The organism is Pseudomonas sp. NA-150 (genome assembly GCF_044336365.1).
Lineage (GTDB): Bacteria > Pseudomonadota > Gammaproteobacteria > Pseudomonadales > Pseudomonadaceae > Aquipseudomonas.
Genome location: NZ_CP172305.1, coordinates 2,211,772 through 2,268,487, shown reverse-complemented (window position 1 = coordinate 2,268,487; position 56,716 = coordinate 2,211,772). Strand labels below are relative to the sequence as shown.

Below are 56,716 nucleotides of genomic sequence, written 5' to 3'. Positions count from 1 at the left end.
CGCGCCAACGCTGGTTTGTCCTCGGCGAACATCCGGTTGATCTCATCCATGCGCTGGTACGGCGTGCTGATGGATTTGCCTTCACCGAGCAAGGTCTGCGCAACGTTTTCCAGGCTGAATGAGGGAAAACTCCAGGTCGCCGAACGCAGCGCTTCGATACCGTCGATGATCAGTCGTCCGGCCGCCGAGGCGAAGTAATGATTGCGACTGCCGTGTTTGCGCCAGCCCATGACATCGCCGCCACGGCCCAGGCGCAACGGCACGTTCAGCCGTTGCGAGTGTTCGTGCAACACCCGCAAATCGAACTGCACCAGGTTCCAGCCGATGATCACGTCGGGATCGTGCTCAGCCAGCCAATCGTTGAGCCTTTCCAGCAATAGCTCGCGGGTGTCGCAGTATTCGAGTTTGAAATCGACGGCATCGTCCTTGTTCGCCGGACCGAGCATGTACACCTGACGCTCGCCGCAGCCTTCGAGGGCAATGGAATACAACTCGCCCTGCATCGTGGTTTCGATGTCCAGCGACACCAGCCGCAACTGTGGCCGATAGTCCGGCGCGGGTTTCATCTGGGTCTCGAGCAATACGCCGCTCGCATCCAGGGCGCCACTAAACGACACCGGTGCAGTAATGAAGCGCTCCATCATAAAGCGCTCCGGCGGCCGGATATCCGCCTCGAACACCTCGACGCCGGCCTTCTTCAGCAGTTTCTCGATGTTCATCAACTGCCGATGCTGCTGGCAATACAACCCCAGCACCGGGCGGTAGTGAAAATCCACCAGCTCCAACGGCCGCAGCTCCACATCACGTTCACTGCGCAACCACGCCTCGGCACTCGCCCGCTGCTCGGCAGGAATAAACGCCACCGACGGCTGATGCGGCAGCCGCACCCGACGCGGCCCGTCATCAGTGGCCAGCCAGAACTCCACCTCCGTACCCGCTGCGGTGTCACGCCAATGCCGGGTCAGGACATAACCCTGCTGTAACTCCACCGCTGCAACCTCGAAATTGAATCAGGGTGCGATTCTACTTGGCATTGGGGGCGTGTGTGCGGTTGACGGCCTGTTAAACCCCAAACCATGGCCATTATTTTTCTATTGGATATAGCGTATGACCCCATGATCCCGACTCAACGATTACCCCGTACTTGATAAAGAGCTCTTGCAACGACTCGTCTATCGTTTCGACAGGCAATACTTACAAGGGCCGGTGACGTGGGGTCAGGATGGACTCGACTAACAAGTCACCCAGCTCTACCGGAAGATGCAGCTGGACCCAAGCGCCATTCTGAACGGGCAGGTAAATTTCTTGTCCCCCACCCGACCAGACCTGCAGCCTATAACGGGCTTCAATAGCCAGCAACTACCACTTCCATGGTGTTTCCGTAAATACCGCAGTGGGTGGCAAAACCGCCTTCAGCGTAGCTAGGTACTCATCAAACAACTCTTTCGACAAGTGAACATCAAAACCTACGTCCAAACGCGTCTGATGAGTAATTATCATCTGCCTTTTCCTATCAACGGTAACGAAATTGCATAAATGCCAATAAGGGTATGATTCAAACTTTTTTTCATTTTTCCAGCCAAGAAAAAACTTTGCGCCACCTATTGCGATTCCGACAGGACCAGCAAGCCCCCAAGTGAATGCAGGGTCCACGGCAATCAAGCAGACAACGACAAACAGTGAGATGCCAGACAGCCACTTGAAGAAAGCGCCCATATTCTCTGGGTAGTCAGGCCAGGACTCAACCTCACCACCTTGCTCGGTAATTCGATAGTTATAGACCGTTTTTTGTCGTGCACCTCTTAACCACAAAAAAAGCCAGAGACACAATCCAAAAATGCCTAAATATTCTAGAGGGAAGTCATTTTCTCCATGCTCACCAAAATAACCGTAAAGAGTAAATCCCAACGGCCACATAGCTCCAACGGCCATCATTATGTCAATTGCAAGCATTGGATGAGGATGAGCTTTGATGGTCCAGCACATCAATGTCTCCCCCTTCAATACAGGTCTTACATGCTCTTGATCGTCATTATTACTAACCTCATTGCCTAAGAACTTAGTCATGGCACGCCCTTTTAATTCGGCACAAGAATAGCGATTGATTTTTCTCGACCGCCCAAAGTTTCTATTTGCAGGGAACCAGGATCAAGGCTTGTAAGACGAGTACCTTTGCCGTCAGATACTCCCTCTTTGTCTAACTCAAGCTGAAAACGATAACCTCGGTCGCCTTCGCTTGAAGCCAGAATTTCGGGTGAGTACCAGACTTGCATCTCTATACATTGAGCAACCTCGGCCAGTGGCCCCCATGTCTGCCAAACCACGTCTTCCCCTTCAGGCGGCATGTCGTAACGTCCTTCACCCGGGCCGTCAGTATTTATTTCGTCTGGCGCTTGACCCAATAACCTTGATTCGACGATTACCCCGTGCTTGATAAATGGCTCTTGCAACTACTCGTCTATCGTTTCAACAGGCAATACATATAAGGGCCGATGACTGGCGGTCAGGTTGGCCTCGACTGATAAGCCACGCAGGATGCCGCGGCACTCAGGCGCCGCTCTGAGTGGGAAGGGGATTTATTTTTTCTTTTCCCGCCCATAGCTTGCAATTTCGACTCGACTTCAATATCAATTAACTAGCCACTCCACGGGGCCTCAGTGAACACAGCGGTCGGCGGTAAAACTACCTTTAACGTATCTACGAATTCATCAAATAAGTCTTTGGATAAATGAATTTGGAAACCCACCGTTAAATTAGTTCGATGCGCAACTAGCATTTTTCTTTTCCTGTCTACCGTTACGAAGTTGTACTCGTTCCAAGGAGAGGAAACTCTATGGTGCTTTTCATTTTCCCATCCCAAGAAAAATTTCGCACCACCTACTGCAATCCCAACAGGACCAGCAAGCCCCCAAATGAATACAGGGTCTACGGCAATCAAGCAAACAATGATAATCAGTGAGGTGACGGACAACCATTTGAAAAAATTTCCCATGTTTTCGGGATAGTCCTCCCAGTATTCAACCTCGCCGCCTTGATCGGTGATTCGGTAATTATAGACAGTTTTTTGCCTTACGCCTCTTAGCCATAAAAATAGCCAAAAGCAAAGTCCAAAAATGCCCGAATATAAAATAGCATCATCATTGCTGCCGGGGTGCTTCAACAAATATATATAAATAATAAAGCTTGCCGGGATTAAGGCTATGCTCCCCATGATGGTATCGATTAAAAACATGGGGGAAGAATGAGCCTTAATGGTCCAGCTCATCAATGTTTCCCCCTCCAATACGGGTCTTCCATGCTCCTGACAGTTAATGACTTTAGTTTCATTTTCTGATAATTCAGCCATGGCGCCCCCCTTAATTCGGCACAAGAATAGCGATTGATTTTTCTCGACCACCCAAAGTTTCTATTTGTAAAGTGCCTGGATCAAGGCTCGTGAGACGCGTGCTTTTCTCATCAGATACTCCCTCTTTGTCTAATTCAAGCTGAAAACGATAGCCCCGGTCGCCTTCACTGGAGGCCAGAATTTCGGGCGAGTACCACACTTGCATTTCAATAAATTGTGCGGCCTCAGTCAGCGGTACCCATGTCTGCCAAACTACGCCTTCACCCTCCGGGGGCATTTCGTAGCGGCCCTCATTCGGACCGTTAGTTTCTATATGATCCGGGGTATGACCCAATAACCCCGATTCGACGATTACCCCGTGCTTGATAAACGGCTCTTGCAACGACTCGTCGATCGTTTCGACAGGCAGTACATATAACGGCCGATGACTGGCTGTCAGGTTGGTTCCGACTAATGAGCCGCGCAGTTCTACCGGAAGATACAGCTGGACCCAGGCGCCATTCTGAACGGGGAATTTTTGGTACCCATTGGGGTGAACGTAGATAAGCTTTGTTCCATATGTTGGCTTGATGTAGAGCATCGGACTGAGCTGTATTTCAAGAAAGGCACGCTTTTCCTCCATGTGTCCAGACACATCATCAGGCAGACGCTCTGCGGGGTAGGGAGTGTCAGATTTTTTGTGTTCGGGCTGGTTGTGGCCTGCCGTCAGGCAGGCCTTTGTTTTACCAGCTCGGCCTGGTAAATCGATCTCCATAGAGAATCGCAAATTGATTCATCGCCACCTTCCAATCATGCGCTGCGTTACCCCAGTTAGCGGTGATGTTGCGTAATCCCAGCCATATCAGCTTCGTCGCTGCATCGTCAGTGGGGAAGTGCCCTCGGGTCTTGATGATCTTTCGTAGCTGAGCGTTGATGCTTTCGATGGCGTTGGTTGTGTAGACCACCTTTCGGATGCCTGCCGGGAAGACAAAAAACGGGATGACTCGATCCCAGGCTCTACGCCAAGCAGCAACTACAGTCGGATACTGCTTGCCCCAAGGCCCCGCCTCAAAGGCGTTCAGTTCCTGCTCAGCGATATCGGCGTTAATGGCTTGATAAATCGGCTTGAGCGCCTTGGCCAGTGCTCGACGTTTATCCCAAGCCGCATAGTCCAGGCTGTTGCGGATCAGATGCACGATGCAGGTTTGCAGTGTGGTAGCAGGAAACACCGCCCCTAGGGCCTCTGGTATCCCTTTAAGGCCGTCTGTGACGGCGATCAGCACATCTTCAACACCACGAGTCTTCAGGTCGTTGAACACCTTCATCCAGAACTTGGCACCCTCGGTGCTTTCGATCCAGATGCCCAAAATATCTCGTGTGCCATCGGGTAACACGCCCAGTGCCAAGTACACCGCCTTGTTACGCACCAAGCCTTCGTCGCGAATTTTGACCCGCAGCGCATCAAAAAAGATGACTGGGTACATAGGCTCTAAAGGGCGTTGCTGCCAAGCGCCAACCTCTTCCAGCACAGCATCGGTCACTGAACTGATGAAGTCATGCGACACATCGGTTCCATACTGCTCGGACAGGAAAGCGCGTATCTCACGCACCGTCATCCCTCGGGCGTACATGGCAATGATCTTGTCATCAAAGCCTGTAAATCGGCGCTCATGCTTGGGAATGAGGATCGGCGCGAAGCTGCCATCGCGGTCTCTGGGGATATCCAGGCGAAGTGGCCCGTCATCGGTCAGTACCGTTTTACCGCTTTTACCATTGCGCTGGTTGGTTGAATCCTCAGGGCGCTCCGCGCCCTGAGGATAGCCAAGGTGGTGACCCAGTTCGGCGCCTAGCGCACGCTCGATCAGCGCCTTTTTGAACGCCATAGAGGCGTCCTGAATGGCTGCGGCGCTCATCGGGCCTTGGACGAACTGATCAATCAGCTCTTTGGGTATCGAGGGCAATTCCCTCGGTGTTGCACTGGCGGACTTCTTTTTGGTCGGCATAAATGCACCTCTGGTGACATGTTATGCCCGAACACAAAATTTCTGACAGTCTCGCGGGGTAACGCGACCATGTGCCTTTACGCAACCATTGGCCAATTGCGTCCCGCTTCAAGTAATTAAGGGCATAGGAGGCGAACAGGTACATCAAGCCTGCTCCTAGGGCCCCGGCAGCTACCCAAGATCCCATTGCAAACGCCACTACTTTAGAAGCACCTAACGACGCCACACCACCTGCGACCAGTTGGACGACTCCTATCGCTATAAACCCAGCGATCGCTCCAAGCTGGATATTATAAAAAACTTTATCCAGAGATGATTCTGTACGCTCCATTTCATCTAGTACCTCCCAATACTCCGCCGTCGTAGCGATCAGCGTAAATGCCCCCAACGCTATCATTCGGGCACTAAACACCTTTAGATGCTTCCCCCAAGACTTGGTGTGATCATCGGCGTTATTCCAATACGCCGCTGATTTTTGGGTTATCCCCACTTTCTCTCCATCAAGAATAGTCGAAAGCCCCTTGATCGCCTCCCACTTCGTCCCCACCACTAACGCCATCAACGCACTGCCGGTGTACGCCATCCCCGAGTTGATTTTCACCCAGTCCTTACTATCCAGACTCCCATCCCGAGACAAATCTCGATAAACCAATGCGGTGTTAATCAAGTTGGCCAACACCACGCCATAGGTAATCGCACCGGCGACCAACCCGTGCTTGGCACTCCATGCTTCCATTAGCTCTGGCCATTTTAGTTGGGCCAGACCTTTAGTCACTGATCTCGCGATAGCCTCCTGAATAGTCCTGACGTGTTGGGACTTCTGGTAATCAAGCAACAGCGGCATGCGCAGCAAGTGCTGTTTTATTGCCTCGTTCACGTTCGCGGCGATGCGGCCCAGTTCCTTGGCGCCGTAGGCCTTGCGCCTAAAAAACCATGCGTTCATCGCGCGCTGATAATTGTTCTTCAACGCTTGCAGGTCGGCCTTCCACTGGTGGTGGTGTTTCTTGAAGTCCGGGTCCAGCTGTAAGCGCTCGGGATGACCCATCAGAAAGTGTCCGACGAGCATGTTTCGCAGCAAGGCGCCAAGGTTTCGGCTGTTGCTGTAGGCCAGACGGCTGTCCACCGCCAGCAGGGCCAACAGGGTCTTTTCCACGGCCTGTTTGCCGGCTCCGGTGGCCATCTCGCCCAGCGCTTTAAAGGTCAGCCGTGCCGTTTCGCTCAGGGCCAACATCCAGGGTTTGTTGGCCATGTCCTCATGACTGAGAAAGCCGTTCAGTTCCGCCAGGCGACCGAGCAACGAGGTGATGTCGTTGTGGTCATTGGCCAGTTGGTTGGCCTCTTTATCCAGGGCATCTTTGATCGGTGCCGAAAACCCGAAACGCGCCAGGCCGAACAGGGTAGTGGCTTTCTGGTCTTGCTCCGCCAGCCATTTCGAGGCGGCAGTGTCTTGGGCCATGGCTTCCATCAGGTCCGCAATGATGGTTTGCAGGTAGAGCAGTGTGTTGGGGTTGGTGGTGTCGATGAACAGCTTCAGCGGCTCGGTGCCGATGCGTACGGCCCAGGTTTGCAAGTCGGATTGGGTGTCGTGTACTTGCTGGCGCAGGAGAACGCTTTTTTCCTGATGGTCCTCGACAAAACTGCGGGCGGCGCTTAGATCAACCTCCCGTCGCCACTTGCTGCGCTTTTCCCAGCTTTCGCGCAAGGCGGCGGAGGGCTCGCTACCGTATCGGGCTTTTATTTGTTGAGCCAGGCCTTTGGACGGCAGGTCGTGCAGGCCTTGCATGATGCCGATCTCGGCCTGTCCTGCGGTCTCCTCAACGTTGATTTGCTCGAAATAGGCTTCGATGTCGGTGAGATATTCACGCGCTTTGCGATCATCGCTACGGACAGATGCAGGCAGCAACTCGGGATCGCCGCCCACTCCGCACAGCTGCTCGACGACACCGGCCATGCTCAGCTTGTGTTCATGTGCCTCTTGCCACTCCTGAAACGCAGCCTGGTCGGCAATCAGTTGCATGCCGAGGTCTTCCATCACCGCCAGCGAGTCGTCGAGAGCGACCATCACCGAACTGAATTTATCCTCGACGCTGCCGGTCCAGATCACGTGGGCGGCCAAGGGCACCACATGCTGTGAGGGCCCGATTTCGGAGACCGAGGGGTACGCGGAGTCAGCGAAACGGCCGTCGTGATTGATCGGCCAGACGTCGACGTCGGCGACGATGTGTTTATCCAGGTCCATCAATTGCAGGGCGTGCGGCACGTCCATGGTGCGGCAGTATTCTTTGAGGTTCAGCGGCTGCATCCACTGGGCACGGCTGTCGCTGTGGGAACGCAGGTGCTCACAGACGCGCCACGTCCATTGCTGCGGCGAAAAGGCAATGTGCAGCTGGTTATTGCGCGGGTACAGCAGGTAGTTGCGGATTTCACCGCCCTCAGTGCTGCGTAGATCTTGACCAATGTCGGCGTCGCTCCAGACGATGCGCGTCAGGTTGGCGTTCAGCGCCGAGTAGCTGTATTCATGCAGGGTTTTGGCGGTCTCGTCGAAGACGTAGACATAGCCGCCGCGCAGTTGGCGCAAGGTGTAGGTGCGGGTTTTCAGCTTGGGCAATCGGGCCCACTGGCCTTCGGCGCACAAGGGTCTGAGCTGGGTCGGATCGACGTCATAGCGCGAGCGGTCCAGCGCGTAGCGCATAGGTACGATAGCGACCTCAGGGTCCTTGAACGGGCAGGTGGTCATGCCGGTCAGCGGTGTATCGCTGAAACGGTCGTTGCGACGCTGTTGCAGGTTGCCGTTTTTGTCAGCCATGGGCGGTGTCCTTGTGCGAATGGCGGAAGTGGTCGAAGGCTTTCATGCGCGGTTCAGAGGTAAGGCGGGAGTTTTCGACATCGACGGCAAGCACGCGGAAGCCGAAATTTTCCAGGGGTTTGATGCTGAGGGTGAAAGTGGGAGCCGGAATTATCGATGCGTAGGACATAGCCGAATCGTCGCGCTGGAAACGAAAACGAAGCCTAATGGGTGAATCCTTGGGAGGTCTGTCGGAAATCAGGAAAGCTTTTGTAGGACTCTTCTCGGCCTTTTGTGGGTATGTGCTTGCAGACAAATCATCTAGCCGCTCGGGAGTGTCAGATTTTTTGTGTTCGGGCTGGTTGTGGCCTGCCGTCAGGCAGGCCTTTGTTTTACCAGCTCGGCCTGGTAAATCGATCTCCATAGAGAATCGCAAATTGATTCATCGCCACCTTCCAATCATGCGCTGGCGTTACCCCAGTTAGCGGTGATGTTGCGTAATCCCAGCCATATCAGCTTCGTCGCTGCATCGTCAGTGGGGAAGTGCCCTCGGGTCTTGATGATCTTTCGTAGCTGAGCGTTGATGCTTTCGATGGCGTTGGTTGTGTAGACCACCTTTCGGATGCCTGCCGGGAAGACAAAAAACGGGATGACTCGATCCCAGGCTCTACGCCAAGCAGCAACTACAGTCGGATACTGCTTGCCCCAAGGCCCCGCCTCAAAGGCGTTCAGTTCCTGCTCAGCGATATCGGCGTTAATGGCTTGATAAATCGGCTTGAGCGCCTTGGCCAGTGCTCGACGTTTATCCCAAGCCGCATAGTCCAGGCTGTTGCGGATCAGATGCACGATGCAGGTTTGCAGTGTGGTAGCAGGAAACACCGCCCCTAGGGCCTCTGGTATCCCTTTAAGGCCGTCTGTGACGGCGATCAGCACATCTTCAACACCACGAGTCTTCAGGTCGTTGAACACCTTCATCCAGAACTTGGCACCCTCGGTGCTTTCGATCCAGATGCCCAAAATATCTCGTGTGCCATCGGGTAACACGCCCAGTGCCAAGTACACCGCCTTGTTACGCACCAAGCCTTCGTCGCGAATTTTGACCCGCAGCGCATCAAAAAAGATGACTGGGTACATAGGCTCTAAAGGGCGTTGCTGCCAAGCGCCAACCTCTTCCAGCACAGCATCGGTCACTGAACTGATGAAGTCATGCGACACATCGGTTCCATACTGCTCGGACAGGAAAGCGCGTATCTCACGCACCGTCATCCCTCGGGCGTACATGGCAATGATCTTGTCATCAAAGCCTGTAAATCGGCGCTCATGCTTGGGAATGAGGATCGGCGCGAAGCTGCCATCGCGGTCTCTGGGGATATCCAGGCGAAGTGGCCCGTCATCGGTCAGTACCGTTTTACCGCTTTTACCATTGCGCTGGTTGGTTGAATCCTCAGGGCGCTCCGCGCCCTGAGGATAGCCAAGGTGGTGACCCAGTTCGGCGCCTAGCGCACGCTCGATCAGCGCCTTTTTGAACGCCATAGAGGCGTCCTGAATGGCTGCGGCGCTCATCGGGCCTTGGACGAACTGATCAATCAGCTCTTTGGGTATCGAGGGCAATTCCCTCGGTGTTGCACTGGCGGACTTCTTTTTGGTCGGCATAAATGCACCTCTGGTGACATGTTATGCCCGAACACAAAATTTCTGACAGTCTCAGCCGCTCGCCCCAACACGTTGGCTCCTACAGACAGAGGCGCCTGCGGAGACTCACCCCGAGCCATCCGCAACATCTAGTCGCCTACACAGCCACGGTCTAACTCATTAAATGCTGGGGTATGCCGCCGACCTCTTGCTTGAGCAGGCTCAATTCACTGCTCAACCTAAAATACCGACCACCCAATCCGCTGACTCAACAACTCCAGCGCCGCCATGCCCACCAGCGAATTCCCCGCTGCGTTCAATTCCGGCGACCAGACGCACACACTGAAGCGCCCTGGCACTACCGCGACTATGCCGCCGCCGACGCCGCTTTTGCCTGGCAGGCCGACGCGGTAGGCGAAGTTGCCGGCTTCGTCGTAGAGGCCGCTGGTGGCCATGATCGAGTTGACTTGTTGTGTCTGCCGCGAGGTGAGGATGCGTTCGCCGCTGTGTTTGCAAAAACCGTCGTTGGCCAGGAAGCAGAAGGCGCGGGCCAGGTCCACGCAGTTCATGCGGATGGCGCAATGGCTGAAGTAGCTGCGCAGCACCGCCTCGACATCGTTATGGAAGTTGCCGAAGGATTGCATCAGGTAGGCCATTGCCGCATTGCGCGCACGATGCTGGTATTCGGACTCGGCGACGCGGCCATCGACCAGCACGCCCGAATTGCCGGACAAGCGCCGCACGAAATCCCGCATCGACAAGGCCGGCGCGGCGAAGCGTGACTGGTTGATGTCGCAGATCACCAACGCACCGGCGTTGATGAACGGATTGCGCGGGCGGCCGCGTTCGAACTCAAGCTGCACCAGCGAATTGAACGGCTGCCCGGATGGCTCATGGCCCAGGCGCTGCCAGATCTCTTCGCCGGAATGCTGGATCGCCTGCACCAGGCTGAAGACCTTGGAAATGCTCTGCACGGAAAAGGGTGTTTGCGCATCGCCGGCGCAAAACATCTCGCCGTCGTTGCCATACACGGCAATGCCCAACTGTTGCGCCGGCACGTCGGCCAGTGCCGGAATGTAATTGGCGACCTTGCCCTGTCCGATCAGAGGGCGCACTTCTTCGAGGATCTCGTTCAACAACGCTTGCATGCTCACGCCCGTGTCTACTCTCCGGCAGGCTCCAGAGATACGTTTTCTAGACGCTGGATACAAGCGTCAGAGCACAGATTTGCAGGCGCTGCCGAAGGCTGCGATAACGACAGAACACTTAACGCGTTTAAATGCCCTTCGCAGCCTTCGGCAGCGCCTACAGAGACCCTATCTGAAACCACTCGTCAGCGCGGGCCAGAAATCAGCAAAAAAAATGACGTTGTACGACATCATGGAAATTGGACGATTCAACGATCCTCTCTCAACCCCGGTTTCTTATCCTGTCGTCAGCATTGATATAACTATATGTTTATAAAGTATTTGTTTTAGTTAAGAGCTGGATGTACGAGTTATAAGGTCAAAACATCAGAAAAATTGCGTGTGCATAACCCCTCTCCAGCTCCGAAAAAAGTCACTTGCAAAGCGATAGAGGTACGATAACTTACCTCTATCAAGGCAGCGCCATGCAGCTGCCCTGAATGCTGATTCCAATAAAAATAATGAGGGCCTTCTGATGTCGAACTCCGACGTTGCTCAAGCCATACCGGTCGCCGTGTCCGGCCGACTCCCCACTCGACGCCGCTACTTCATGCTGTTTTTGTTGTTGCTGGCGACCATCATCAATTACGTCGACCGGGTGAACATCTCCATTGCCGCGCCCTTCATGGCCAAGGACCTGGGTCTCGACAAACTGCAAATGGGCTTGATCTTCTCGGCCTTCGCCTGGACCTATTCGTTCGCGTTGGTCCCGGCGGGCTTCATTTCCGATCGATTTGGCTCTCGCCTGACCTACGGACTGTCACTGATCACCTGGTCCGCGGCCACCGTGGCCCAAGGCGCAGTGGGTGGCTTCGCTTCGCTGTTCGGCTTGCGGCTGGCGGTCGGGGGGCTGGAAGCACCGGCCTTCCCCGCCAACACCCGCGCCGTGGCGATCTGGTTCCCGTCACGGGAACGCGGACTGGCCAGCAGTATTTTCGTCAGCGGCCAGTACCTGGGCACGGCGCTGTTTACCGGCGGTTTGCTGTGGCTGGCGACCACCTTCAGTTGGCGCTATGTGTTCATCGTTACCGGCGTGATCGGTGTGCTGTTTGGCATCGCCTGGCTTTACTTGTATCGCGACCCGCTGAGTTGCAAGAAAGTCAGCAAAGAAGAACTGAGCTACATCGAGGAAGGCGGCGGTCTGGTCAAAAGCAGTAAAGACCGCAATAAATTCAACTGGCGCCAAGTAGCCGAGTTGTTCCAATACCGCCAGGTCTGGGCGATTTGCCTGGGCAAGTTCGCCAGTACCTCGGCGTTGTATTTTTTCCTCACCTGGTTCCCGACTTACCTGATCGAAGAACGCCATTTGACCATGGTCAAAGTGGGGATCTTTGCCGTCTTGCCGTTCATTGGTGCGACCGTGGGGATTTTGCTGGCGGGCATTGTTTCGGACACCCTGATTCGCCGTGGTTATTCGATGTCGTTTGCTCGCAAGTTGCCGCTGGTAGTCGGTTCGATGTTGGGCATGTCGATTGTGCTGATCAACTTCACCAACTCCGATGAGTTGTGCATCGCCATTCTGACCTGCGCCTTCTTTGCCCAGGGCATCGCCTCGGCATCATGGGCTGCGGTGGCGGAAATCGCGCCGAAAGAACTGATCGGCTTGACCGGCGGGATCACCAGCCTGGCCGCCAACATCGGCGGGATTGTGACCCCGATCGTGATCGGCGCCATCCTGACGGCGACCAACTCGTTCTCGCTGGTGTTCTATTTTATCGGTGGCCTCGCGTTGATCGGCACCTTGTCTTATTCGCTGTTACTGGGTCGTTTGTACCGTATCCAGTTGAAAACGGCGGCGTGACAATTCAGGGCCTTTTGTCCAAAAAGGTCGTGGTTTAGTCCACATGACATCAACCGGTTGTTCCTACACTGGCTGTGCGGCAAACACTTGAATAACGGACTGAACGCTATGAATAACTACGTTTTTCCACCGTTGCCACAACCGCGTTTGCCGGTTCAGGACAGCACCGAATACTTCCCGGTTGCCCGAGTGTTTTGCATGGGGCGTAACTATTGGTGGCCAGAAGCGCTGGTGGACGGAAAAGCACCGGAGCGTGAGGCACCGTTTTTCTTCATGAAGCCGGCCCATGCCATTGCTCCCGCCCATGGACACCTGCCGTTTCCGTCGCTGACCGCTGAGTTCTGCCCTGAAATCGAACTGGTGATCGCCATCGGCAAAGACGGCAGCGATATCGCCGAAGGCGAGGCCCTGAATCACGTTTGGGGATACGCCGCCGGTCTGGACATGACCCGCCGCGACATTCAGATGGCAGCGAAAGCGCAGGGCCGGCCGTGGGAAAGTTCCAAAGCTTTCGAGCACTCCGCCCCCGCCACTGCGATTGTTCCGGTGAGCAAGATCGGCCATCCGACCTCCGGCGCGCTGTGGTTGCAGGTCAACGGCGTCGATCGCCAGCGCTCGAACCTCGCCAACCAGATCTGGTCGGTGGCGGAAGTCGTCAGCCGCATTTCGCAGTCCATCGGGCTCAAGGCCGGCGACCTGATTTTCACTGGCACACCCGCAGGCGTGGAGTCGATCCAGGCCGGCGACGTGGTGACCGCCGGCATCGAAGGGATCGGCCAACTGTCGGTCACGGTCGCGACTCACCAACACGCCTTTTCTTAAAGAACACCTGCCCTGGAAGGACACAAAAATGACGAACAGTTCCCCTTTGAAAGTTGCACTGGTTACCGGTGCTGGCAGCGGTATTGGCCGCGCCGTGGCCCAGGTCATGATGGAAGATGGCTACAGCGTGGTGCTTGCCGGCCGTCGCCCGGAACCCCTGAATGAACTGGTGGAGATTGCCACCGCGGCTGGCCAGAACGCGCTTGCCGTGCCCACCGACGTGCGCGATCCGGCGAGTGTCGATGCGCTGTTCGCCACCATCGAAGAAGTCTACGGTCGCCTCGATGTCGCGTTCAACAACGCCGGGATCAACGCCCCGGCCATTCCCATCGACGAACTGCCGGTCGAGCAGTGGTTGAACCTGATCAACACCAACGTCACCGGGGTCTATCTGTGTGCCCGGGGTGCCTTTGGCCTGATGCGAAAACAAAGCCCGCAAGGCGGCCGCATCATCAACAACGGTTCGATCTCGGCACACACCCCTCGCCCGTTCACCGCGCCCTACACCGCGAGCAAACACGCGGTACTGGGCCTGACCAAAAGCCTGGCGCTGGACGGTCGCGAATACAACATCGCCTGCAGCCAGATCGACATCGGCAACGCCCTCACCGAGCTGTCGGTACGCATGACCAAAGGTGTGCGCCAGGCCAATGGGCAGATCGCCGTGGAACCGATGGTCGATGTCAAACACGTCGCTGACGCGGTGCGCTACATCGCCGGTCTGCCGCTGTCCGCCAACGTGCTGAACATGACCGTGATGGCGACCAACATGCCCTTCGTCGGTCGCGGCTGATCAAACCTGTTGAGGTGATTGATGAAACCCGAAGTCCTGCAATTGAGTCCGGTGCTGATCCCGTCGATCAACGCCCGCTTGAATGAGCTGTACACCCTTCGCCCGTATTATCAGCAGAGCGACAAAGCGGCGTACCTGAAGGAACACGGTCACAACATTCGTGGGGTGATCTCCGGCGGCCATACCGGGATCAGCAAGGCGATCATTATGCAGTTGCCGAAACTGGAAGTGGTGGCGGTGAACGGCGTTGGCACTGACGCCGTGGACATGGCTTATGCGCGGGAACGTGGCATTCATGTCACCGCCACGATTGGTGCCCTCACCGATGACGTCGCCGACCTGGCCATCGGTCTGTTAATCAGCGTCTGTCGTGGTATCGGCACCGGCGAGCGCTATGTGCGCGACGGCCAATGGAGCAAGAGCGCCACGCCGCTGGTGCCACTGCCTCTGGCCCGCCAGTTCAGCGGCATGCGGGTCGGCATCGTTGGTCTGGGTCGCGTTGGTCGTGCCGTCGCCACCCGCGCCACTGCGTTTGGTTGCCCGGTCAGTTACACCGACCTGCAGCCGATCAGCGACGTACCTTACACCTTCGTGGCCAGCCTCAAGGCGCTGGCCGAACAAAGCGACGCGTTGATCCTCGCCGCTGCGGCGGACAACGCCGAGGGCATCATTAACGCAGAGATTCTTGATGCATTGGGCGCGCACGGTTTTTTGATCAACGTAGCGCGAGGCAAACTGGTCAACGAGCCTGACCTGGTCGACGCCCTGAGCCAAGGCCGCATCGCCGGCGCCGGTCTCGATGTGTTCGTCGATGAGCCGCACGTGCCCGAGGTGTTGTTCAGCCTGGATAACGTCGTGCTGCAACCGCATCGGGCCAGCGCCACGGTGGAGACCCGCACGCGGATGGGCGAGATTGTATTGGCCAGTCTTGCGCAGGGATTGGCGGGGGAACGGCCGGCGTACAGTTTGACGACGTGAGTCATCTCGCGGAGCTGGAACAATCCGCGGTGACAACTGCAGCTTGTCACCGCATTTCCAGCATCTGCTGGGCCGCATGCTTGACCCTAAGGATTTGTACTGTCTGCGCGTCACTCAATACGCGGTAAAAGATGATGTAGTTCGGGTGAACTATTAACTCGCGACAGCCAGACAAGCCTGGGCGGGCTTGTCGTCCCAGCTCGGGATACTCTTTAAGCAGGCTGGTTTTGTTGCGCAGCTCTTGGCCAAAGTGGGCAGCGCGAGTCGGGCTGTCTTTGCCGATGTACTGAATAATCCTTCGAAGATCTTCACGTGCCATGGTTCTCCATTGAATACTGTAGAGCGAGTCAGTCACGCGGGCTTTCTCTTGTCAGATGCCAGCAGAGCGGCAATGTCGTCATCCATTTGCGCCATGACATCGTCGTGAGAGATGTCGGGTCGAGGATCAGCTATGGATTCCTGAATCTCGGCAGCGAGCCACTTGGTATACGCAGCTGCTTCATGTGCCTCACGCATGGCATCTGACCTGCCCCGATTACCCGAGTCTTGGCCTTTGGCTACTGGATCGTATTCGCTGGCGTCAAATCGCCCTACGCTAATACCGATCTCTTTCAGCACATTCATTGCAGCCAGCGGACTGCCAAAGCGTCGCGGTTCGCTACTGCGGGCCTTTGTCAATATCGCTTCGGAGCCACTGAGGGTGGCGATCTGAATAAGGAATGCGCTGCCCAGAGCTTTCAATGTTACTCCAGCCACCCCCCCAGCATTGCTTGCAGCTCGTAGCTGCTCTATCGTCATGCTCAGCATGATCAGCTCCTTGATTGTTAACGCACTAAAATAAGGACAATTCTGCACACCTTTAAGGACACGTGCAAATCATCGCCGTCTCAGGTCGATATTCAATCGATCACACAGCCCATGCAGCTAGCCAAATGACCGCAATTCATCGTTCAGATATCGCCCCGCCCGCCGATAGCGTTTATGCGTAGAAGCGTACTGGCCGAAAAACAACAATTCCCCTGCGGTACGAGCATCTAAAAATCGAGATAACTGGAGGAGTTTTTGATGAATAGCTGGTTCGCAAATATCAGCGTCAACATGAAGTTGGCCTTGGGCTTTGGCCTGGTGCTGGTCCTGACGGCCATCCTGGCGCTGATCGGCTGGACCAGCCTCGACGGGCTGATTGCTCGCAGCGACAGGATGAGCGAGATTTCCACGCTCGATGACAAATTGACCGTGCTGCGCGTCTCGCGCCTGCAATACATGATCGCCAACGGTGACGAAACCGTCGGCCAGACGGTGCAAGCGGCGATCGACGCCTATAAGACCCAACAGCAGAAACTGAGCAAGACGCTGACCAGTCCTGAAGACGTGAAAATGCTGGCGACATTGAGCGATGCCAGCAGCAACTATGAAAAAGCCCTGGCCAAGATGCGCGATGCTTACAAGGTCTCCAGCACCGTACGCGCGCAAATGGGTGTCGATGCGGTCAAAGGCGCCGAGATCATCAGCGGGATCATGGACACCGTGCTGCAACTGCCGGCGACCGACGAGTCCCGCTTCAGTCAGTACCAGGCCATCATCAAGGCCAAAGAAGACCTGATGCTGGTGCGCTATGAAGTGCGCGGTTACACCGGTAACTCGATCAGCGAAACCGAGCAGAAGGCCATGGCCCAACTCGACACCGCGATCAAGGGTCTGAAGCCCCTCAACGAGGTGTTCGGCAGCGCGCAACCGGAGAAGCTCAAGCAACTGGAAACCGCCCTGCTCAACTATCAGGCCTCGGTGATGGCCTACAAAAATGCCTCTACCGACATCATCGCCGCGCGTAAATCGCTGGGTGAGTTGGGCGCCGTGATCGTCGACCTGAACGATGAGCTCTACAAATTCCAGACCACCCAACGCGACCTGGAAAGCACCCACTCCCGCACCCTGCAACTGGGCGCTACGTTGTTGGCCTTGTTTCTCGGCGCCCTGGCCGCGCTGATCATCACCCGGCAGATCACCCGCCCGTTGCAGCAAACCCTGGCCGTGGTCGAGCGCATTGCTTCTGGTGATTTGTCGCACTCGGCAGCGGTTACCCGTCGTGACGAACTGGGCGTGCTGCAGCAAGGCATTCAGCGCATGGGCGCGACCCTGCGCGAGTTGATCGGCGGGATTCGCGATGGTGTGACTCAGATCGCCAGCGCCGCCGAAGAACTCTCCGCAGTGACTCAGCAAACCAGCGCCGGGGTCAACAGCCAGAAATCCGAGACCGACCAGGTCGCCACCGCCATGCACGAGATGTCGGCCACCGTTCAGGAGGTTGCACGCAACGCTGAGCAGGCGTCCCATGCCGCAGCCGACGCGGACAAACAAGCCCGTGACGGTGACAAGGTGGTGGGTGAAGCCATCACCCAGATCGAGCGTCTGGCCGCCGAGGTGATTCGCTCCAGCGATGCCATGAACGGCCTGCAACAAGAGAGCGACAAGATCGGCAAAGTCATGGACGTGATTAAGGCCGTGGCCGAGCAAACCAACCTGCTGGCGCTCAACGCAGCGATTGAAGCGGCGCGTGCCGGTGAAGCCGGACGTGGTTTTGCGGTGGTCGCCGATGAAGTGCGTGGCCTGGCGCAGCGCACGCAGAAATCCACCGAGGAGATCGAAAGCCTGGTGGCCAGCCTGCAGAACGGTACGCAGCAGGTGTCGAGCATCATGCTCAGCAGCCGCAACCTGACCGACAGCAGCGTGGCCTTGACGCGCAAGGCCGGCACCTCGCTGGAGAGCATCACCCACACGGTGTCGAGCATTCAGGCGATGAACCAACAGATCGCCGCAGCCGCCGAGCAGCAAAGCGCGGTGGCGGAAGAGATCAGCCGCAGCATTCTCAAAGTGCGCGACGTTTCCGAGCAGACGGCAGCCGCCAGCGACGACACCGCTGCCTCCAGCGTCGAACTGGCCCGCTTGAGCAACCAGTTGCAAACCCTGGTCAGCCATTTCCGCATGTAACCTCCGCGTCAAAGTGGCGCCCTGGGTTTGTCAACCGGGCGCCGCGTTTTTTAAAACATCCTTAAGCAGCATTGCGCCCACGCCCCCCAACCCGGCATGCTTGCCCCGACGGCGCGCAACCGTTTGCCGAGTGGGCGAACCGCGACGTCTGATTTGATCGGAGCGCAGTCGGTAATGACCCACCTCAGTCCTCAGGACGCCACTACCCACACCAAATTGACCTCTCTCGAAGTTCGCGGAATGCTCGCGATTCTGATGTCGATCGCCTTGGCCACCCTAGACACCGCCATCGCCAACACCGCCCTGCCCGCGATTGCCACGGACCTGAGCGCATCACCCGCAGCCTCGGTATGGGTGATCAATGCGTATCAGTTGGCCGCAGTGGCGACCCTGTTGCCGCTGGCGGCGCTGGGCGGCATCGTCGGACATCGACGGGTGTTTCTCGGCGGTCTGATTCTGTTCATCGTCTCCTCCGCGCTGTGCACCCTGTCCTGGTCGCTGCCGACCCTGACCATCGCCCGGGTGTTCCAGGGCCTCGGTGCGGCGGCGATCATGAGCGTCAACGCGGCGCTGATCAGTTCGATTTTCTCCCGCGAACACCTGGGCCGAGGCATGGGCCTGAACGCACTGGTGGTGGGTGTGTCATTCGCCGCCGGCCCGACCGTGGCTTCGCTGGTGTTGTCGGTGGCGCACTGGCCATGGTTGTTTGCGATCAACCTGCCGATTGGTTGTTTCGCCTTGTTCTTCGCCTGGTCAGCGCTGCCGGCGACCAAACTCAGCGGCCTGCCCTTCGACCGGATCACCGCGATACTCAATGTCATCACCTTTGGCGCCTTGATCTACTCGCTTAGCCAGTTCGCCCAGCTGGCTTCGATGACCAGCGTATTGATCGCGTTCGCCATCTTCCTGGTGGCCGGCGCGCTCATGCTGCATCGGGAAGCCGGACATCCCGCGCCGATGTTCCCCCTCGACCTGCTCAAGCGTCCGTTGTTTGCCTTGTCGGCGATCACCGCGGTGTGTTCGTTCGCGACCCAGGGCCTGGCGTTCGTTTCGCTGCCGTTTTTCTTTGAAAACGTACTGGGGCGTGACCCGGTGCAGACCGGCTTCCTGATGACCCCATGGTCGGTGGTGGTTGCGTTGATCGCGCCATTTGCTGGGCGGCTTTCAGATCGTTACCCACCGGGCCTGCTCGGCGGTATCGGTTTGGCGGTACTGTGCGGCGGCATGATCTCGCTGGCGATGCTGCCGACCGATCCCAGCGTCGCGGACATCATCATTCGCATGATTATTTGCGGTCTGGGTTTTGGCTTCTTTCAGGCACCCAACCAGAAAGCCCTGCTCATCAGCGCCCCGCCAGAACGCAGCAGCGGCGCCAGCGGCACCATCGCCACGGCGCGCTTGATTGGCCAGGCAACGGGCGCGGCACTGGTTGCGTTGAGCTACGGCATTTCCGGCGAACACGGGCCGGTTTTGGCCCTGACGCTGGGTGCATGTTTTGCGGCAGTGGGCAGCGTGGCCAGCGGTTTGCGCCTGATGACGCCGAACACGGTAGCCAAGCGCTGACCCGATTGGTGTCAAATAAACCACATGAACGCCTCAACAGGGCGTTTATGTGGCTTAGAGCTTTTTGCTATCACCTTAATGAGGAGAAATAGTGAGGCTGAACGCGCAGAGCATTTCTCTAAAAAATACGACTTAATTTATTTGAATCAATGATTTATTTCGTGTACGTAATTTTTACACTCTTCAGTTCAATTTCTTGACGCACCCCTCGTCCTGTCCTTAGCTATACCTAACTACCCCCGGAAATACCACCAGAGACAGCTCTCGGATACCTGCCAAAGCGGGCCGCCGAAGCTTGTCTCAATGATTTCGGCCGCCCCTCGTTCGGGGTAGGAGAGACGCCAGAGCAGAGTACTTATGCGACAGCAAGGACCACCCCATGAACACTTCCATGACCCCCCGGGACATTAAACTGGCGGTGTATACCGTCTCCACTTCCCTCCTGCTCTGCTCCACCCTGGAGGTTCAAGCGGCCTCGACCGAAAACGATCCCATCCCCTGGGAACGCGGCAGTTTTCCGGTGGTTTCGCTCATGCCCTCCGCGTTAGGCATCTCGCCACACAACCTCGCCACGAACCCGTCGCCGCAAGCCGAATCGCAATGGCTAGCCCGCAATGCGCTGCTCGACCCGGCGCCGATCAGTCCGGCGCTGTATACCTCCCATAGCAGCAATGGCGACACTCAACGGGTTGGGATTTTCGTCGATCAAAATCAATTCTTTGGCGGCAGCGCCGGTTTTGCATCACCGCCCGGCAACAATACTCTGGCACTTCAGGGTCAAAGCCTTGGCGCCTATTGGAGCCTGACTTCGGCCCAAGGCTGGCATGTCAACCTGGTGGCCGCCAACACTCACTTGAATGGCTTTGCCCGCACGGGACAAAGCGCCTGGCAAGCCACCGAGGGCAGCGCCGTGACGTTGTCGGTGGAAGGCGGTTACTCCATCGGCATCAGCGATAACTGGGTGATCGAGCCCCAGGCGCAGGTGATCAACCAACGCACCTCCCTTGGCAGCACCAGCAACGCCACCAACGCGCCATCCACCGACACCAGTACCTGGAGCGGTCGAGTCGGTGCTCGCTTGCAAGGTAACTACCAGGTCAACGGCCTGCCGGTCGAGCCCTACGTGCGGACCAACCTGTGGCAAACCTATTCCAGCGGCGAACTGCTGAGCCTCGGTCCAGTGGACAAGATCAACAGCAGCCGCAACGCATCGAGTGTCGAAGTGGGGCTCGGACTGCTGGCCCGGGTCACACCCAACGTCAGTCTGTTTGTCAGTGGCGACTACAGCGGCAGCACCGATGGCGCGTTTGGTCTGATTGGCAATCTTGGGGTGCGGGTGCGTTGGTAAGCAATACCCTGAACGCTGACTCTGTAGATACCGTCTTGATCGTCATCGAACAAGTTCGGTCCTACAGAGAATCGGATTTACCTTACAACACGAAGCGCTGGACCATGGTGTTCAGGTCGGTCGCCAGCATCGACAACGCATCGCTGGCCACGGTGGTTTGCTGTGCACCCGACGCGGTTTGCGTCGACAGGTCACGGATGCTGCTGAGGTTGCGATCCACTTCATGCGCGACCTGTGCCTGTTGCTCTGCCGCGCTGGCGATCAACAGGTTGCGGTCGCTGATGGTCGAAGTCGAGTTAATAATGACCTTCAGTGCCTCACCCGTGGCCGCCGCCTGATCCAGCGTTACGTTGCCTGGGTCGCGGTCAGGCGCAGGGCCTGAGCGGTTTCCTGGGTGCTCTTCTGCACGCCGTTGATCAGCGCTTCGATTTCACTGGTCGACGCGCTGGTGCGTTGCGCCAGCGAGCGGACTTCGTCGGCGACCACGGCAAAACCACGCCCCGCCTCGCCGGCACGTGCCGCCTCGATTGCCGCGTTGAGCGCCAGCAGGTTGGTTTGGTTGGCAATGGCGCGAATCACATCGAGAATCTTGCCGATGCTCAACGTCCGCTCAGCCAGACCTTCGGCCTGATGCGACGATTCCAGCACATTGCCGGTCAGTTGCTTGATCGAGTTGATGGTGTCGGACAAGCGCACCTGCCCCTGCGCTGCCGCCTGGTTCGACGCCTGGGATTCGCTTGAGGTGTCGCTGGCGTTGCCGGCCACTTCCACCGCCGCCTGGCTCATCTGATTGACCGCCACCGCTGCCTGTTCGATTTCGTCGTTTTGCAGTTGCAGGTTCTGCGCGCTGGCCTGGGCGATGGTGCCCATTTCCTGCACCGACTGCGCCAATTGCGTCGACGCCGCGCCAATTTGCGCGATGGTGACGTGCAGGTTGGTGCGCATCTGCCCCAGGGTACTGAGCAATTCTGCGGTTTCGTCTTTGCCCTCGGGGATAGGCTGTGGACTGAGGTCGCCCTCTGCAATGGTATGGGCGATGTGCAACGCTTCACGCACCGGGTGAATGATGCTCACGCTCAGACGCCAGGCCAGCAGCAAGGTCAGCGCCAACGCCAGGCCGATCGCACTGACGGCAATGATCCGCGCCTGGCGATAACTGTTGCCCGCCGCTTCCACTGCCGCCGCCGCGCTTTGTTTATTCAGCTCACGCAGCAGTTGCACCTGCATGTCCATCAGGTCGCCTTGCATGGTCAACGTGGTGTCGACCAGCATCCGCGCCTCGTTGATTTTGCGCTGTTCGATCAGGGTGATTTCGTCGCGCAAGCCGGGGATAAAGGCTTTGTACGCGTCCTGCAACGCCGTAATGGAATCACGCTCGGTGCTGTCAGTCACACGCGCAATGTAGTCACTGAAGCCCTTCTCGACTTCGTTTTTCAACTGCTCGACGTTGATCTTGCTGGTGGTCACCGCGCTCGGGTCGTCTGCGTTGGCGATCAAATGCGAGGTCTCGCCACGCATTTTCACCAGATCGATGGCAATCGCATCGGCCATCGCAATACTCGGCAACGCGCCACGTTCAACGGCCTCACCTTGACTGCGAATGCCCTGCATCTGCCATAAGCAAAACGCCCCGACCCCAACCAACAGGACTGCCGTAATGCCGAAGCAACCCACCAGTCGCGGGGTGATCCTGAAACGACGCAGCACGGGCGTCGCGGAGCGCTTGCGGAAAAATCGAGGCACGAACCTATTCACAGCTTAAAAGCCTCTTCAACGGATACGCCGGAGAGGCATGTATAAGGCAGAAATGTGATGTCTTTATGACATCGGTCAGAAATAAATTTGTTGACTTATTGGACAGGTCAAACCGGCCTTCGGAACCTGCGGTTTTTGCTGTTCATAACCCTAAGGTTAGAACCAGGTCGATAGTTTCTAATAACTGAACATCGTTCAATCCGTCAAGTAGACGAACGTGGAAATAAAAGTAAATTAAAGTTTATATTTGAATAGAAATATAAACTTTTATTTATATCTTCCTTCCTCCCATCATCAAACATTTCAAACTTCTCGCCTTGAAATTTTTTTGTAACAAGTCTTCGCAATACTGGCGCCGGTTTTGAATCAAGGGGTTAGCAACCCAAGTCTCGGCCAGGATAAGGCCAACTTTTTTGAAGTGACTTCTGTCACCTCTATTTAATCTGGGGATGATTACTATGCGTTTTGTTTATACAAAAATTGCAGCGAGTGTCTGCGGTGGTATGCTGTTGGCCCTGAGTGTTCCGGCCAACGCCGCGGTCGATGCAAAGTTACTCGAAATGCTTAAAACGAACGGTTCCATTTCTCCCGCTCAATACGCTGAACTGCAAAACGACCTGGCCAGCGACACTCAGGAAAAACAAAAGGCCGATGCTCAGCAGGCCAAACTGGTTGACCAATCTACCAAACTGGATGCCTTCTCGCAGGCCGTGGCCTGGGCCGCAAAGACTCACTTCGAAGGTGATGTGCGCCTGCGTCAAGAAACGGTTAAAGCCGATGGTCAAACCAACAGCCAGGATAAAAACCGTCAGCGTGTCCGCGTCCGCCTCGGTGCCTACACTGAAATCAACCCTGAGGTGAGCACGGGCATTCGTATTGCGACCGGCAGCGACAACTCTGCGAACACCACCAACCAGGACTTGAACAACTACTTCACCAAGAAAGACATCTGGCTGGACCTGGGCTACATCGACTACCACCCTACCGCCGTGAAAAACCTGCACCTCATCGGCGGCAAGATCAAACAACCGTGGGTCAGCGAAGGCGACATCATCTGGGATAGCGACATCAACCCGGAAGGTCTGGCAGCCACCTACCAATACGATGTGAACGACAAGTTCCAGTTGTTCGCCAACGGTGGTTTTTTCACGCTCAAGGACAACGTCGACGGCAACGGTACCCAGTTCTCGAACGACCTGCGCATGTATACCGGCCAGATCGGTACTCGCTTCAAACCCCTGGATAACCTCAAGGTCACCTTGGGCGGTAGCCTCTACAGCTTTGACGGCGACCACAGCAGCCCGCTCCCAGGCACTGCCGGCGCGATCGCAGGCAATGCCCTGGCGATCAACGGCAACACGATCAACAAATACCGTCTGTACGAAGGCTTCGGTCAGGCTGATATCTCCGGCTTGATGGTTCCACTGTCGTTCTACGGCCAATTAGTCAGCAACAGTGAAGCCTCTTCCGGTCAAGACACCGCCTGGTTGTTCGGTGCCAAATCGACCGTGTTTGGTTTCAACGTCGACTACAACTACCGCGATGTTCAGCGTAACGCCGTGGTGGGTGCATTCACCGACTCCGACTTTGCCAACGGCTTCACAGCCTCGCGCGGCCACAAACTCAATATCAACCATGATATCGGCAAAAACTTCAATCTCGGCGCAACGTACTTCATGGCCAACTCCGACGCTGCAGTCAGCGGCGTGAAAGATGCCGATGTCAATACTTTGCAACTGGACGCTGTCGCCAAGTTCTAACCGGTGCCCTCACGTCGTTATGCAAACGTTGGCGTTCGTTAGCGTTTGAACTTGCAGGCTGGCGGTGGTGCGTTAAACCTCATCACCTCCATCAATCGCACCAACGGTTTAGCCTGCAACTTATAGATGCTCCCTTTAAAACCGACGGTGCTGCGTCGGTTTCTTTTTTTCGTCAACTACAGAACACTTGAAGGCGTTTTCAATCACACCCACCCTGTAACAGAACGGACACCCTGTTTTTTCCTGCACTACCGCGCGGATGGATGGCTTCAGCGCCGGCAAGTGGTACAGTCGGCGTTTTTCAGACTTAAGGAAGCATCATGCGGATGTTGGCAGGTCTCATGACCCTCGGATTGTTGGCTGGGTGCTCGACGCACAGCATGGATCAGGCGCGCACCGCAGCCCCGACCAAGACCTTCACCTCCGAGAAGAAAGACCAACTCGTTGCCCAGTGCGTCCAGTTCGCCTGGCAGGATGAGACCATGTTCAGCGTCGAGGCCGCAGCCTACCTGCAACCGGGTCCGGCGGGCGGTTACACGGTCTACACCCGCAGCTCGGAATACTTCATCGACGTCACCAGCAGTGCCGCCGGCACCACGGTCAATTACTACATCACCAACGCTGATGCCCTGGCCGAACGCCGCTTGGCGACCCTGGCCACCTGTTTGTAAATAATCGAACCAGCGCCGCCTGTTCTTCACCTACAGTCATTGGGCTTGAACCCCGCCTTTATCCGGCGGACTAATCAAACACCATGTTTACGAGGGTGAGTCTCATGGATCTACATTTGCGGAACAAACGCGCGCTGGTTTCCGGCTCGACCAAAGGTATCGGCTTCGCCATTGCTACGGGTCTGGCCCGTGAAGGCGCCCGAGTGATTCTCAACGGGCGCTCGGAAGCATCGGTCAGTGATGCCCTGACCAAATTGCGCGCCCTGCATCCAGACGCCGAAGTGCAAGGCTTCGCGGGCGACCTCTCCGACCCGCAGCACATCACGCGACTGCTGGAACAACACCCCGAGGTCGACGTGCTGGTGAACAACCTCGGCATCTTCGACCCCAAGCCGTTTGAAGACATTCCCGACGAAGACTGGGCATTGTTCTTCAATACCAACGTCATGTCCGGGGTTCGTCTAACCCGCGCTTACCTGCCGAAAATGAAACAGAAGAACTGGGGCCGTGTGGTGTTCATCAGCAGCGAAAGCGGGGTGCAGATCCCGGTTGAGATGATTCATTACGGGGTCACCAAAACCGCGCAACTCGGTTTGTCCCGTGGCCTGGCCGAGAGCTGTGCGGGTACCGGGGTGACGGTCAACTCGGTATTGCCTGGCCCGACCAGTTCGGAAGGCGTCAGTGAGTTCGTCGACAAACTCTCGGGCGGCAAACCCTTCGATGAATTCGAAAAAGAGTTCTTTGAAAAAGCCCGCCCTACCTCGCTGCTCAAACGCTTCACCACGCCTGAAGAAGTCGCCAACATGGTGGTCTACATTTGCTCGGAAGCCTCGGCGGCCACCAATGGCGCGGCGTTACGGGTGGATGGTGGCGTGATCAAATCAGCGTTTTGAACAAGGCCGTACCGTGTCTAGTCCTGAAATAGGTTTACACCTGTTTCACCCCTAACGCCCGATGCACTGCATCGGGCGTTTTGTATTTTAAAGACAGGTGCGGTCGCTCCTGGTCGTAAGCGGCGATATGCCTGTGCTCAATTTTTCACAGACCTTTGACCTCTATCCCACCCTCTTGAATTTAATGTGTTCAGCGCCTGTGAAGTTTGCCCGTTGTACACTTTCCGTTATCGCGTCCCCAGAAAAAGTGCGTTCCCTGTTCACGCGGTCACCCATTTATATACGTTGCTTACAAACGATTGAGACCTGTTTATGAAGCCCAACAACCTCCCCATGCGTCACGCCGACCATAAAGGTCTGCGGCGCCAACAGTCACTTCCCGAGGTCTATACCCCCGTATCAAGTCTTGTCCAACAATGGGTGCTCCCATTGGGGTTACTGGCCTTCCTGCTGTTTTATCTACTGCCACTGACTTTCCATGGCCTGTGGATTCCCGATGAGACACGCTACGCGCAGATCAGCCAGGAGATGTTAAAAACCGGCAACTGGGTGTCTCCGCACTTTATGGGCCTGCGCTACTTCGAAAAGCCCGCAGGCGGTTATTGGATGATCGCCATCGGCCAGGCGTTGTTCGGTGAAAATTTGTTTGGCGTTCGCGTTGCCTCGGCAGTCAGCACCGGCTTGAGTGTGCTGCTGACCTATCTGATTGCCCGACGCCTGTGGAATGACCCGCGCAAAAGCGTAGCCTGCACCCTGCTGTACATGAGCTTCGGTCTTATTGCCGGCCAGGCAGGCTACGCCAATATCGATCCGCAGTTCACCTTGTGGGTGAACCTAAGTCTTGTCGCACTGTGGTTCGCTGTCGACAGCAGTCCGCAGCGCCATAGGTTGATGGCCTGGGCGGCGTTGGGTTTCGCCTGCGGCATGGGTTTTCTGACCAAGGGCTTTCTGGCCTGGCTGCTGCCGGTGCTGATCGCCCTGCCGTACATGACTTGGCAGCGACGCCTGGGCGAATTGCTGCGTTATGGCCCAATCGCGGTGCTCTTTGCGGCGATTGTCTGTTTACCCTGGGTGCTGAGGGTCAATGCGCAAGAATCCGACTTCTGGAATTTTTTCTTCTGGAATGAGCACGTTCGCCGCTTTGCCGCCGACGATGCACAACACGACCGTTCCTGGTGGTTTTACCTGCCGATCATGCTGGTGTCTTCCCTGCCCTGGGCCGCCTTGTTGCCCTCGACACTGGTAAAGGCGTGGGAGAAAAAACACCAGGCCGACACGGCTTTCCTGCTGTTGTGGCTGGTGCTGCCGCTTACTTTCTTCAGCCTAAGCCGAGGCAAACTGCCAACCTACATCATGCCGTGCCTTCTGCCCCTGGCGCTGCTCATCGGTAACACGTTGGCCGACAAACTGCGCCAGCTCGAAGGCCAGGCGATTCGGATCAACGGCCTGATCAACGCTGCTATCGCCATCATCGCCCTGCTCGCACTGATTTATTTGCAAATGACCAACCCAGTGTACGGGCGAACAGAAACCATCGGCCTGACGCTGTTCATCATCGTGCTGGCCGTCTGGATCATCAGCAACGCACTGCAGGCACTCAGGCCGCTTACTTACTGGGCTGCGCCAGCACTGGGTGTCTGGACCCTGGTCGCACTGCTACCGGCCGCGATGCCCGGACACATCGTCAGCAGCAAGATGCCTGATCAGTTCATTGCCGAACACCTCTCCGAACTGAACCAGACCACCAGCCTGCTGAGTAACGACCTCGGTGCTGCATCGGCACTCTCCTGGCGTCTGAATCGCCCGGATGTGGACCTGTACAACGTCGTCGGCGAAGTGAAATACGGCATCACCTACGCCGATGCGATTCACCGCCAGGTCGACCGGGACAAGGTGCAACGCTGGATGACCGAAGCCCGGAAAAAGGGTTCGGTGGGTGTAGTCATGCGCGTCAACAGCCCCGGCGAGACCGACGAAATCGGGCGCCTGCCCAAGGATGGTAAGCGCTATGTGCGCGGGAATATGACAATTTTGATTTTTGCGCAGGAGGGGTAGTTGTTTTAAGGGGCGGGCGGGCACGGGTTACAACGCCCTCCTGCTGCAGCCCGTCTGCTCAAGGCTCTGCTCCGCGATCAAAAGCATTTCGCTGAAATGGCTTGAATTTCGACACGGTTGCTCATGCGTTCCTCCCGGCAGCGTTGTAGTCGCTGACGATGGTTTTCATTTCAGTGAACTGGCGCTGCAGCAGGCACTACAGATCGCGGACGACGTTGATTGAAACGGAAAACTCGCTGCTTTCGGTGATATCTGCCAAGAGAATATCGACGACCGCCCCCGCTCGATGCAGTTGGCAGAGGATGACGTCGTCCAGACAGTCGGGATCCACCTCGGGATCAAATTTCAGGACATTTTCAGGCGTGTACTCCATGCGGAGCGTCTTTTGCGGCGAATTGGCCATGCTTCTCTGAGCGTTAAGTGCTCAAGTAATCAGTGCTTTCCTGCAGTCCGACCTCGTTGCCCCCACCTGATGTGTCGAACAATCTGACTTGAGTCTTTGGGTTAATCACCGGCCAGTATCTCCAGGTACAAAAAACCCGCACTTGGCGGGCTCTTGATGTTGGGATGTGGTTGAGCGCTTACGACTGTACTGGCCCTGACTGCTTCGCAGCTCGTAACGGATGCATCACGCTCGAGTAAGCGGAAACGACGGACACCCACGTCATGGCAAGTGTACCGATCAGGATGCTGGCCTTCTGATCCTTGAGCACTCCAAGGTTTTCCGGCTCGGAAAAGTACGTCAACGAGCCAAGAGCCACCGCGGCGACAACCCCTGAGCTAGACATCGCGATAATCAAGGCGTGGGAGAGGTCTGGGGGTTGCTTGTGATAGAGGGATAAACCCAAATATATTGCTATCAACATCAAGCTGCCCAGAATTGAGCAGCTAATTTGATCCAATGCCATGCAGTCGTCCTTGATTGTTAGGTCGACTTGGTCGATCGAAAGCCGATGATAGCTCCCAGCACAGCACCTACAACCGCGCTTCCCATGCTGGGGAAAACCATATTGGCGATGGCTGCGCACCCAACCGTGGTCGCGATCATTGTGACATCCATCGCCCGACTGATCGGTGGACACGTCCCTAAACGATGAAAATGCTTATTGGTCATTTTCTGCTCCTGCTCCTGAGTGACGCTCATGCAACCCTAAAAATCCGTTGTCCGAGGATGATTATGAAAATCCAAGACGTTGTTCGCAATGGGTACGAACCAACTTCAGAAACGTCCTACAAAAACTCGCCCGCTCAAGATCCAACACTTTCAAACCCCCGAGGTTTTCTTGCGCTTACCCGCTGCCTTAGCCCTTCCATTTCTGCCTGCATTACACCCTACCGTCGTGCTCCATCCGGCCTGGGTGTAGGTTTGCTCGACCGAGCCCACCAGGTTCATCCAGATCCGCCTCACGTCTGCGCACCCATGCCTGGGCCGCCTGTTTACGGGCGAAAGTCTGGCTCTCTTGGTAGACTTGCACTCCGGAACGCTTGATCCGGATTTGAGCGGTGTAGCAGGCCGTGCCATCGGCCCGTTTTCTAACTCTGATAGTCGCCATTTTTTAAGTGGCACACGTCTGTCCATGATTAGTAAATTGTACCGCCCACCCGGAAATATGGCCTGAAACCGCCTTAAAATGGTACAAAATCGTAGAGCAAAATGTTAACGAATTCAGCCTCAAGCCCAGTAGATACAAGGCCTACAGTGTCCCGCCGGTTCTCCGTTGCCCCGATGATGGATTGGACCGATAGGCACTGCCGCTTCTTCCTACGCCTCCTATCCAAAAACGCCCTCCTCTACACCGAGATGGTCACCACCGGCGCTCTGCTCAACGGCGATCACGAGCGCTTCCTGCGTCACGACGAAGCCGAGCACCCGTTGGCTCTGCAACTGGGCGGCAGCACCCCTGCCGATTTGGCGGCCTGTGCGGTGATGGCTCAATCGGCCGGGTATGACGAGGTCAATCTGAATGTCGGCTGCCCGAGTGATCGGGTGCAGAACAATCTGATCGGTGCGGTGTTGATGGGTCACCCTGGTTTGGTGGCCGATTGTGTGAAGGCGATGCTGGATGCGGTGTCGATTCCGGTGACGGTGAAGCATCGGATCGGGATCAACGGTCGGGACAGTTACGCTCAGTTGTGCGATTTCGTCGGGCAGGTGCGTGAGGCGGGGTGTACCAGTTTTACCGTGCACGCGCGGATTGCGATTCTTGAGGGCTTGTCGCCGAAGGAAAATCGCGATATTCCGCCGTTGCAATATGATGTGGCAGCGCGCTTGAAGACGGATTTCCCGGAGCTGGAGATTGTTCTCAACGGTGGGATCAAGACGTTGGAAGCTTGCCACGAGCACTTGCAGGTGTTTGACGGAGTGATGCTGGGGCGTGAGGCGTATCACAACCCTTATCTGCTGGCTGAGGTCGATCAGCAGTTGTTCGGCAGCACGGCGCCGATTATTTCCCGGGCCGAGGCGTTGGCGGCGATGCGCCCTTATATTGCTGAGCACATTGCCAGTGGTGGCTCGATGCATCACATCACTCGCCATGTGCTGGGGTTGGGGACCGGTTTTCCAGGCGCGCGACGTTTTCGTCAGCTGTTGTCGGTGGATATTCACAAAACCAAAGAGCCGTTGGCGCTATTGGATCAGGCTGCGCAGTTGCTTGAAGGCCGTTAGTTTAAAAACCGCGGGAACGAGTTGAGCGGATCGGGCTCAAATGATCTTGGATTACCTCTCCGGCTCATGGGCCATTAGTAGCATGCGCCCTTGAGTGGCCGGCAGCGCTCGGGTAATGTCTTCTAACCGCACAGGACAGAGCACCCTCATGACTTCCAAGCTGGATCAACTCAAAAAAATTACAACGGTAGTTGCTGACACTGGCGACTTTGATGCCATTGCACGTCTCAAGCCGGTAGACGCCACAACTAACCCTTCCTTGCTGCTGAAGGCCGCTTCCAGCTCGTCCAATGACGAACTGCTGAAAGCAGCGTTCAAGGGCAGCAACCATGACATCGGCTTGGCCTGCGACCGTTTCGCCGTCGCCATCGGTCAAAAAATCCTGAATGTCGTGCCAGGCCGCGTATCCACCGAAGTGGACGCCCGCTTGTCGTTCGACACCCACGCCATGATCGAACGTGGTGAGCGTCTGATAGGCCTGTACGAAGAGGCTGGTATCGGTCGCGACCGTATTCTGATCAAGCTGGCGTCGACCTGGGAAGGCATCCGTGCTGCCGAGAAGCTGGAAAAGAGCGGTATCCAGACCAACCTCACCCTGCTGTTCTCCTTCGCTCAGGCAGTGGCGTGCGCTGAGGCCGGTGTGTTCCTGATCTCGCCGTTCGTAGGACGCATCTACGACTGGTACAAGAAGTCGGCTGGCCATGACTTCGTCGGTGCCGACGATCCGGGCGTGCAGTCGGTAACCCGCATCTACAACTACTACAAGGCCAATGACTACAAAACCGTGGTCATGGGCGCCAGCTTCCGCAACATTGGTCAGATCGAGCATTTGGCCGGTTGCGATCGCCTGACCATCAGCCCGGACTTGCTGGATCAGTTGTCGAAGGACACCGGCACTCTGGAACGTATGCTGAAGCCAGGTAACGCCGGTGAAGCACGTCAAAGCCTGAATGAAAGCCAGTTCCGCTGGGCATCGAACGAAGATGCGATGGCCACCGAGAAACTGGCCGAAGGCATCCGTCAGTTCGCTCGCGACCAGGAAAAGCTCGAGGAGTTGCTCGCCGCCAAAGCATAAAAGCGCCGAGACAGACAAAGGGCGATACCTTCACAGGTACCGCCCTTTTTATGCCTGTCAGAAAGGCGCGTTGCTAGCGGTGCGAATTCACTTCGGTGCGCTCGAGGGCGTTGACCAGATCGTGGAACGCCTCACGATTCGAATCGTTCAGGCCCATCAAGATCTTGTGCGCTTCCAGCACCTTGGCTTTCACCACCTCTTCAGACTGATCCTGCGACGGCAAGTCAGTCAGAGATTCCGGGCAGCGCACCGGACGGTCAACGATGTTGAACACCTGATCGAAACCCATCGACTGCAAGAGTCGAGTGATGTCTTCATGGGTGGTGACAACTGTCGGCAACAACCCAACTTTTTGCCGCGACATGATCGACAGCTTGGCCAGCAGGCCGAGCGTCGTGCTGTCTATGCTGCGGGTTTCGGTCAGATCGATGACGATCGCCGAAAAATTCCGCGAGGTGAAGATTCGTTCAATAGTTGTATCCAAAGCCGAACACAGCGTCAGGCGTACTTCACCCACAAACTTCAGGACGAAGGTGCCTTCTTGCTCGGCAAACTGGATTCTACCGGTACTCATTAAAGGTTCCTGCTCAACACCAACAAGGCGATATCATCCGGCATCTCCCCTAGCGTGGCCAATCCAAATATCTGACGCAGGCCATCCAGGCTGCCGCCCGCTGTTTTTACCATTTGCGGTAACACAGCTTCTTTCTCTTTGAGTGTATCACCCGGTAAAAGATCCAGAATCCCATCGGACAATAAGGTCAGGCTGAAGGTCTCAGGCAAGTCCAGTACGTGGTCCTGATAGGTCGCCTCATTGAACAGTCCGACCGGCAGGCCACGGCCTTCCAGATAGTGCACGTCAGTGGGCGTGTACAGAATCGGCAACGGCAGATGGCCACCGATGCTGTAGGTCAATTTACCGGTTTCTTCGTCGATGACACCGCCGACCATGGTCACATGTTTGCCCAGGTTGCAGTTGATCAATCCACGATTGATATGGTCCAGCACTTCCGAGGGCTTGAAGTCCCTCAGCACGCCATTGCGCCGGAATTCGAACAACAGGCGCGTGGTCATGAATTTCAGCAGCACCGTGACAAAGGCCGAAGAGGCGCCATGCCCGGAGACGTCGGCGAGGTAGAACGCCACACGACGCTCATCCACACGAAAGTAATCAACAAAATCGCCCGACAGGTACAACGACGGAATGATTTCGTGAGCGAACTTGAAGTCGTCAATCTCCCAAGGGTTGACCGGCAGCATGTTCATCTGCACCTGGCGACCGGCGGTCTGGTCTTCCTGGAGCAAATGCAGGCTGGCTTCGAGTTCGCGATTGGCGGCTTCCAGCTTCTGTCGATAGCGCTGGTTTTCCAGCAGCAAACGCGCACGATCCAGGGCTCGACGCACCGAATGCTCGAGCACTGCCAGATCTTCCAGGGGTTTGACCAGGTAATCGGCGGCACCCAGGCGCAACGCTTCGACGGCGTCATTCATGACACCGGCACCGGACACCACGATAACCGGCATGTCAGGGGCAGCACTGGTCATCTGACGAATCAGCTCGAGTCCGCCCATCTGAGGCATACGCAGGTCGCAGATCACAAGATCGGGCTTTTTTTGCTCGAAGATCTGCAGGCCCTGCAAGCCATTGCTCGCTTGCAGGACGCTGAAGCCACTGTCTTCCAAATAGGCGGCGATACTCGCTCGCACTACTTCGTCGTCATCGATAATCAGCAGCGTGGCACTGGTTTTCTGCATGTGGGCAAACGGCGCCAGGGTAGGTTGGCGTAGGCGGCCCGGTTTTATCGGCTCCGCGTACTGGATTCGCTTCTAGCCTCTCTAAAACGGCGGCGACAGACTTTTGGTCGCGCGCATCGCCATTCAGAGGTGCCCTTCAAGGCGCAGACGGTACTCCCATCCGCCGGGCGTTTCAAGCTCGCGCCTGTGGTCGCGCGGTGACTTTACATCGCAAATCACCCGGAGTTATAAGAAGGAACAAATCAGCAACAGAAACGAAGGACACGTCATGAGCCAAAATGATCGGGACTACGCGGAAAAGAGAGATTACATCCGCATGCGTGTGGATGCCGACATCACCCTGCTGTACGCGGGCCAAATCATCCCGGCAGTGTGCGTCGACCTGTCAAGCTCGGGCATGCAAGTGCAGGCACCGCGATCGTTCAAGATCGGCGACAAACTGAGTGTGAAGATCGATTCCGAGCACTCAGCGCTCAAAGGCCTGGAAGCCGAGACAGAGGTAGTGTGGCTGGCCAATACCGATGATGGCGGGCAAAAGCTGGGGCTGACGATTCTTTCGATGAATTGATACTATTTTTTACACCCGCTCATTGCGTAACAAAAAAGGCGACCCTGAGGTCGCCTTTTTTTTGCAGCCTGTCTCGTCCTGAATAAGGTTTACACCTTCTGACCTATCTTCAGGAGGATGTAATGGAATCAGGCAAAAGGCGGAGCCAGCGTGACTACACGCTAGCCTTTAAATTATCGGTCGTAGACCAAGTCGAAAAAGGCGAGTTGGGTTATAAAGAAGCCCAACGGCGCTATGGCATCCAAGGCCGGTCCACGGTGCTGGTCTGGTTACGCAAGCACGGTCGGCAGGACTGGAGCCTAGGCGCATCAATTCGAGAGCCGAGGAGCAGGTCCATGACCGAACCAAACCTCCCGTTGACGCCCGAGCAACGGATCAAAGAGCTTGAAGAACAGTTGGCGCTAAGCAACCAGAAAGCGCAGTTCTTTGAAGCTGTCGTGAACGTTCTGAAAAACGACTACGGTGTTTGCGTCGTAAAAAAGCGATCCGGCAAGTCCTCACCCAAGGGCAAATCAAAGACCTGAGCATTTCCAGGGCTTGCCAGTTCATGGGCATTTCCCGACAGGCATATTACAAACGTAACCGAGCGTTTGACGCGCGCGCGAAGAGCGCCCAAACCGTAATGGGCTTCGTTCTTGAGACGCGCCTTCAGTTGCCTCGGTTAGGTACTCGCAAGCTGCATAGTCTGATGCACTCAGAGCCCGACGAGGCCCTGAAGGTCGGTCGAGACCGGCTGTTTGATATCTTGCGTGACCGCCGTCAGCTGGTTCAGCGCAAGCGTGCCTATCACAAGACAACTGACAGCCATCATCGCTTTCGCCGACACCCCAACCTGCTCAAACCTGGCCCTAATCAGGCTGTGGCTACAGGTCCCGAGCAGGTTTGGGTCGCAGATATCACCTACTTGCCTACGCAGCAAAGTGTCGTTTATCTGAGCTTGGTGACGGACGCTTACTCTCGCAAGATTGTCGGCTATCACGTGCATGAAAGCCTGCACACGGCATCAGTCATCCAGGCAATGAGTAAAGCGCTGCGACAAAGGAAAACCGATCAGCTACTGGTTCATCACTCGGATAGAGGTGCCCAGTATTGCTCTGATCTTTACCAAAGGCTGCACGCCAAGCATGGCGTCAGGTGTTCGATGACCGATGGCTATGACTGCTATCAGAACGCGCTCGCAGAGCGTGTGAACGGCATTTTGAAAACAGAATTCTTGCTGCACCGCCCCAAGGACTTGGCTGATGCGACCCACATGGTTGGAGAGTCTGTAAGGATCTACAACGAGAAGCGGCCCCACCTAGCCTTGAAATACAAAACGCCCGATGCGGTGCATCGGGCGTTTTTGAAGTGAAACAGGTGTAAACCTATTTCAGGACTAGACAGCCAAAGACGCTTAGAAGTCGTCTTTTACCTTGCCGTCCTTGACCTTGAACTCGCGGTTCTGCAGGTAAGCGTTACGGATGAAGGTGTATTTGTCGCCAGTGATCAGCTTCTCGCTCGACAACAGTTGCGCACGGCTATCGACCACGTCGACGCCCTGCAGGCTGTTGCGCCAGTCGATATCGTTCATGTAGCGATAAGGTGCGTCGTAGGTGTCCGGGTACTTGGCCAGGCCATCACGCACCGTGCTTGGGCCGAACAGCGGCAGCATCACGTAGGGACCGCTTGGCACACCCCATTTACCCAGGGTCTGACCGAAGTCTTCGTCGTTGCGTTGCAGGCCCATGCGGGTCCCGACGTCAAACAGACCGGCGACACCGAGGGTGGTGTTCATCAGCAAACGAGCGGTGTCGATACCGGCAGCATGAGGCTTGGCCTGCAACACGTCGTTGGCCAGGTTGCGCACATCACCGATGTTATTGAAGAAGTTGTGCACGCCATCCTGCATGAACTGCGGCGTTACGAACTGATAACCCTGCGCCAGTGGCTTCAACGCGTACGTATCAAGGGTATCGTTGAAGGTGAAAATAACGCGGTTGACGCCTTCCCATGGATCTTCATCAGCAGCCTGGGCTGCGAATGGAACAAAAGCCACACCGGCAACGAGGCACAGTTGAGCCAAACGATTGATGACGCCAGCACCGGTCACGGGCATAGCAAAAACTCCTGGTTATTGGGACGGGCGCTAAGCCCAGCGAAACAAGACAGGCAGTATAAAGCCTTCTGTCACGATTTAGGCAGACTTGCAGATTGATAGTTGTCATGCATAAAAACGATAACGACCCCGCACCTGACATCGCATCTTCACAAGACTGTCATGTGGCGTGCGTAGCGTGAGAGAATATTTCAGGGACGTCGCCATCGCCATGCCAGCGCCACTTGCCACACCCTTGCCGTTACCCGCTCCAGCCTTCACCGCCGTGCTGTTCGGCCTCAGCGGCTGTCTGGTCGATTTTGGCGCCCGTTCGATAGCGATGCTGGACCATCACACCCTCAGCAACGCTGCCCCCGATGACATTCACGCCGCGATCAAAGACCACGCGATTGCCACACTGGGCGCCGTGTCGATTTTGAAAAGCCTGAGTCGCCAGGGTGTGCCCGTTGCCTGGCTGGATGAATTACCCAGCTCCATCAGCGTTTGCCTGGCCGCGCCATTGGACGAATGGATTGTCCCGGGCAACCGCTCCGCCGGCGGCACCGGCTGGCCTGCCCCCGATGCGTGCTGGCAGGCGCTGATGACCCTCAACGTCAAGCAACTTGACGGCTGCGTATTGATCAGCGGCGACCCGCGCTTGTTGCAGTCCGGGCTCAACGCCGGTCTCTGGACCATTGGCCTGGCCTCCTGCGGCCCACTGTGCGGTCTGTCCGCTGATGACTGGCAGGCCCTGAGCAACGCTGATCGCGAATACCGGCGTGGGCAGGCCACCCTGCAGCTCTATGCGCAGGGCGTGCATTCGGTCATCGACCATCTGGGCGAGTTACCTTCCTGCCTGGCCGATATCAGCTTGCGTCGGACCAAAGGCGAAAAACCCTGAGACACGTGTGCTTGATCAAGATCATGCACGCTGCCCAAGAGTGGATTAGTCTTACCCTTATCAAGGACCTTTAGTCATGCGCTGGGGTCCATGCAAGAGACTATCCATAGAGGGAGCACGCCATGCCTGCCCGCGAACTGCAAGAACAACTGAATGCTCTGCGCGAGCAACTGGACAAGAACCCACCGCTTTCCGAATCGGAACGGGAGAACCTGCACGAACTGATGCAGCAGATCGAAGACAAAATCCAGCTGGAAAGCATGACCCAGGACGCCAGCCTGTCCGACGGCGTCAACCTGGCGGTGGAGCGCTTTGAGCTCAATCATCCGGCGATCGCCGTCACCTTACGCAACATTGTTCAGACGCTGGGCAATATCGGGATCTAACCGGTCACGCCCACAAAAAACCCGTCTTTACGACGGGTTTTTCGTTTACTGGCGCGCCAGCCTGCGGTTTTCCAGGCTAATCGTTTCGGTGCTGCGGTACGGGTTGATGTCCAGCCCGCCGCGTCGCACATAACGCGCATAGACCGTCAGTTTCTCTGGCTTGAGCAGGCGTTGCAGATCGAGAAAGATCCGCTCGACGCATTGCTCGTGGAAATCCGAATGCTGGCGGAAGCTGACGATATACGCCAGCAGACTCGCATGATCCAGCGCTGCACCACGGTATTCCACGGCCACGCTGCCCCAATCAGGCTGACTGGTTACCGGGCAGTTGGACTTCAATAGGTGACTGTGCACGCTCTCTTCGACAATACGCGTGCTGTCACACCGCAGCAGCTCTGGACGCGGGGTCTCGTAGCTGTCGATGGTGACGTCCAGCTCATCTATACACGCACCCGGCAATGACGCCACGCCCTCGCTTTCGATCTCTGCCAGGCGACGAATACGCACGCCCACCGGCTTGCCCGCAGCCGCCGACAGATCGTTTTCCAGCGTTGCCACCAGCGCCGCCTGATCGACGAACGCGGTCTGGTTCAGCGAGTTGAGGTAGAGCTTGAACGACTTGGACTCGATGATGTTCGGCGAGTCCGCAGGAATGCTGAACTCTCCAATGGCCACCACCGGCTTACCCGACGGCAGTAGCCAGGACAGTTCGTAGCAGTTCCAGAAATCGACACCCTGATATGGCAGCGTTTGCGCCGTCAGCCCGAGCTCGGCCCATTTCGCCGCGCGCGGGATCGGGAACAGCAACGACGGTGTGTAGGTGGCAATGTATTCACTGGACTTGCCCAGCGGCGAATGTTCGGCTGCGGGATGCATAACGGGGACCTGAGTAAAGAATCCCCGCGAGTTTATCGAATTTGCCCGCCGCTTTCAGCGCTTAGTCGACGATATCGACCTTGCCCACCATGCCCGCCTGATAGTGGCCTGGGAAATTGCAGGCAAACTGCAGGTCGCTGACCTTGGTGAAGGTCCAGGTCAGCTCGGCAGTTTTGCCCGGCTCGACCAGCACACTGTTGGGATCGTCGTGCTTCATACCACCGCCTGCGCTGCCGTGGTCCATCGCCGAGTGACTGGCGTCGGCAGGCATCGGCGCCCCGCTCATGCCCATCTTAAGCATTTCTTGCTGATGCGCGGCATGCATGGCCGCGCTGCCGAGGTTGAACTCGTGTCGCAATTGACCCTTGTTGGTCAGCACGAAACGCACGGTTTCACCGGCCTTGACCCGCAGTGAGGACGGCTGAAAATACAGATCGCCCAACGTCACTTCGACCGTGCGCGTCGCCTGTGCGGCGGGGGCGGCATGGCCAAAATCAAACCCAGCTTTGGCATCGGCCAACGACGGCAGACTCAACGCCAGCAATCCGGCAACCGCTGCCACACGAGCCAGCGAATTCAGGGTACTGCTCATCACACTTCTCCACATAAACAACAGTTGATGAGCCCACTTTAGGTCGGTGGCGCTGGCAGTTAGCTGACGAAAAGATTACAACTTTGTCAGCTTCGGCCAATCACCGCTGGCCGCGCTACAGTGTGCCCTGCCCCGCTTACCATGAGTTATCCATGAAACTACTGATCATTGAAGATCAAGCCAAAACCGGTCATTACCTTCGCCAAGGGCTGAGCGAGGCCGGCTTCAATACCGAACTGGTCGCCGACGGTATCACTGGCCAGCATTTGGCGTTGAGCGGCGATTACGCGCTGTTGATTCTCGACGTGATGTTGCCCGGTCGCGATGGCTGGCAAATCCTCAAGACGGTGCGCGATGCGGGGCTGGAGACCCCCGTACTGTTTCTCACCGCGCGCGATGCGGTGGAGGACCGGGTTCGCGGCCTGGAACTGGGCGCCGACGATTACCTGGTCAAACCCTTCGCCTTTTCGGAGTTGCTGGCTCGGGTGCGCAGCCTGTTGCGACGCGGCAGTAGCGCGGCCCAGGAAACCCACCTGCAACTGGCCGACCTGTGCCTGGACCTGCTGCGCCGGCGCGTCGAGCGCAACGGGCAGCGGATTGACCTGACCGCCAAAGAGTTTTCGTTGCTGGAGCTGTTATTGCGACGCCAGGGCTAAGTACTGCCCAAATCGCTGATTGCCTCGCAGGTGTGGGACATGAACTTCGACAGCGACACCAATGTCATCGAAGTGGCTATCCGTCGCTTGCGCTTGAAGGTCGATGACGACTACCCGAACAAGCTGATCCACACCGTGCGCGGCATGGGCTATGTCCTGGAAGAGCGCGCCCTATGATCAGCCGATTATCGCTGGGCAGCCGCCTGGCGTTGCTGTTTGCAGCCTGCACCGCCGTGGTCTCGCTGAGCGCCGGCATCCTGTTCAGCCGCGCCAGCGAGGCGCATTTCATCGAACTGGATCAGCAATTACTCGACAGCAAGCTCCCGGCGCTGCGTACAGCCTTGGCCGGCGCGGCCAGCCAGGCCGATGTCGACGCACACAAAGCCGCGCTGCAACGCGAACTTGGCCACGAGCCCGACCTCGCTCTGCGCATCAGCGCGGGTGACGGCAGCGTCTGGTTCGACAGCCTGCCCGCGCTGCCAGCGACGCTGCCTGCCCCGAACAGCCTGCAAACCGTCAGCAGCGATGGTACTGATTATCGGCTGTACGCCATTGATCTCAACCCCGAAAACAATGACTCAGCACGCCTGACTCTATTGTTGGACATCACTCACCATCAGCACTTTCTGCAACGCATGCAGCGCCTGATCTGGTTGACGGTTGGCCTCTCGGCGCTGGCGACGGCGTTGCTGGGTGTCTGGGCCGCCCGCAGCGGTTTGCGCCCCCTGCGGCAGATGAGCGAAATCGCCGCCAGTGTCTCGGCCAGCTCACTGACCACCCGCTTGCCGCACAACGACATGCCCGTGGAACTGGCCGAACTGACCCAAGCCTTCAACGCCATGTTCGCGCGCCTCGACGACGCCTTTCAGCGGCTTTCGGCCTTTTCCGCCGACATTGCCCACGAACTGCGCACGCCACTGTCGAATCTGTTGACGCAGACCCAGGTCACCCTCACCCGCCCGCGCACCGCCGAGGATTATCGCGAGGCATTACTCGGCAACCTGGAAGAACTGCAAGGGATGGCGCAGATGGTCAACGACATGCTGTTTCTGGCCAAGGCCGAGCACGGGTTGCTCAACCCCTCGCGCGAAACCCTGCAGTTGGCGGACGAAGTCGACACGGTGCTGGAGTTCTTCGCGCCACTGGCCGAGAACAATCAGGTGCGGCTGTCACGGGAAGGCAGCGCCACCCTGAGCGGCGATCGCCATATGCTGCGCCGCGCCCTCTCCAACCTGCTGGACAATGCGCTGCGCTTCACGCCCAGTGACGGCCAGATCGCCGCGCGGATCGTCAGCTCGGCACAGGGTGTGCAGTTAAGTATTGAAAACACGGGGGTAGCCATCCCGGCTGAGGTATTGCCACGCTTGTTCGACCGTTTCTATCGGGCAGACCCGGCACGTCATGAAGGCAGTAGCGAGCATGCAGGGTTGGGGCTGGCGATTACCCATTCGATCATTCGCGCCCATGGCGGGCAGATTCGCTGTGAGTCGGCGCAGGGATTGACGCGGTTTGTGGTTGAGTTGCCGATACCGGACAAGATCTGAATTTAGCGGCGCCGAACAGAATGCATTCGCCAACAGGTTTGCGTAGGCAGCGACGCGGTGCGACAGGCGCACCGCCTATGAATCACTCGTAACGCAGCGCATGCGCCGGCTGAATCTGCGCCGCGCGCCAGGCCGGGTAAACCGTTGCCAGGAAGCTCAGAATGAAACCGGCGCCGCAGATCAGCGCCACGTCCCCGCCCTGCAACTGTGACGGCAGGTTATTCACGAAGTACACGTCGGAGCTGAAGATGTGCTGCCCGGTGGCCCTTTCCAGCCAGCCGACCATGTCGCTGACGTTGATCGCCGCAATCACCCCAAGAACCCCGCCGATTATGGTCCCGACGATGCCGATGACCGTGCCCTGCACCATAAAGATGGTCATGATCTGCCGGGGTGTGGCGCCGATGGTGCGCAGGATCGCGATATCCGCGCCCTTGTCGTTCACCACCATGATCAAGGTGGCGATGATATTGAATGCCGCCACCGCAACGATCATCAGCAGCAACAGACCGATCATGGTTTTTTCCATCTTCATCGCACTGAACAGACTGCCCTGGCTGCGGGTCCAGTCGTCAGCGTGGTAGCCAGCACCGAGACCGGCAACGATGGCCGACGACACCTGTGGCGCGGCGTACAAATCCTTCAACGCCAGACGCACGCCTTGCACCTGATTCGGCTGCCAGTGTTGAATCTGCGCGGCATCGGCCGCGTTGATCAGCGCCATGGTGCCATCCAGCTCGGCGCCGACCTTGAACACGCCGACCACCGTCAAACGTTGCAGGCGCGGGGTAATGCCACCGGCGTCGGTACTTGGCTCAGGCACGATCAGCGTCAGTTTATCGCCGACGTTCAAGCGAAAGCGGCGCGCGGTGATTTCACCGACCACCACGCCAAACTCGCCCGGACGTAAATCTTCGAGACGGCCCTGGGTGATGTGTTGGGCCACGATCGACACTTCATGCTCCAACGCCGGATCAACACCACTGACCTGAATTGGCTGCATCGAGCCGCGATACGAAAACATGCCTTCCATTTCAGTAAACGGCACCGCAGCCGTCACCTGGGGATTGTTCATGGCCGCTGCCGCTACCGGCTTCCAGTCATCCAGCGGTTTCACACCCGAGATCACCGCGTGCGGCACCATGCCGAGAATGCGCGAGCTCATCTCGCGTTGAAAGCCGTTCATCACCGATAACACCACGATCATCGCCAGCACGCCCAGCGCGAGGCCGATCATCGAGGTCATGGAAATGAACGAAATGAAGTGATTGCGGCGCTTGGCGCGGGTATAGCGCGTGCCAATAAAGATCGATAACGGTCTGAACATTCGCGGAGCACCGTAGAAAAATATGAAATCCCCGGCGCGCTGAACTTCGCCAGGTGGACTGAATCAGCCTTCGACCAGTCGGCCGTCTTCCAGGCGCAAGACCCGGTCCATCTGCCTGGCCAGACTCATGTCGTGGGTCACCACCAGAAACGCCGTGCGCGACGAGGTGCTGAGCTCCAGCATCAAGTCCTGAATGCCTTGGGCGGTATGGTGGTCGAGGTTGCCGGTCGGTTCATCGAGCATCACCAGCCCCGGCTGATTGACCAGCGCCCGGGCAATCGCCACACGCTGGCGCTCGCCGCCAGACAGCTCCGACGGCTTGTGCGCCAGACGATGCCCCAGGCCAACGCGCTCCAGCAAGGCCGTGGCGCGCGAGCGGGCTTCCGGAATGGCTGTACGGCCAATCAACAACGGCATGCACACGTTTTCCAGCGCGGTGAACTCAGGCAACAGGTGGTGGAACTGGTACACAAAACCCAGCGCCCGGTTGCGCAGCAGGCCACGCGCTTTCTCACCCAGCGCCGACAATTCTTCCCCGGCCAGCCAGACGCTGCCTTGCGATGGCGTATCCAGGCCGCCCAGCAGGTTGAGCAAGGTACTTTTACCAGAGCCGGAGCTGCCGACGATCGCCACGCGCTCGCCAGCATGCAACTCGAGTTGCAGGCCCGACAGGACCACCACCGATTCAGGACCCTCATCGTAGGACTTGCCCAGGTTACGGCAGCTCAATACAGCTTTATCACTCATGCCCGACTCACTCATAACGTAGCGCCTCCGCAGGCTGGGTGCGCGCAGCACGCCAGGCCGGATACAGGGTGGCGAGGAAACTCAGGATCAATGCAGCGCCGCAGACCAGCACGATGTCTTCGGTTTGCAATTGCGACGGCAGGTAGTCGATGAAATAGACGTCCGAGTTGAGGAACTTGTGCCCGATCAGGCCTTCCAGCGCGGAAACCGCGGCGCTGACGTTGAGCGCACAGAAAATCCCCACCAACGCGCCGATCAAGGTGCCAATGACCCCGATCACCGTGCCCTGGACCATGAAGATGCCCATGATTTGCATCGGCGTGGAGCCCAGGGTGCGCAAGATGGCGATATCGCCCTTCTTGTCATTGACCACCATCACCAGCGTGGAAATGATGTTGAACGCGGCCACCGCAACGATCAGCAACAACAGCAGGCCGATCATCGCTTTTTCCATGCGGATCGCTTGGTACAGGTTGCCCTGGGTGCGGGTCCAGTCACGGGCGTAATAGTTGTGATCGCCCAGCTTCTGTGCAATCTCCCAGGCCACGCGGGGCGCCTGGAACAGGTCATCGAACTTCAGACGCAGGCCCTGGACCTGATCCGGCTTCCAGCGATGCAGGCGCGCCAGGTCGGTGAGGTTGGTCAGGCCAAGGTAGCCATCCAGCTCGCCGGCACCGACGTGAAACAGGCCAACCACGGTAAAGCGCTTCATTCGCGGAAAGATCCCGCCCGGCGTCACAGTGACTTCCGGGGTGACGAAGGTCAGCTTGTCGCCGATATCGACGCCGAGGTTCTTTGCCGCCTTGTCGCCGATGACGATGCCGAAGCTGTCCGGGGTCAACTCATCGATACTGCCCTTGAGCATGAAGTTATCGATGATCGAGACCTTGCGCTCCTGGGCCGGGTCGATCGCGTTGAGCAGCACCTTCTGCACCTTGCCGTTGCTGGTCAGCAAACCCTGCATCTGGGTAAAAGGCGCAATGGCTTCCACCTGCGGGTTGGCCTTGACCTTGGCAGCCAGGGCTTGCCAGTCATTGATCGGCTGATCGCCCTCGATGGTGGCGTGAGGCACCATGCCGAGTACGCGGGTACGCATCTCATGATCGAAGCCGTTCATCACCGATAACACGACGATCATCACGACCACGCCCAGGGCGAGGCCGATCATCGACGTCAGGGAAATGAAGGAAACAAAATGATTACGGCGTTTTGCACGGGTGTAACGCGTGCCAATAAATACAAAAAGAGGTCTGAACATGTCGGGGCTTGTTCGGAGGAAAGGGAACGTCCTTGTGGCGGGTCTTGCTGAGCGGCTTTACACTCAGACCACCGCCGCTACCATGGGTTCGCCATGTCGACATTAGATGAAGAAGATCGCCGCGAATACTACCGTATCGAGGACATGATCGCACTGGAAATTAACCATCTGTCCGGCACGGACGCACCTCATCACGCGCCGGCACATGACACCTCCACGCTGTTCAACCTGCTCAGCGAGCTGCACGTCAGCGAGTTCGAATCCCAGCACCTGTTGCGCCAGCTCTCGGAACAAGATCGGGTGCTCAGCAGCTTCCTGAAAGTGCTGAACAAGCGCATCGACCTGCTCGGCCAGGTAGTCGCGCAAACCGTGATCGGCAAGATCGGCGAGCCCCAGCCGGTGATTCTGTCTGAAGGTGGCTTGCAATTTCACCACCATCTGCCGATCCGCACCGGCACTCAGCTGTCGATCAAAATGGTGCTGATGCCTCAGGCTTTGGGCTTGATGCTCAAGGCCAAAGTCACGCACTGCGACACGCACGAGATAGGCAGTTTCGAGATCGGCACGGAATTCGAAGGCCTTTCGGATGCCCAACGACAACTGCTCGCCCGACACATCCTGCAACGACAAGCCCAGCAACGACGGGCTGCCAAAGAGCAGGACGACGCGCCAGAATCCTAAATAACCCGATACACGATTCTCTGTAGGAGCGGGCTTGCCCGCGATAGCGGTGTATCAGGTCTATCGCTATCGCGGGCAAGCCCGCTCCTACAACCAAGGCTAAAAAGCTTTCATATTTAATGACGCCCCAAGGAGTAAACGTGACCTTAATTTATGGCCACCGCGGCGCCAAAGGCGAAGCACCGGAAAACACCCTGAACAGCTTCAAGGAATGCCTCAAGCACGGCGTTCGCCGCTGTGAACTGGATTTGCACCTGTCCCGTGACGGCGAACTGATGGTCATCCACGATCCGACCCTCAAACGCACCACCGACCGTCGCGGCAAGGTGGTTGAGCACCTCGCCGCCGACCTGGTGACCTATGACGCACGCAAAGGCGGCCCAGACTGGGTGCAGCCGTGCCCGATTCCGCGTCTTGAAGATCTGTTCGAACAGTGCGACTTCGATCACTGGCAGCTTGAAGTCAAAAGCGCCTCACGCACCCGCGCGGCGACCACCGTGTTGGCAATTCGCGAAATCGCCCAGCGGCATGGCCTGCTGGACAAGGTCACTGTTACGTCGAGCTCGCGGGAAGTTTTGAAAGCAGCGCTGGAGCTGACGCCTGACCTGGCGCGCGGCCTGGTAGCCGAATACGCCTGGCTCGACCCACTGAAGGTCGCGCAAAGTTATGACTGCAGGATTCTGGCGTTGAACTGGACACTCTGCACCCCTGAGCGCTTGCAGAAAGCGCAGCGTCAGGGTCTGCATGTGTCGGTGTGGACCGTCAACGAGCCCGCGCTGATGCGCCGACTCGCCGATTTCGGGGTAGATAGCCTGATTACAGACTTTCCCGGTTTGGCCACTGCCACGCTCGGGAATTACTGAAATCGGTCTCCCCGGCCGGCTCAGGCCACCGGCCGGAGCCGCTCAAAAAAGCCGGTTTAGACCGTCGTAAGCCGCTACCCGATAGGCTTCAGCCATGGTCGGGTAGTTGAACGTGGTGTTGACGAAGTACTTCAGGGTATTGGCGTCGCCCGGCTGGTTCATGATCGCCTGACCGATGTGCACGATCTCTGACGCCTGGTCGCCGAAGCAATGCACGCCCAGCACTTTCAGGGTTTCGCGGTGGAACAGGATTTTCAGCATGCCCACTGGCTCGCCGGAAATCTGTGCCCGCGCCATGCCTTTGAAGAACGCCTTGCCCACTTCGTACGGTACTTTGGCCTGCGTCAGGTCGTGTTCGTTCTGGCCGATGGAGCTGATCTCGGGAATGGTGTAGATCCCGGTCGGCACGTCGTTGACGAAACGCCAGCTGCCGTTGTCGACCACACTGCCCGCTGCCGAACGACCCTGGTCGTACGCGGCACTGGCCAGGCTCGGCCAACCAATCACGTCGCCGGCGCCGTAGATGGTCGGAACGTTGGTGCGGTAGCTTTCGTCGACTTCGATCTGACCACGACCGTTGGCCTTGATCCCGACGTTTTCCAGGCCCAGCTTATCGGTGTTGCCGGTACGGCCGTTGCACCAGAGCAAGGCATCGGCCTTGATCTTCTTGCCGGACTTGAGGTGCAGGATCACCCCGTTTTCCACGCCTTCAACCTTTTCGTACTCTTCGTTATGGCGAACCATGACGTTGTTGTTGCTGAAGTGGTAGCTCAGTGCCTGGGAGATTTCCGAGTCGAGGAAGCTCAAAAGCTGTTCGCGGTTGTCCACCAGCTCAACCAATACCCCCAGACCACTGAAGATCGAGGCGTATTCACAGCCAATCACGCCGGCACCGTAGATGATCAGCTTGCGCGGGGTGTGGCCGAGGCTGAGGATGGTGTCGCTATCGTAGATACGCTTGTGGGAGAAATCGATATCGGCTGGGCGATAAGGACGCGAACCCGTCGCGATAATGACCTGATTGGCCACCAGCTTTTCCAGCACACCGGTAGGGCAAACCACGTTGATGGTGCGCTCGTCGGCGAAGCTACCGGTGCCAAAAAACACGTCGACCCGGTTGCGAGCGTAATAGCCCGTGCGCGACGCCACTTGTTTGTTGATGACCTTCTCGGCGTTCTTCAACACATCCGGGAACGAGAACCAGCGCGGCTCGCCAATGGCCCGGAACATCGGGTTGGTGTTGAACTGGATGATCTGCTTGACCGAGTGACGCAGCGCCTTGGACGGAATGGTGCCCAGGTGAGTGCAGTTGCCGCCGACCATGGGACGGCTATCGACCATCGCGACCTTACGCCCTGCTTTCGCGGCGTTCATTGCCGCACCTTCTCCGGCGGGGCCTGAACCCAGCACCACTACGTCGTAGTTGTAGACAGCCATGCGTACTCCTTTAGAACAGGCCGAGACACCACTCTGGCATCTCCGGCTATGTCATGCCGCGGCCCGCGACATGAAGAATCAAAAGCTGGGGCGCAGTCTACCCAAGCGCGGTCGCGACGAACATTAACCCTTGGTCGCGTCGTAGGCCACTGTTGCCTGCACTACATGGCGCGCCAGAGCGATTAATCGCGATTTTGCCTACTGCGGTTTGCCCGGAAACAACCGGTCGAATTCCGGGCTGCTGCGGATGATAAAGCGCTTATCGGCGCGAATCACAAAAAATGCAGCGATTTTATGCTCATTGGCGTATTCCCACGCCCGTTCCGGGCCAAGAATCAGCAGCAACGTCGATAATCCATCAGCACTGAGCGTCGAAGGCTCGATCACCGTGACCGAGGTCAGCGCATGAACGATAGGCGCTCCGGTGAGCGCGTCAAAAGTGTGAGAGTAGCGCTGCCCTCCCTGCTCGAAATAATTACGGTAGTCGCCCGATGTCGAAACGCCATACCCGTCCAGGTCGACGACCCTTTGCGCGACCTGCTCGTCATCCCTGGGCGCTTCGAGCGCTACCCGCCAAGGCTGACCGTCGGGCTTTTTGCCAATCGCTTTCAGCTCACCGGTCGCCTCGGCGAGAAAGCTGCGAATGCCCAAGGCCTGCAGGCGTGCACTGATCACATCTACCGCATAGCCGGCGGCGATGCTATTGAAGTCCACCTCGACCGGCGCGTCCTTGCATAGCTGCTCGCCCTCAATCCGCAGGTGAGCATGACCCACCCGCTGCCGTACCTGCGCCAACTGCTCCGGGGTCGGCACGCGCTCGACCCGCGCTTGTGGGCCAAAGCCCCAAAGATCGAGCAGCGGTTCGACCGTCAGATCGTAGGAACCCTGGCTCGCCACGGACAACTGCTCGCCAAATCGCACCAACTGCAAAACTCCGGCAGGCATGGGTTGACAGCTGTCGGCAGGCAAGTGATTGAAGCGCTCGATGTCGGAATCACTGCGATAGGTCGACATCTGTTGGTCAACTTCAGCCAGTATCTTTTCCACTTCGGCTTGCACCTCTGCGGGTTTCGGCCCATTCAGACCGCGCACGTATTTCACTGAATAGGTGCTACCCATGGTCGGACCGGCAAAACTTTCCAACGGGTCACTTGAATCGCAGGCGCTGATAGCGCCAATCAGCAGCACGCAGAGCACACTCCGGACTCGCCAGGGGCAAAACCTGAGCACTGCGAGGACAGTCACCCAATCAACGCGCATTTGTCGCTCGCAAAGCCCGGTGTCGGGCGGAAATTGATTTAACCTGTGTATAGGCACTCAATGAGGCGCGACCATTATGCGGTATCTGCTGATTGGCTTTGTGCTGTTATTCACTTCTGTCGTCATGGCCAGCTCGGCCGACCGACTCAAAGAAGCGAGTTTTCCGACGCAATTGAGCGATCGCTCACCGACACTTGAGCGCAAAGGCCAAGGGATTTTGACCTACCTGTGGGCTGACGTTTACGCTGCCGCACTGTTCACCGAACCCGCGATCAGCCCGCAACAGGCCTTCACCGAGCAGCGCGCGCAGTGCCTGGAGCTGTACTACTTTCGTGACATTGACAAAGCCGACGTGATTAAAGCGGCCACCGCCACCCTCGCCCGCCAACAAAGCAAAGCCACCCTCACCCGCCTGCAAAAAGAGCTCGACCAATTGCACGGCAGCTTTCGTGACATCCAGCGTGGAGACCGCTACAGCCTGAGCTTTGAGCCTAAACAAGGCATGCGCCTGGAGCGTAATGGACAGGTTATTTTCAGCAGCGCGGACCCGGAGTTGGCGCAGGTCTATTTTGGGCTTTGGCTGGCCCCCAATGGACTGTCTAAAAGCTTGCGCGAAACCTTGCTGGATCGCGGTTAGTAGCACCTTTTAGTTGTCTTCGAGACCCATTAAACATATTGTTACAATACGTGCTGCATGAGGGCGGGAGCCGCGCCAGCGGTGCGAAAACGCAATACCTGGTTTTCGTACCTTCGCAAAAGTGCAGCAACGATAACGACAAGGGATCCCCCGCTACAATAGCCTAAGTGAGTAATAAGAAATGGCCTCGAATACGGGCAAGGGCAAGGCGATTTTTCGCGTTGTCAGCGGCAACTTTCTGGAAATGTTCGACTTCATGGTTTACGGCTTTTATGCCACGGCCATTGCCAAGACCTTCTTCCCTACCGATAGCGCATTCGCCTCGCTGATGCTGTCGCTGGCGACTTTCGGTGCCGGCTTCCTGATGCGTCCGCTGGGTGCGATCTTCCTCGGCGCTTATATTGACCGCCACGGTCGTCGCCAAGGTCTGATCATTACCCTGGCGATGATGGCCATGGGTACGGTGCTGATCGCCGTGGTGCCCGGCTACGCAACGCTCGGCCTGGCCGCACCGCTGCTGGTCCTCGTCGGCCGACTGCTGCAAGGCTTCTCGGCGGGCGTAGAGCTGGGTGGTGTTTCGGTGTACCTCGCCGAGATCTCTACCCCGGGCCGTAAAGGCTTCTTCGTCAGCTGGCAGTCCGCCAGCCAACAAGCCGCCGTAGTGTTCGCTGCACTGATCGGCGTGGCGTTGAACCACTGGTTGAGCCCAGAGCAAATGGGTGATTGGGGCTGGCGCGTGCCGTTCCTGATCGGTTGCAGTATCGTTCCGGCGATCTTCATCATCCGTCGCTCACTGGAAGAAACCCCTGAGTTCCAGGCACGCAAACACCGTCCAACACTGGGCGAAATCATGCGTTCGATTGGTCAGAACTTCGGCCTGGTGCTGGGTGGCATGGCGCTGGTGGTCATGACCACCGTGTCGTTCTACCTGATCACCGCCTACACCCCGACATTCGGTAAAACCGAACTGCACCTGAGCGACCTCGAAAGTCTGCTGGTTGCGGTTGCGGTCGGCGTGTCGAACTTTATCTGGTTGCCGATCATGGGTTCCGTGTCCGACCGGATCGGCCGCAAACCACTGCTGTTGGCTGCGACCATCCTGGCTCTGATAACCGCCTACCCTGCGCTGTCCTGGCTGGTGGCCAACCCTAGCTTCGAGCACCTGCTGATGGTTCAGCTGTGGCTGTCGTTCCTCTACGGCTCGTACAACGGCGCGATGGTGGTTGCCCTGACCGAAATCATGCCGGCCGAGGTGCGCACCACTGGCTTCTCGCTGGCCTATAGCCTGGCAACTGCGACGTTCGGCGGTTTCACCCCTCTGGCGTGCACCTACTTGATCCACGTGCTGGACAACAAGGCAGCGCCCGGCATCTGGCTGAGCGGCGCTGCGGCAATGGGCCTGATCGCTACGCTGATCCTGTTCCGCAAAGGCAAGAACCGACTGGAAGCGCCTCAGGCCGTTCCAGCTCGTAGCTAAGTAACACGCTGCAAACAAAATGCCCCGACTGGTTCGGGGCATTTTTTTGACTGCCGCACACCCCCGTTTCCAGGGGGAATTCTACGCTCCCAGGCAATACACAGGGCCCCTGTAGGAGCTGCCGAAGGCTGCGATCAATCTACAACGCGAAGGTCGTTCCGACCTTATCGCAGCCTTCAGCAGCTCCTACAAAGCTGGGGGCAATTGCAGTTTTTTGTCCACCCGCGATCACGCAAAAATCCACCCAGCAGACAAAAAAATGCCCCGAAGCAGTCGGGGCATTTTTTATTGCGGTTGCTTAGCGCGGGAACGCTGGCGGGTTGACCCCGGCCATGTCTTCCATCACGCGAACCACCTGGCAGCTGTAACCGAATTCGTTGTCGTACCAGACGTACAGCACAACGCGGTTGTCGTTGCAGATAGTCGCTTCAGCATCCACCACACCGGCGTGGCGCGAGCCAACGAAGTCAGTGGAAACCACTTCCTGCGAGTTCACGAAATCGATCTGCTTGTGCAGGTCCGAGTGCATGGCCATGTAGCGCAGGTACTCGTTGATTTCTTCGCGAGTGGTAGCTTTCTCAAGGTTCAGGTTGAGAATGGCCATCGACACGTTAGGCGTCGGAACGCGGATCGCGTTACCGGTCAGCTTGCCAGCCAGCTCAGGCAGGGCCTTGGCAGCAGCGGTGGCAGCACCGGTCTCGGTGATCACCATGTTCAACGCGGCGCTACGGCCACGACGATCGCCTTTGTGGAAGTTGTCGATCAGGTTCTGGTCGTTGGTGTACGAGTGAACCGTTTCAACGTGACCGTTGATGATGCCGAACTTGTCGTTGACGGCCTTGAGCACCGGCACGATGGCGTTGGTGGTGCACGAAGCAGCCGAAACAATGCGGTCTTCAGCGGTGATTTCGCCATGGTTGATACCATGCACGATGTTCTTCAGCTTGCCCTTGCCCGGTGCGGTCAGCACCACGCGATCGATACCCGGGCAGGTCAAGTGCTGACCCAGGCCTTCGGCATCACGCCACACACCGGTGTTGTCCACCAGCAAGGCGTCCTTGATCCCGTACTGGGTGTAATCCACCTCGGTCGGGTTTTTCGCGTAGATCACCTGAATCAGGTTGCCGTTGGCGCTGATGGTGTTGTTGGCTTCGTCGATGGTGATGGTGCCATCGAACGGACCGTGCACCGAGTCACGACGCAACAGGCTGGCACGCTTGACCAGGTCGTTGTCGGAACCTTTGCGCACAACGATCGCACGCAGGCGCAGGCCGTCGCCACCGCCGGTTTTTTCGATCAGGATCCGCGCCAGCAGGCGACCAATCCGGCCAAAGCCGTATAGCACGACGTCGGTGCCTTTACGGCCCGTGGCGCTTTGCTGACCGACGACATCGGCCAGTTCTTCACGCACGAACTGCTCAGCGCTGCGGCCATTGGCCTCAGCCTTGAATTTCACAGCCAACTTGCCCAGGTCCACCGAGGCGGAACCCAGTTTCAGTTCGCTCATGGCCTTGAGTAACGGGAATGTGTCATGCACCGACAACTCACCGCCATCAGCCTGGCGATGACGAGCAAAACGGTGCGCTTTAAGAATCTGAATGACTGAACGGTTGATCAGGCTGCGGCCATAGATCGAACTCACCACATTGTTATTGCGGTAGAGCTGACCGATGAGAGGGATCATCGCTTCGGCGAGGGCTTCACGATCGATCCATTCACCAAGACACTGGTCGGGCTTCTGAGTCACGGGAACCTTCCACATGTAGGGGCTGAAAAAAGGGGCTACATTATGCCGCGCCCTTTGTTTATGAGCAATGCACGGCGATCAGTTTGCACGGCACTACATAATTTCCGGCGGCCAAAACGCTGAAAACTGACAGCGCAGGCCTTCCCCCGTTACAATCGCCGACCCTCGTCGCAACGCTTGGAGCTCAACCTTCCGTGCCCGTTCTGCGTCTACCGCTACTCCCTGCCACCGCAGGCAAACAACATTGGGGCAACTTGCCCGGTGCCGCCCTCAGTCTGGCCATTGCCGAAGCTGCGAGCGCTGCCAAGCGCTTTACCCTGCTGCTGACCGCTGACAGCCAGAGCGCCGAGCGTCTCGAGCAAGAGCTTGGTTTCTTCGCGCCTACGCTGCCGGTCCTGCATTTCCCTGACTGGGAAACCCTGCCCTACGACCTGTTTTCGCCGCACCAGGACATCATCTCCCAGCGTATCGCCAGCCTTTATCGGCTGCCAGAGCTGGCGCATGGCGTATTGGTAGTGCCGATCACCACGGCCCTACACCGTCTGGCCCCGACCAAGTTCCTGCTCGGCAGTGGTCTGGTGCTGGATGTCGGTCAGAAGCTCGACGTCGAGCAGATGCGCACCCGGCTCGAAGCCAGTGGCTATCGCTACGTCGACACCGTCTATGAGCATGGCGAATTCACCGTTCGCGGCGCGTTGATCGATCTGTTCCCGATGGGCAGCAAGCTGCCGTACCGAATCGACCTGTTCGACGATGAAATCGAAACCCTGCGCACCTTCGACCCGGAAAACCAGCGTTCCATCGAGAAAGTCGATTCGGTGCGTTTGCTGCCGGCCCGCGAGTTTCCGTTGCAGAAAGAAGCTGTCACCCGCTTCAAGGCACGCTTTCGCGAGCGCTTCGACGTGGATTTCCGCAAGAACACCATTTTTCAGGACTTGAGCAGCGGGATCACTCCCGCCGGCATCGAGTACTACCTGCCGTTGTTCTTTGAAGAAACCTCGACCCTGTTCGACTACCTGCCCCAAGACACCCAAGTGTTTTCGCTACCGGGCATCGAACAAGCGGCCGAAAACTTCTGGAGCGACGTGCGCAACCGCTATGAAGAGCGCCGCGTCGACCCTGATCGACCTTTATTGCCGCCTGCAGAGTTGTTCCTGCCGGTAGAAGACTGCTTTGCCCGCCTGAAAAGCTGGCCCCGCGTGGTTGCCAGCCAACAAGACGTCGAAGCCGGTGTTGGTCGCGAGCGCTTCCCCGGCTTGCCGTTGCCAGACCTGGCGATCGAATCGAAAGCCACCCAACCCTTGGCTGCGCTGTCGAAATTCCTCGATGAGTTCCCCGGTCGCGTATTGTTTACCGCCGAGTCTGCCGGCCGTCGCGAAGTGCTGCTGGAACTGCTGGAACGCCTGAAGCTGCGCCCGAAAACCGTCGACAGCTGGCCGGATTTCGTCAGCAGTAAAGAGCGTCTCGCAATCACCATTGCGCCGCTGGATGATGGTCTGGTGCTGGAAACGCCGGCCTTGGCGTTGATCGCCGAAAGTCCGTTGTTCGGCCAGCGCGTGATGCAGCGTCGACGTCGGGAAAAACGCACCGACGGCGGCAATAACGACGCAGTGATCAAGAACCTCACCGAGCTGCGCGAAGGCGCGCCGGTGGTGCACATCGACCACGGTGTTGGCCGCTACCTCGGCTTGATTACCCTGGAAGTGGAAAATCAGGTCGCCGAGTTCCTCGCGCTGGCCTACGCCGAAGAAGCCAAGCTTTACGTGCCGGTGGCCAACCTGCACCTGATCGCACGCTACACCGGCAGCGATGATGCACTGGCGCCGCTGCACCGCCTGGGCTCGGAAACCTGGCAAAAAGCCAAGCGCAAGGCTGCCGAGCAAGTGCGCGATGTCGCCGCCGAACTGCTGGACATCTACGCTCGCCGCGCCGCCCGCGAAGGTTTTGCCTTTGCCGACCCGAAAGCCGACTACGCGACGTTCAGCGCCGGCTTCCCGTTCGAAGAGACCCCGGATCAACAGACCACCATCGAGGCCGTGCGCGCCGACATGCTGGCGCCCAAGCCGATGGACCGCCTGGTGTGCGGCGACGTGGGCTTCGGCAAGACCGAAGTGGCCATGCGTGCGGCTTTTATCGCGGTACACGGCGGCCGTCAGGTGGCGATTCTGGTGCCCACCACCCTGCTCGCCCAACAGCACTACAACAGCTTCCGCGACCGCTTTGCCGACTGGCCGGTGACCGTGGAAGTCATGAGCCGCTTCAAGTCGACCAAGGAGATCAACGCGGCGGTCGCCGATCTGGCGGAAGGCAAGATCGACATCGTCATCGGCACCCACAAGCTCCTGCAAGACGACGTCAAGATCAAAAACCTTGGGTTGGTGATCATCGACGAAGAGCACCGCTTTGGCGTGCGCCAGAAGGAACAACTCAAGGCGCTGCGCAGCGAAGTCGACATCCTCACCCTCACCGCCACGCCGATCCCGCGCACGCTGAACATGGCAGTGTCGGGTATGCGTGACCTGTCGATCATCGCCACGCCGCCGGCGCGCCGGTTGTCGGTACGCACCTTTGTCATGGAGCACAACAAGCCGACGGTCAAAGAAGCCCTGCTTCGTGAGCTGTTGCGTGGTGGCCAGGTCTATTACCTGCACAACGATGTGAAGACCATCGAGAAATGCGCCGCCGACCTGGCCGAACTGGTGCCGGAAGCGCGGATCGGTATCGGCCACGGGCAGATGCGCGAACGCGATCTCGAACAGGTGATGAGCGACTTCTATCACAAGCGTTTTAACGTACTGATCGCATCGACCATCATCGAGACCGGGATCGACGTACCGAGCGCCAACACCATCATCATCGAGCGCGCCGACAAATTCGGTCTGGCGCAGTTGCACCAATTGCGCGGCCGGGTTGGGCGCAGCCACCACCAGGCCTACGCCTACCTGCTGACACCACCACGCGCGCAGATCACCACCGACGCCGAAAAGCGTCTCGAAGCCATCGCCAACACCCAGGACCTCGGTGCCGGCTTCGTGCTGGCGACCAACGATCTGGAGATACGTGGCGCCGGCGAACTGCTGGGCGACGGCCAGAGCGGGCAGATCCAGGCCGTGGGCTTCACCCTGTACATGGAAATGCTCGAACGCGCGGTCAAGGCGATTCGCAAAGGCGAACAGCCGAACCTCGACCAACCGTTGGGTGGCGGCACCGAAATCAACCTGCGCCTGCCAGCGCTCATTCCGGAAGCCTATCTGCCTGACGTTCACACTCGACTGATTCTGTACAAACGCATCGCCAACTGCGCCGACGAAGATGCGCTCAAGGACCTGCAAGTCGAGATGATCGACCGCTTCGGCTTGCTGCCTGAACCGACCAAGAACCTGGTGCGCCTGACCCTGCTCAAACTGCAGGCCGAGCAACTGGGCATCAAGAAAATCGACGGTGGGCCGCAAGGTGGACGAATCGAATTCAACGCCGATACTCAAGTAGACCCATTGGTGCTGATCAAACTGATTCAGGGCCAGCCCAACCGGTACAAGTTCGAAGGTGCCACGCTGTTCAAGTTCATGGTGCCGATGGAACGCCCGGAAGAGCGATTCAATACTCTCGAAGCGCTGCTTGAGCGCCTGACCCCGAAAACCGCTTGAAGGATTCACCCATGCGCTTGTTTCGCTCATTGATCCTGCTGCTGACACTGGCCGCACCGGCGGCGTTTGCCGACGGTTTGTATCAGGTCGAGATGATCCTGTTCCGGCAGACCGCCGAACCGGCCACGACACAGCAGTTCGCCCCCGAGGATTGGGCGGCGGGAGCGCAAAAAATCACCCCCGA

At 57.5% G+C, this 56,716-nt stretch carries 51 protein-coding genes and 5 pseudogenes (2 of these 56 running past the window's edge); 26 read left to right on the top strand and 30 right to left on the bottom strand.

Going from position 1 to position 56,716, the window contains the following annotated elements; genetic code table 11:
• From ACF0H7_RS10850 to glsB, 10 genes and pseudogenes are all read right to left on the bottom strand, one after another.
• Positions 1–989, bottom strand: partial view of a DNA polymerase II gene (locus tag ACF0H7_RS10850; RefSeq protein WP_397452751.1) — the 5' end (the start) only. Its footprint begins 1,369 nt before the window's first position; 989 of the gene's 2,358 nt are visible here — the first part of the coding sequence; it begins with the start codon at positions 987–989; its stop codon lies off the left edge, out of view.
• Between the two features lie 370 nt (positions 990–1,359).
• Positions 1,360–2,067: a hypothetical protein gene (locus ACF0H7_RS10845; RefSeq protein ID WP_397452750.1), complete on the bottom strand. Its 708-nt coding sequence runs from the start codon at positions 2,065–2,067 to the stop codon at positions 1,360–1,362.
• Between the two features lie 11 nt (positions 2,068–2,078).
• On the bottom strand, positions 2,079–2,450 hold the full coding sequence (locus ACF0H7_RS10840; RefSeq protein WP_397452749.1) for a hypothetical protein: 372 nt from the start codon (positions 2,448–2,450) through the stop codon (positions 2,079–2,081).
• Positions 2,451–2,635: 185 nt separating this feature from the next.
• Positions 2,636–3,346, bottom strand: coding sequence for a hypothetical protein (locus tag ACF0H7_RS10835; RefSeq protein ID WP_397452748.1), 711 nt, complete (start codon positions 3,344–3,346; stop codon positions 2,636–2,638).
• Positions 3,347–3,356: 10 nt separating this feature from the next.
• Positions 3,357–4,100: a hypothetical protein gene (locus ACF0H7_RS10830; protein ID WP_397452747.1), complete on the bottom strand. Its 744-nt coding sequence runs from the start codon at positions 4,098–4,100 to the stop codon at positions 3,357–3,359.
• Positions 4,069–5,328 (bottom strand): IS256 family transposase, encoded by a 1,260-nt coding sequence (locus ACF0H7_RS10825; protein WP_397449066.1) that lies wholly within the window; start codon positions 5,326–5,328, stop codon positions 4,069–4,071. The genes ACF0H7_RS10830 and ACF0H7_RS10825 overlap by 32 nt, the downstream gene beginning before the upstream one ends.
• Complete coding sequence (locus ACF0H7_RS10820) at positions 5,258–8,134, bottom strand: T6SS effector BTH_I2691 family protein (protein WP_397452746.1); 2,877 nt, start codon at positions 8,132–8,134, stop codon at positions 5,258–5,260. Before ACF0H7_RS10820 ends, ACF0H7_RS10825 begins: the two co-directional genes overlap by 71 nt.
• Positions 8,127–8,537, bottom strand: coding sequence for a hypothetical protein (locus ACF0H7_RS10815; RefSeq protein ID WP_397452745.1), 411 nt, complete (start codon positions 8,535–8,537; stop codon positions 8,127–8,129). The genes ACF0H7_RS10820 and ACF0H7_RS10815 overlap by 8 nt, the downstream gene beginning before the upstream one ends.
• Positions 8,506–9,766: pseudogene (locus tag ACF0H7_RS10810) on the bottom strand (IS256 family transposase). Before ACF0H7_RS10810 ends, ACF0H7_RS10815 begins: the two are co-directional and overlap by 32 nt.
• Positions 9,767–9,984: 218 nt before the next feature.
• Positions 9,985–10,893: a glutaminase B gene (glsB, locus tag ACF0H7_RS10805; RefSeq protein ID WP_397452744.1), complete on the bottom strand. Its 909-nt coding sequence runs from the start codon at positions 10,891–10,893 to the stop codon at positions 9,985–9,987.
• 514 nt (positions 10,894–11,407) lie between these two features.
• Between glsB and ACF0H7_RS10800 the strand changes: the two genes are divergently transcribed.
• From ACF0H7_RS10800 to ACF0H7_RS10785, 4 genes are all read left to right on the top strand, one after another.
• Positions 11,408–12,733, top strand: a complete 1,326-nt coding sequence (locus ACF0H7_RS10800) for an MFS transporter (protein WP_397452743.1) — start codon at positions 11,408–11,410, stop codon at positions 12,731–12,733.
• A 108-nt stretch (positions 12,734–12,841) separates the two neighbouring features.
• Positions 12,842–13,555, top strand: coding sequence for a fumarylacetoacetate hydrolase family protein (locus ACF0H7_RS10795; protein WP_397452742.1), 714 nt, complete (start codon positions 12,842–12,844; stop codon positions 13,553–13,555).
• 28 nt (positions 13,556–13,583) lie between these two features.
• Positions 13,584–14,348: an SDR family oxidoreductase gene (locus ACF0H7_RS10790; RefSeq protein WP_397452741.1), complete on the top strand. Its 765-nt coding sequence runs from the start codon at positions 13,584–13,586 to the stop codon at positions 14,346–14,348.
• 21 nt (positions 14,349–14,369) lie between these two features.
• Entirely contained in the window at positions 14,370–15,326 is a 957-nt protein-coding gene (locus tag ACF0H7_RS10785; RefSeq protein WP_397452740.1) for a 2-hydroxyacid dehydrogenase, read from the top strand.
• A gap of 46 nt (positions 15,327–15,372) precedes the next feature.
• On the opposite strand, the gene ACF0H7_RS10780 is transcribed toward ACF0H7_RS10785, so the two are convergent.
• Entirely contained in the window at positions 15,373–15,681 is a 309-nt protein-coding gene (locus ACF0H7_RS10780) for a type II toxin-antitoxin system RelE/ParE family toxin (protein ID WP_397452739.1), read from the bottom strand.
• On the bottom strand, positions 15,678–16,133 hold the full coding sequence (locus tag ACF0H7_RS10775; RefSeq protein WP_397452738.1) for a hypothetical protein: 456 nt from the start codon (positions 16,131–16,133) through the stop codon (positions 15,678–15,680). Before ACF0H7_RS10775 ends, ACF0H7_RS10780 begins: the two co-directional genes overlap by 4 nt.
• 258 nt (positions 16,134–16,391) lie before the next feature.
• Here ACF0H7_RS10775 and ACF0H7_RS10770 point away from each other — a divergent pair.
• From ACF0H7_RS10770 to ACF0H7_RS10755, 4 genes and pseudogenes are all read left to right on the top strand, one after another.
• Positions 16,392–17,411: pseudogene (locus tag ACF0H7_RS10770) on the top strand (methyl-accepting chemotaxis protein); the annotation flags it as partial.
• Between the two features lie 39 nt (positions 17,412–17,450).
• Complete coding sequence (locus tag ACF0H7_RS10765) at positions 17,451–18,314, top strand: methyl-accepting chemotaxis protein (RefSeq protein ID WP_397453877.1); 864 nt, start codon at positions 17,451–17,453, stop codon at positions 18,312–18,314.
• A gap of 240 nt (positions 18,315–18,554) precedes the next feature.
• Complete coding sequence (locus tag ACF0H7_RS10760; protein ID WP_397453876.1) at positions 18,555–19,877, top strand: MFS transporter; 1,323 nt, start codon at positions 18,555–18,557, stop codon at positions 19,875–19,877.
• A 379-nt stretch (positions 19,878–20,256) separates the two neighbouring features.
• Positions 20,257–21,225 carry an autotransporter outer membrane beta-barrel domain-containing protein gene (locus ACF0H7_RS10755; protein WP_397452737.1) on the top strand — a complete coding sequence of 323 codons (969 nt, stop codon included), beginning with the start codon at positions 20,257–20,259 and terminating at the stop codon, positions 21,223–21,225.
• Positions 21,226–21,307: 82 nt separating this feature from the next.
• Here the strand turns inward: ACF0H7_RS10755 and ACF0H7_RS10750 are convergent, their stop codons facing one another.
• The 3 genes and pseudogenes from ACF0H7_RS10750 to ACF0H7_RS10740 all read right to left on the bottom strand — a co-directional run.
• A complete protein-coding gene (locus tag ACF0H7_RS10750; RefSeq protein WP_397452736.1) occupies positions 21,308–21,490 on the bottom strand; it encodes a hypothetical protein in 183 nt (60 codons plus the stop codon).
• An 80-nt stretch (positions 21,491–21,570) separates the two neighbouring features.
• Positions 21,571–22,095 (bottom strand): methyl-accepting chemotaxis protein, encoded by a 525-nt coding sequence (locus ACF0H7_RS10745; RefSeq protein ID WP_397453875.1) that lies wholly within the window; start codon positions 22,093–22,095, stop codon positions 21,571–21,573.
• 117 nt (positions 22,096–22,212) lie between these two features.
• A pseudogene (locus ACF0H7_RS10740) lies at positions 22,213–22,899 on the bottom strand (MCP four helix bundle domain-containing protein); the annotation flags it as partial.
• A 539-nt stretch (positions 22,900–23,438) separates the two neighbouring features.
• Between ACF0H7_RS10740 and ACF0H7_RS10735 the strand changes: the two are divergent.
• The 4 genes from ACF0H7_RS10735 (at position 23,439) to arnT (ending at position 28,359) form a co-directional block, all read left to right on the top strand.
• Positions 23,439–24,740, top strand: a complete 1,302-nt coding sequence (locus ACF0H7_RS10735; RefSeq protein WP_397452735.1) for a putative porin — start codon at positions 23,439–23,441, stop codon at positions 24,738–24,740.
• 320 nt (positions 24,741–25,060) lie between these two features.
• Positions 25,061–25,411, top strand: coding sequence for a hypothetical protein (locus ACF0H7_RS10730; protein ID WP_397452734.1), 351 nt, complete (start codon positions 25,061–25,063; stop codon positions 25,409–25,411).
• A gap of 104 nt (positions 25,412–25,515) precedes the next feature.
• A complete protein-coding gene (locus ACF0H7_RS10725) occupies positions 25,516–26,304 on the top strand; it encodes an SDR family NAD(P)-dependent oxidoreductase (RefSeq protein WP_397452733.1) in 789 nt (262 codons plus the stop codon).
• A gap of 312 nt (positions 26,305–26,616) precedes the next feature.
• Positions 26,617–28,359, top strand: a complete 1,743-nt coding sequence (arnT, locus tag ACF0H7_RS10720) for a lipid IV(A) 4-amino-4-deoxy-L-arabinosyltransferase (RefSeq protein WP_397452732.1) — start codon at positions 26,617–26,619, stop codon at positions 28,357–28,359.
• A gap of 196 nt (positions 28,360–28,555) precedes the next feature.
• Here arnT and ACF0H7_RS10715 read toward each other — a convergent pair whose 3' ends face one another.
• From ACF0H7_RS10715 to ACF0H7_RS10700, 4 genes and pseudogenes are all read right to left on the bottom strand, one after another.
• Positions 28,556–28,762: a hypothetical protein gene (locus ACF0H7_RS10715; protein ID WP_397452731.1), complete on the bottom strand. Its 207-nt coding sequence runs from the start codon at positions 28,760–28,762 to the stop codon at positions 28,556–28,558.
• A gap of 178 nt (positions 28,763–28,940) precedes the next feature.
• Entirely contained in the window at positions 28,941–29,267 is a 327-nt protein-coding gene (locus tag ACF0H7_RS10710; RefSeq protein WP_397452730.1) for a hypothetical protein, read from the bottom strand.
• Between the two features lie 17 nt (positions 29,268–29,284).
• Positions 29,285–29,473: a hypothetical protein gene (locus ACF0H7_RS10705; protein ID WP_397452729.1), complete on the bottom strand. Its 189-nt coding sequence runs from the start codon at positions 29,471–29,473 to the stop codon at positions 29,285–29,287.
• Between the two features lie 250 nt (positions 29,474–29,723).
• Positions 29,724–29,912 (bottom strand): annotated as a pseudogene (locus ACF0H7_RS10700) (site-specific integrase); the annotation flags it as partial.
• 101 nt (positions 29,913–30,013) lie between these two features.
• On the opposite strand from ACF0H7_RS10700, the gene dusA reads away from it, so the two are divergent.
• Entirely contained in the window at positions 30,014–31,024 is a 1,011-nt protein-coding gene (gene dusA / locus ACF0H7_RS10695) for a tRNA dihydrouridine(20/20a) synthase DusA (RefSeq protein WP_397452728.1), read from the top strand.
• A gap of 148 nt (positions 31,025–31,172) precedes the next feature.
• Positions 31,173–32,099 carry a transaldolase gene (gene tal / locus ACF0H7_RS10690; RefSeq protein ID WP_397452727.1) on the top strand — a complete coding sequence of 309 codons (927 nt, stop codon included), beginning with the start codon at positions 31,173–31,175 and terminating at the stop codon, positions 32,097–32,099.
• A 73-nt stretch (positions 32,100–32,172) separates the two neighbouring features.
• Here the strand turns inward: tal and rssC are convergent, their stop codons facing one another.
• Both rssC and rssB read right to left on the bottom strand, forming a co-directional pair.
• A complete protein-coding gene (rssC, locus tag ACF0H7_RS10685; protein ID WP_397452726.1) occupies positions 32,173–32,673 on the bottom strand; it encodes an anti-sigma factor antagonist RssC in 501 nt (166 codons plus the stop codon).
• A complete protein-coding gene (gene rssB / locus ACF0H7_RS10680; protein WP_397452725.1) occupies positions 32,673–33,854 on the bottom strand; it encodes a two-component system response regulator RssB in 1,182 nt (393 codons plus the stop codon). The genes rssC and rssB overlap by 1 nt, the downstream gene beginning before the upstream one ends.
• A 268-nt stretch (positions 33,855–34,122) precedes the next feature.
• On the opposite strand from rssB, the gene ACF0H7_RS10675 reads away from it, so the two are divergent.
• Positions 34,123–34,422 carry a PilZ domain-containing protein gene (locus ACF0H7_RS10675; protein WP_397452724.1) on the top strand — a complete coding sequence of 100 codons (300 nt, stop codon included), beginning with the start codon at positions 34,123–34,125 and terminating at the stop codon, positions 34,420–34,422.
• A gap of 122 nt (positions 34,423–34,544) precedes the next feature.
• Positions 34,545–35,773, top strand: a protein-coding gene (locus tag ACF0H7_RS10670) for an IS3 family transposase (RefSeq protein ID WP_397449392.1) whose coding sequence is annotated in 2 segments (ribosomal slippage) — positions 34,545–34,896 and positions 34,896–35,773 — 1,230 coding nt in all. Because the reading frame shifts where the segments join, the coding sequence is not laid out codon by codon here.
• A gap of 42 nt (positions 35,774–35,815) precedes the next feature.
• On the opposite strand, the gene ACF0H7_RS10665 is transcribed toward ACF0H7_RS10670, so the two are convergent.
• A complete protein-coding gene (locus tag ACF0H7_RS10665) occupies positions 35,816–36,517 on the bottom strand; it encodes a VacJ family lipoprotein (protein ID WP_397452723.1) in 702 nt (233 codons plus the stop codon).
• 211 nt (positions 36,518–36,728) lie between these two features.
• Between ACF0H7_RS10665 and ACF0H7_RS10660 the strand changes: the two genes are divergently transcribed.
• Positions 36,729–37,397 carry an HAD family phosphatase gene (locus tag ACF0H7_RS10660; RefSeq protein WP_397452722.1) on the top strand — a complete coding sequence of 223 codons (669 nt, stop codon included), beginning with the start codon at positions 36,729–36,731 and terminating at the stop codon, positions 37,395–37,397.
• 122 nt (positions 37,398–37,519) lie between these two features.
• Positions 37,520–37,783: a DUF4404 family protein gene (locus tag ACF0H7_RS10655; RefSeq protein WP_397452721.1), complete on the top strand. Its 264-nt coding sequence runs from the start codon at positions 37,520–37,522 to the stop codon at positions 37,781–37,783.
• Positions 37,784–37,828: 45 nt separating this feature from the next.
• On the opposite strand, the gene queF is transcribed toward ACF0H7_RS10655, so the two are convergent.
• Positions 37,829–38,659, bottom strand: a complete 831-nt coding sequence (gene queF, locus ACF0H7_RS10650; RefSeq protein ID WP_397452720.1) for an NADPH-dependent 7-cyano-7-deazaguanine reductase QueF — start codon at positions 38,657–38,659, stop codon at positions 37,829–37,831.
• A gap of 61 nt (positions 38,660–38,720) precedes the next feature.
• Entirely contained in the window at positions 38,721–39,251 is a 531-nt protein-coding gene (locus tag ACF0H7_RS10645; RefSeq protein WP_397452719.1) for a plastocyanin/azurin family copper-binding protein, read from the bottom strand.
• Between the two features lie 152 nt (positions 39,252–39,403).
• Between ACF0H7_RS10645 and ACF0H7_RS10640 the strand changes: the two are divergent.
• Positions 39,404–40,084, top strand: a pseudogene (locus ACF0H7_RS10640) (heavy metal response regulator transcription factor).
• Complete coding sequence (locus ACF0H7_RS10635; protein WP_397453874.1) at positions 40,084–41,451, top strand: heavy metal sensor histidine kinase; 1,368 nt, start codon at positions 40,084–40,086, stop codon at positions 41,449–41,451. The pseudogene ACF0H7_RS10640 and the gene ACF0H7_RS10635 overlap by 1 nt, the downstream one beginning before the upstream one ends.
• A gap of 82 nt (positions 41,452–41,533) precedes the next feature.
• Here ACF0H7_RS10635 and ACF0H7_RS10630 read toward each other — a convergent pair whose 3' ends face one another.
• From ACF0H7_RS10630 to ACF0H7_RS10620, 3 genes are all read right to left on the bottom strand, one after another.
• Positions 41,534–42,778, bottom strand: a complete 1,245-nt coding sequence (locus ACF0H7_RS10630; RefSeq protein ID WP_397452718.1) for a lipoprotein-releasing ABC transporter permease subunit — start codon at positions 42,776–42,778, stop codon at positions 41,534–41,536.
• Positions 42,779–42,841: 63 nt separating this feature from the next.
• Positions 42,842–43,525, bottom strand: coding sequence for a lipoprotein-releasing ABC transporter ATP-binding protein LolD (gene lolD, locus ACF0H7_RS10625; RefSeq protein WP_397452717.1), 684 nt, complete (start codon positions 43,523–43,525; stop codon positions 42,842–42,844).
• A gap of 7 nt (positions 43,526–43,532) precedes the next feature.
• Entirely contained in the window at positions 43,533–44,783 is a 1,251-nt protein-coding gene (locus tag ACF0H7_RS10620; protein ID WP_397452716.1) for a lipoprotein-releasing ABC transporter permease subunit, read from the bottom strand.
• A 93-nt stretch (positions 44,784–44,876) separates the two neighbouring features.
• Here ACF0H7_RS10620 and ACF0H7_RS10615 point away from each other — a divergent pair, with 93 nt between their 5' ends.
• Both ACF0H7_RS10615 and ACF0H7_RS10610 read left to right on the top strand, forming a co-directional pair.
• On the top strand, positions 44,877–45,464 hold the full coding sequence (locus ACF0H7_RS10615; protein ID WP_397452715.1) for a PilZ domain-containing protein: 588 nt from the start codon (positions 44,877–44,879) through the stop codon (positions 45,462–45,464).
• 140 nt (positions 45,465–45,604) lie between these two features.
• Entirely contained in the window at positions 45,605–46,327 is a 723-nt protein-coding gene (locus ACF0H7_RS10610; RefSeq protein ID WP_397452714.1) for a glycerophosphodiester phosphodiesterase, read from the top strand.
• Between the two features lie 42 nt (positions 46,328–46,369).
• On the opposite strand, the gene sthA is transcribed toward ACF0H7_RS10610, so the two are convergent.
• Both sthA and ACF0H7_RS10600 read right to left on the bottom strand, forming a co-directional pair.
• The gene (gene sthA / locus ACF0H7_RS10605; protein ID WP_397452713.1) at positions 46,370–47,764 is read right to left on the bottom strand and encodes a Si-specific NAD(P)(+) transhydrogenase; all 1,395 of its coding nucleotides are present in this window, start codon (positions 47,762–47,764) and stop codon (positions 46,370–46,372) included.
• 198 nt (positions 47,765–47,962) lie between these two features.
• Positions 47,963–48,952, bottom strand: coding sequence for an FAD:protein FMN transferase (locus ACF0H7_RS10600; protein ID WP_397452712.1), 990 nt, complete (start codon positions 48,950–48,952; stop codon positions 47,963–47,965).
• Between the two features lie 148 nt (positions 48,953–49,100).
• On the opposite strand from ACF0H7_RS10600, the gene ACF0H7_RS10595 reads away from it, so the two are divergent.
• Together ACF0H7_RS10595 and ACF0H7_RS10590 are read left to right on the top strand one after the other, a co-directional pair.
• On the top strand, positions 49,101–49,661 hold the full coding sequence (locus ACF0H7_RS10595) for a chalcone isomerase family protein (RefSeq protein ID WP_397452711.1): 561 nt from the start codon (positions 49,101–49,103) through the stop codon (positions 49,659–49,661).
• Between the two features lie 181 nt (positions 49,662–49,842).
• Entirely contained in the window at positions 49,843–51,138 is a 1,296-nt protein-coding gene (locus ACF0H7_RS10590) for an MFS transporter (RefSeq protein ID WP_397452710.1), read from the top strand.
• Positions 51,139–51,436: 298 nt separating this feature from the next.
• Here the strand turns inward: ACF0H7_RS10590 and ACF0H7_RS10585 are convergent, their stop codons facing one another.
• Complete coding sequence (locus tag ACF0H7_RS10585) at positions 51,437–52,900, bottom strand: glyceraldehyde-3-phosphate dehydrogenase (RefSeq protein WP_397452709.1); 1,464 nt, start codon at positions 52,898–52,900, stop codon at positions 51,437–51,439.
• Positions 52,901–53,079: 179 nt separating this feature from the next.
• On the opposite strand from ACF0H7_RS10585, the gene mfd reads away from it, so the two are divergent.
• Both mfd and ACF0H7_RS10575 read left to right on the top strand, forming a co-directional pair.
• Complete coding sequence (gene mfd / locus ACF0H7_RS10580; protein WP_397452708.1) at positions 53,080–56,532, top strand: transcription-repair coupling factor; 3,453 nt, start codon at positions 53,080–53,082, stop codon at positions 56,530–56,532.
• Between the two features lie 11 nt (positions 56,533–56,543).
• Positions 56,544–56,716: the 5' end (the start) of a CsiV family protein gene (locus ACF0H7_RS10575; protein ID WP_397452707.1), read on the top strand. It continues 352 nt past the right edge of the window; the window shows 173 of its 525 coding nt (coding positions 1–173); the start codon lies at positions 56,544–56,546; the stop codon falls past the right edge of the window.

What these genes read in the sequence shown, in the direction of transcription:
- ACF0H7_RS10845 (WP_397452750.1), bottom strand. Translation starts at nt 2,067, where the DNA reads ATGACTAAGTTCTTAGGCAATGAGGTTAGTAATAATGACGATCAAGAG.
- ACF0H7_RS10835 (WP_397452748.1), bottom strand. Translation starts at nt 3,346, where the DNA reads ATGGCTGAATTATCAGAAAATGAAACTAAAGTCATTAACTGTCAGGAG.
- ACF0H7_RS10830 (WP_397452747.1), bottom strand. Translation starts at nt 4,100, where the DNA reads ATGGAGATCGATTTACCAGGCCGAGCTGGTAAAACAAAGGCCTGCCTG.
- ACF0H7_RS10825 (WP_397449066.1), bottom strand. Translation starts at nt 5,328, where the DNA reads ATGCCGACCAAAAAGAAGTCCGCCAGTGCAACACCGAGGGAATTGCCC.
- ACF0H7_RS10820 (WP_397452746.1), bottom strand. Translation starts at nt 8,134, where the DNA reads ATGGCTGACAAAAACGGCAACCTGCAACAGCGTCGCAACGACCGTTTC.
- ACF0H7_RS10815 (WP_397452745.1), bottom strand. Translation starts at nt 8,537, where the DNA reads ATGGAGATCGATTTACCAGGCCGAGCTGGTAAAACAAAGGCCTGCCTG.
- glsB (WP_397452744.1), bottom strand. Translation starts at nt 10,893, where the DNA reads ATGCAAGCGTTGTTGAACGAGATCCTCGAAGAAGTGCGCCCTCTGATC.
- ACF0H7_RS10800 (WP_397452743.1), top strand. Translation starts at nt 11,408, where the DNA reads ATGTCGAACTCCGACGTTGCTCAAGCCATACCGGTCGCCGTGTCCGGC.
- ACF0H7_RS10795 (WP_397452742.1), top strand. Translation starts at nt 12,842, where the DNA reads ATGAATAACTACGTTTTTCCACCGTTGCCACAACCGCGTTTGCCGGTT.
- ACF0H7_RS10790 (WP_397452741.1), top strand. Translation starts at nt 13,584, where the DNA reads ATGACGAACAGTTCCCCTTTGAAAGTTGCACTGGTTACCGGTGCTGGC.
- ACF0H7_RS10785 (WP_397452740.1), top strand. Translation starts at nt 14,370, where the DNA reads ATGAAACCCGAAGTCCTGCAATTGAGTCCGGTGCTGATCCCGTCGATC.
- ACF0H7_RS10775 (WP_397452738.1), bottom strand. Translation starts at nt 16,133, where the DNA reads ATGCTGAGCATGACGATAGAGCAGCTACGAGCTGCAAGCAATGCTGGG.
- ACF0H7_RS10765 (WP_397453877.1), top strand. Translation starts at nt 17,451, where the DNA reads ATGGGCGCGACCCTGCGCGAGTTGATCGGCGGGATTCGCGATGGTGTG.
- ACF0H7_RS10760 (WP_397453876.1), top strand. Translation starts at nt 18,555, where the DNA reads ATGCTCGCGATTCTGATGTCGATCGCCTTGGCCACCCTAGACACCGCC.
- ACF0H7_RS10755 (WP_397452737.1), top strand. Translation starts at nt 20,257, where the DNA reads ATGAACACTTCCATGACCCCCCGGGACATTAAACTGGCGGTGTATACC.
- ACF0H7_RS10745 (WP_397453875.1), bottom strand. Translation starts at nt 22,095, where the DNA reads ATGGGCACCATCGCCCAGGCCAGCGCGCAGAACCTGCAACTGCAAAAC.
- ACF0H7_RS10735 (WP_397452735.1), top strand. Translation starts at nt 23,439, where the DNA reads ATGCGTTTTGTTTATACAAAAATTGCAGCGAGTGTCTGCGGTGGTATG.
- ACF0H7_RS10730 (WP_397452734.1), top strand. Translation starts at nt 25,061, where the DNA reads ATGCGGATGTTGGCAGGTCTCATGACCCTCGGATTGTTGGCTGGGTGC.
- ACF0H7_RS10725 (WP_397452733.1), top strand. Translation starts at nt 25,516, where the DNA reads ATGGATCTACATTTGCGGAACAAACGCGCGCTGGTTTCCGGCTCGACC.
- arnT (WP_397452732.1), top strand. Translation starts at nt 26,617, where the DNA reads ATGAAGCCCAACAACCTCCCCATGCGTCACGCCGACCATAAAGGTCTG.
- ACF0H7_RS10715 (WP_397452731.1), bottom strand. Translation starts at nt 28,762, where the DNA reads ATGGCCAATTCGCCGCAAAAGACGCTCCGCATGGAGTACACGCCTGAA.
- ACF0H7_RS10710 (WP_397452730.1), bottom strand. Translation starts at nt 29,267, where the DNA reads ATGGCATTGGATCAAATTAGCTGCTCAATTCTGGGCAGCTTGATGTTG.
- ACF0H7_RS10705 (WP_397452729.1), bottom strand. Translation starts at nt 29,473, where the DNA reads ATGACCAATAAGCATTTTCATCGTTTAGGGACGTGTCCACCGATCAGT.
- dusA (WP_397452728.1), top strand. Translation starts at nt 30,014, where the DNA reads ATGTTAACGAATTCAGCCTCAAGCCCAGTAGATACAAGGCCTACAGTG.
- tal (WP_397452727.1), top strand. Translation starts at nt 31,173, where the DNA reads ATGACTTCCAAGCTGGATCAACTCAAAAAAATTACAACGGTAGTTGCT.
- rssC (WP_397452726.1), bottom strand. Translation starts at nt 32,673, where the DNA reads ATGAGTACCGGTAGAATCCAGTTTGCCGAGCAAGAAGGCACCTTCGTC.
- rssB (WP_397452725.1), bottom strand. Translation starts at nt 33,854, where the DNA reads ATGCAGAAAACCAGTGCCACGCTGCTGATTATCGATGACGACGAAGTA.
- ACF0H7_RS10675 (WP_397452724.1), top strand. Translation starts at nt 34,123, where the DNA reads ATGAGCCAAAATGATCGGGACTACGCGGAAAAGAGAGATTACATCCGC.
- ACF0H7_RS10665 (WP_397452723.1), bottom strand. Translation starts at nt 36,517, where the DNA reads ATGCCCGTGACCGGTGCTGGCGTCATCAATCGTTTGGCTCAACTGTGC.
- ACF0H7_RS10660 (WP_397452722.1), top strand. Translation starts at nt 36,729, where the DNA reads ATGCCAGCGCCACTTGCCACACCCTTGCCGTTACCCGCTCCAGCCTTC.
- ACF0H7_RS10655 (WP_397452721.1), top strand. Translation starts at nt 37,520, where the DNA reads ATGCCTGCCCGCGAACTGCAAGAACAACTGAATGCTCTGCGCGAGCAA.
- queF (WP_397452720.1), bottom strand. Translation starts at nt 38,659, where the DNA reads ATGCATCCCGCAGCCGAACATTCGCCGCTGGGCAAGTCCAGTGAATAC.
- ACF0H7_RS10645 (WP_397452719.1), bottom strand. Translation starts at nt 39,251, where the DNA reads ATGAGCAGTACCCTGAATTCGCTGGCTCGTGTGGCAGCGGTTGCCGGA.
- ACF0H7_RS10630 (WP_397452718.1), bottom strand. Translation starts at nt 42,778, where the DNA reads ATGTTCAGACCGTTATCGATCTTTATTGGCACGCGCTATACCCGCGCC.
- lolD (WP_397452717.1), bottom strand. Translation starts at nt 43,525, where the DNA reads ATGAGTGATAAAGCTGTATTGAGCTGCCGTAACCTGGGCAAGTCCTAC.
- ACF0H7_RS10620 (WP_397452716.1), bottom strand. Translation starts at nt 44,783, where the DNA reads ATGTTCAGACCTCTTTTTGTATTTATTGGCACGCGTTACACCCGTGCA.
- ACF0H7_RS10615 (WP_397452715.1), top strand. Translation starts at nt 44,877, where the DNA reads ATGTCGACATTAGATGAAGAAGATCGCCGCGAATACTACCGTATCGAG.
- sthA (WP_397452713.1), bottom strand. Translation starts at nt 47,764, where the DNA reads ATGGCTGTCTACAACTACGACGTAGTGGTGCTGGGTTCAGGCCCCGCC.
- ACF0H7_RS10595 (WP_397452711.1), top strand. Translation starts at nt 49,101, where the DNA reads ATGCGGTATCTGCTGATTGGCTTTGTGCTGTTATTCACTTCTGTCGTC.
- ACF0H7_RS10590 (WP_397452710.1), top strand. Translation starts at nt 49,843, where the DNA reads ATGGCCTCGAATACGGGCAAGGGCAAGGCGATTTTTCGCGTTGTCAGC.
- ACF0H7_RS10585 (WP_397452709.1), bottom strand. Translation starts at nt 52,900, where the DNA reads ATGTGGAAGGTTCCCGTGACTCAGAAGCCCGACCAGTGTCTTGGTGAA.